Genomic DNA, 55,159 nt, shown 5'->3' with positions numbered 1-55,159 from the left:
AGCCCGCTCTCGGCGACAGGATCTGACCATCTGCCGGTTTTTGCCACGCTGAGATTGCCTAAAAAATAGGCAGCTGCTCGGGAATCGGGCGGTGCACAATGCTGCAGTTGCGAGCGGTAGCTAAAAATCGCACCGATTCCCGCCCTTGAGTAAATTGGCACACCCCTTGCTTTGCTAATTGGCAGCCGGTGCTGGGGCCGGTGGCAAGCAGGGGATAGGCATGAAGTTCGTCATAGCCATCATCAAGCCCTTCAAGCTCGACGAAGTTCGGGAAGCGCTTGGCGCGATCGGCGTCGCGGGCATGACCGTTACCGAGGTCAAGGGCTTCGGCCGTCAGAAGGGCCAGACGGAAATCTATCGTGGGGCCGAGTATTCGACCAACATGCTCCCGAAGGTGAAGATCGAGGTCGCCGCGCCGGACGATCTGGCGCCGAAGATCGTGGAAACGATCCAGCAAGTCGCCAGCACCGAAGCCATTGGCGACGGCAAGATTTTCGTCCTCGATCTCGCTTCGGCGGTGCGCATCCGTACCGGCGAATCCGGCGATACCGCGCTTTGACCGGCGCTTCCGACAGGAGGGATTCCACGATGAACCGCAAGATTCTGTGCGGCGCCGGCGCTCTGGGAGCGTCGCTGTTCGCCGCCATGCCTGCCTGGGCCCAGGCTGCTGCCGCCGCCGCGGCACCGACCGTCAACAAGGGCGACACCGCCTGGATGATGACCTCGACCCTGCTCGTTCTGATGATGATCGTGCCGGGCCTTGCCTTGTTCTACGGCGGTCTGACCCGCTCGAAGAACATGCTTTCGACCATGACGCAGATCGGCGCCGTGGCCAGCCTTGCCATGCTGATCTGGGTGATCTGGGGCTACACGATGGCCTTCGGCGATGGCGGCAACGCCTTCATCGCGGGCTTCGGCAAGCTTTTCCTTGCCGGTGTCACGCCTGACAGCGTGTCGGCAACCTTCACCGCCGGCGTCGCGATCCCCGAATACGTGTTCATCTGCTTCCAGATGACCTTCGCGGCGATCACGGTCGCGCTCGTGCTCGGTTCGACCGTGGAGCGCATCAAGTTCTCGGCCGTGATGGTGTTCGGCGCCATCTGGCTGACGATCGTCTACTTCCCGATTGCGCACATGGTCTGGGGCAGCAATGGCTACTTCTTCGCCAAGGGCGCTCTCGACTTTGCGGGCGGTACCGTCGTTCACATCAACGCCGGTGTTTCGGCTCTCGTTGCGGCCCTGATCCTGGGCAAGCGCAAGGGCTATCCCACCGAGCCGATGCCGCCGCACTCGCTGACCCTCACCATGATCGGTACCGGTCTGCTGTGGGTGGGCTGGTTCGGGTTCAACGCCGGTTCGGCGCTTGAAGCCAACGGTTCGGCCGCACTGGCCATGATCAACACCTTCGTCGCCACCGCTTCTGCCGCCCTGTTCTGGATGCTTGCCGAGCGTCTCAGCGGCCACAAGGGTTCGGCCCTCGGCTTCTGCTCGGGCATCGTCGCCGGTCTCGTCGCGGTCACTCCGGCAGCCGGCAACTCGGGCCCGTTCGGCGCGATCGTGCTCGGCGCCGTCGCTTCGGTCGTCTGCTTCTTCGCCGTGAGCAAGCTCAAGCCCGCGCTTGGCTATGACGACGCGCTCGACGCTTTCGGTGTGCACGGCATTGGCGGCATGATCGGTGCGATTGGCACCGGCATCGTCTACTCGCCCGCTCTTGGCGGCCCCGGCAAGCCGGACTTCGACATGGTTCACCAGGTCATCGTCCAGCTTGAAACCGTCGGCACCACGATCGTTGTCGCCGCCATCGGCACCGCGATCGCGATCACCATCGCCAAGGCAGTCACCGGCCTGCGCGTCAGCCCCGAAGTCGAACAGGAAGGTCTCGACATCGGCGAGCATGGCGAGCGCGCCTACAACTAAGTTCAGAGTTTGGCGGCAGCGGGAACTTTCCTCTCTCCTCCTCCCCGTTGCCGCCTCCCGGTGTTCCTCCTGCGAACACAAACTCAAGGGCCGGAGCCAGCCGCTCCGGCCCATTTTTCTTTGTCGTCGGGATGGCTTTGTGTGATGGTGCGCACAGCATGCACCCGGCCAGGGAGATGGACGTGAAATACATCATCGCGATCATCAAGCCGTTCAAGTTCACCGAAGTGAAGGACGCTCTGGCCAGTGCCGGAGTCTCTGGGCTGACAGTATCGGAGGTGAGCGGTTTCGGCCGGCAGAAGGGCCAGACCGAGATCTATCGCGGCGCGGAGTATTCCTCCAGCCTGGTGCCCAAGATCAAGCTGGAGATCGCGGTGTCGGATGCTTTCGCCGATACGGTCGTGGAAATCATCGGCAAATGCGCGAGCACCGACGAGATCGGCGATGGCAAGATCTTCGTATTCGATCTGGCCGAGGTCCTGCGCGTGCGCACAGGAGAGCAGGGCGATATCGCCCTGTAGACACGTCCGGCAGGAAGCGGGTCAGCTGCCGGCGGCGAACATTTCGATCAATTGGCGAACGGGCGTGACATCGTAGCCGGCGGCTGCTGCTTTCGACGCGATTACGGCAGGATTGTCGCCCGCCTTTGCGCGGGCCAGAGCCCACAGCAGGGTCGAGCGGGTGCCCGAACGACAATAAGCCAGCACCGGACCGTCCACGCCATCCAGCGCTTCGATCATGGCATCGACTTGCGCCTGGCTGAAGCCGGCATGTGTAACCGGGATCGCCACGTAGTCGATGCCGGCGTCCCGCGCAGCGGCTTCGATATCGGGCCCCGGAACCTGATCGTCGCTTTCGCCTTCGGGGCGATTGTTGATGATTCGCACGATTCCGAGGGCCTTGGCCTCGGCAATGGCTTCGATCCCGATTTGCGGGCTGGCAAAGACGGTTTCGGAGACCTGGCGGAACATCATGAACTCTCCCTCGCGAAGGCGATCGGGAGGCGCCTGAGCCCGAAATTCCCCGGCGTCAAGAACATACTTTCGGGCAAGATACGAAGCGCCGACAATCGAAATGCGGCCTTTCGGTTACACGTCGGCAAATTCGCGCGTAATTGTGTTCGCCATGGGCATACGACTCGTGTATGACCCGACATTGCAGGGTGTAGGGAGAGTTGCGTCTCTTCCACTCGTCTGGCAGCCGGTACGGTTCGTCCACGTGCCCGGCTGAATGCTTTTTGTGGCGCAGCGAAGGTACGTTCGTAGACATGGGTTTTGACAGAGGTCGTCGCGGAAGGGGACGCGACAAGCGGGATCGGTTTGGAGAGGACGAGTTCGACCCGTTCTTTGCCGGACAAGATCGTTTCGGTGGCGGTGACCGTTTCGGCGGCGGCGGCGATCGCTTCGGCGGTGGTGACCGTTTCGGTGGCGGTGATAACGCTGGTGGTGGTCCCCGTGGTGGCGGCTTCGGCGGCCCGCGTGGCGGCGGCGGTGGTGGCTTCGGTGGTCCCCGCGGCGGCGGCGGTATGCCGGCTCAGGTCGTTGGCCAGGGCAAGGGCGTCGTCAAGTTCTTCAACGGAGCCAAGGGCTTCGGCTTCATCCAGCGTGACGAAGGCGGCGACGATGTGTTCGTGCACATCAGCGCAGTCGAACGCGCGGGCCTTGAAGGTCTTGCTGAAGGTCAGCAGCTGGAATTCCAGCTTGTGGACCGTGGTGGCAAGATCTCGGCAAGCGATCTCGTGGTCATTGGCGACGTGATTGCGGTTGAGAAGCGCGAGCCCGCGCCGCAGCGTCAGCTGACCGGCGAGAAGGCCAGCGGCACTGTCAAGTTCTTCAACTCCATGAAGGGCTTCGGCTTCATCACTCGCGACGATGGCCAGCCTGATGCCTTTGTGCACATCAGCGCGGTCGAGCGTTCGGGCCTGTCGGGCCTCAACGAAGGTGATCGCGTGGAGTTCGACATCGAGGTCGATCGACGAGGCAAGTACTCGGCGGTCAACCTGGCGGCGCTCCAGGGCTGATCAAGCCTGCAAATCCTCCGGTGGGTTAATCGGAGGACTGCACAAGTATCGCAGCGCTCAAATGGCGGTCCGCATAGGGCCGCCATTTGTCGTTTGCCGATTCCAGATATTTTTCGCTTCACTGATTTATTTCGAGGAATAACGTCATGTCGATCACTCCGCTGATGCCTGTGTACCCCCGGTGCGGCGTTCGGCCCGTTCGCGGCGAACACTGCCATCTCATCAGTGAAGACGGTCGCCGATTCCTCGATTTCGCAAGCGGCATTGCGGTCAATCTGCTCGGTCATTCGCACCCCGGCCTCGTCGGTGCGATTCAGAAGCAGGCCGAGACACTGATGCATGTTTCCAATCTCTACGGTAGCCCGCAGGGTGACGCGATCGCCAAGCGCCTGGTCGATCTGACCTTTGCCGACACTGTGTTCTTCACCAATTCGGGTGCGGAAGCCGTCGAGTGCGCGATCAAGACGGCGCGGGCTTACCACCAGCATGTCGGCAACGATGAGAAGTACGAGCTGATCACGTTCAACAACGCCTTCCACGGGCGGACGATGGCGACGATCAGCGCTTCCAACCAGGAAAAGATGCACAAGGGCTTCCTGCCCCTGCTGCCCGGTTTCAAGTACGTCGAATTCGATGATCTTGAGGCTGCCAAGGCCGCGATTGGCCCCAATACCGCAGGTTTCCTGGTCGAACCGATCCAGGGTGAAGGTGGTATCCGTATCGCGTCGCCCGAATTCCTCCAGGGCTTGCGCGCACTTTGCGACGAACATGACCTGATCCTGATTCTGGACGAAGTGCAGAGCGGCGTCGGTCGCGCAGGTACGCTTTATGCCTATGAGCAGTACGGCATCGTTCCCGACGTCCTGTCTACTGCCAAGGGCATCGGGGGCGGGTTCCCGGTTGGCGCCTGCCTCGCGACGGAAAAGGCCGCGCGCGGCATGGTCATCGGCGCCCACGGCTCGACTTACGGCGGCAATCCCTTCGCCATGGCGGCAATCGGCGCGGTGTTGGACGCTGTCGCCAACGAAGATTTCCTCGCCGATGTTCGCGGCAAGGGCGAGCGGCTGATGGCGCGCCTTGAGCAGTTCATCGGCAACTATCCTGAGCTGTTCGATTCGGTGCGCGGCCGGGGGCTGTTCATCGGCCTCAAGCTGAAGGTCGAACCGCGCGCTTTCGTCGCCCACATGCGCGACAATCACCAGTTGCTGACGGTCTCTGCCGGAGACAACGTGGTGCGCATCCTGCCCCCGCTGGTCATCGATGACAGCCACATGGACGAATTCATGGAGAAGCTTTCTGCCGCTGCGGCAAGCTATCAGCCGGAAGAGGTTGCGTAATGGCACGCGATTTCCTCGGCCTCGGCGATGCGGGCGGCGATGTGGTCGCCGCGATGATCAACGATGCGATTGACCGCAAGGCGGCGCGCAAGGGCTGGCCCAAGGGCCGCCCGGATGCCGATGCCCCTCTGGCAGGCCATGTGCTGGCCATGATCTTCGAGAAGAATTCGACGCGTACCCGCGTTTCGTTCGACATGGCCATGCGCCAACTCGGTGGCAGCGCGCTGATCATGGAGGCGGGGAGCACCCAGATCGGCCGCGGCGAGACGATTGCCGACACCGCACGCGTGCTCAGCCGCATGGTCGATGCGATCATGATCCGCACCGACGACCACGCGAAGATCGAAGAACTGGCCCATTACGCCGATGTTCCGGTCATCAATGGCCTGACCGACCTTTCGCATCCCTGTCAGATCGTCGCGGATCTCCTGACCATCGTCGAACATGGGGCCTCGTTGCCGGGCCTTCAGATGGCCTGGCTGGGCGATGGTAACAATGTCGCCAACTCGCTGATCGAGGCGGCCGGACTGATGAAGTTCACTATCCGCATCGGCGGCCCGGCAGGCTACGAGCCCGACGAAGCCTTCGTTGCCCGCGCACGCGCCGCCGGCGGCGAGGTCATTCTGACCAGCGATGCCGAAGAGGCCGTCGCAGGTGCGCAAGTCGTGGTCACCGATACTTGGGTCTCGATGGGGCAGGCCGGCGGTGAGAAGCACATTGCCGCCATGCAGCCCTATCAGGTCAATGCTGCGCTCATGGCCAAGGCTGCGCCGGGAGCGAAGTTCCTGCACTGCCTTCCCGCGCATCGCGGTGAGGAAGTGACGAACGAAGTGATCGACGGGCCGAATTCGGTCGTCTGGGACGAGGCGGAGAACCGCATCCACGCGCAGAAGTCGGTCCTGCTTTGGGCGCTGGGCAAGCTGTGAACGACGACATCCTCATCCGGACCGACGATACCGGCTTCGACCGGGCGCTGGCTTTCACCGTCCCCTCGCGCAATGCGCGCGGGCGGGTATTGAGGCTTGGCCCGGTGCTGGAGACGGTGCTTTCGGCACACGCCTATCCCAAGGTGGTCAAGCACGTTCTGGCCGAAGCACTTGTCCTGACGGCGCTGATGGGTTCGTTGCTCAAGGATGAGGATGCGCAGCTGACGTTTCAGGCGCAGGCCGAAGGCGGAGCCGTGGACTTGCTGGTCTGCGACTACCGCAATGGCGAGGTGCGTGGCTATCTGCGCCACGACCCGGATCTGGCCGAACGCCTTGAGGAGGACTGTTCGCTGGAGGCCATCTTCGGAAAGGGCTTCCTGGCAATCACCTTCGACCTTGCAGTTTCCGGCACGCGCTATCAGGGCGTCGTCCCGCTTGAAGGCGCTTCGCTGGCCCACGCCTGTGAGAGCTACTTCGCGCAATCCGAACAGGTGCCCACCCTGATCCGTATCTCAGTGCGTTCCAATGGACCGCGCTGCGTGGCGGGCGGGCTTCTTGCCCAACATCTTCCGGATGGGGAAGAGGGCAAGGAACGCCTGCATGCCAAGGACCAGCATCCCGATTGGGAGCATGTCGCGGTCATGGCGGGAAGCGTGCGGAGCGAGGAACTGGTCGATCCGGTGCTCAATCTGGAGCAGCTGGTCTGGCGCCTTTTCCATGAGGAAGACGAGGTTCGGGTCGAGCCGCTGCTCCTGCTCCAGCGCGGATGCCGTTGCACCGTGGAGTACTACCGGGAAATCCTCTCGCGCTTCCCCGAGAGCGAGCGTGTCGATATGCGCGACGAGACCGGCCAGATCCCGGTAGATTGCGCTTTTTGTTCGAAAATCCTGCATATCCCGGCCTGATCCACTCATACTCGCCGGTTGTGAAAGCCGATCGGGATGTTCTAAGGCTTACCCCATGGACAAAACGGATAGCCCGATGTCGGAGAAACATGCTGCTTCCAACCTGAAAAGGGTGGCCAAGGCAGGTCTTATCGGATTGGCGTGCATCGGTCTGGCAGCCGTGTCGTTGCCGGCCGCGGCGCAGAAGAAACCATTGGCGATGCTTGACCAGCTCGAACGGGGAAGCTGGGAGTTTCGCGGCCTCAGAGACGGTGCGAGAAAGCTCTGCGTACGCAACGGGCGGGATCTTATCCAGCTGCGCCATCCCGGTGAAGATTGCCATACCGTGGTGGTTGACGACAGGGCCAACGAAGTTACCGTCCAATACACTTGCACAGGTCGGGGCTTTGGGCGCACGCATGTTCGACGCGAAACCAATGCCTTGGTCCAGATAGACAGTCAGGGCATCGCCAACGGTCAGCCGTTTGCCTTCGTGACGGAAGCTCGCCGCATTGGCGACTGCAGCGGCTGACGGTTGTCATCGCGCTTGCGAAGGCTTAGCGCGGAGACCATGCAAGACTCTTCCCCAAATCCGTCGGCGCGGAAGGCGGTTGTCCTTCTGTCCGGAGGCCTCGATTCGATGGTTTCCGCGGCCCTTGCCCGTGAGGCTGGATTCGCGCTCAATGCCCTGACGATCGACTATAATCAGCGCCATCGCCGGGAAATCGACGCTGCTCGGCAGATCGCGGAAACGCTGGGAGCCGAGCGTCATGTCATCCTGCCGCTCGATCTGCGCCAGTTCGGCGGTTCGGCGCTGACGGACGATATAGCGGTTCCCAAAGAAGGGCTGGAACCGGGCATTCCGGTCACCTACGTTCCGGCTCGCAATCTGGTGTTCCTGTCGCTGACTTTGGCCTGGGCCGAGGCGATCGGTGCGGCCGACATCTTCATCGGTGTGAATGCGCTGGACTATTCCGGCTATCCCGACTGTCGCCCGGAATTCATTTCGGCTTTCGAAAACATCGCCACTCTGGCGACGAAGGACGGCGATGAAGGCACGAAGTTCAAGATCCACGCGCCGCTCCAGTTCCTGGGCAAGGCGGACATTGCCCGCGAGGCGGACCGTCTTGGCCTTGAGGCCGGGATGAGCTGGTCCTGCTACGATCCACAGCCGGATGGCAGGGCCTGCGGGCTATGCGATAGCTGCCGTCTCCGCAAGGCAGGGTTCGCGGATGCAGGGCTGATCGATACGACGCTTTACGCGGCCTGATTTCCGCCCTCGGTTTTAGAAAAAAGAAACGCCCCGCTCGCTTGAGTGGGGCGTTTCTTTTTGCCCTGTCATCCAGCGGGATAAATGTCCGCAGATGAAGTGCGGGCAAAAGAAAAGGGGGCCGGATTGCTCCGACCCCCCAATCTTGTCCGTTGCCGGATCGCTTACATGCCCGAACCCGGACCGTAAGTGATTTCGACGCGACGGTTCTGCAGTTCGCGAACGCCGTCTGCGGTGGGAACGCGCGGTTGCGTTTCACCGAAGGCCTGGCTCGAGATTGCGCCGTCGGGGATGCCGTGGCTGGTGAGGTAGGCGCGGACCGAGTCGTTACGACGAGCCGAGAGGCCCATGTTGTACTTGGCGCTACCCGAACGGTCGGTGTGACCGGCCAGCATGATCGGCACGCTGTTGCAGTTGCCGTAAGCCGTGATCGCGCTGTCCAGAATGGTGCCGGCCTCAGGCGTGATGTCGGCCTTATCCCAGTCGAAGAACACGATGTACGGGCCCTTGTTGCACACCACAGGCGGCGGCGGGGGCGGCGGCGGGGGCGGCGGGGGCGGCGGCGGCGGGGGCGGGGGCGGCGGCGGAGCAGCCGGTTCGCCGAAGTTGTAAGCCAGCGTCGCCATCAGCGAGTGCGAGCGCCAACGGGTCTTGAGATCGTCGCCAGCAGTGGTGACAACCTTGACCTTGTCGACGTTCATGAAGCGATACTTCAGGCCGATGTCCACATTCCGGCTGAGCGGAGCGCGGATGCCTGCCAGTGCCTGCCAGGCGAAACCGGTGTCGGAATCGTCGACATTGTCGAGATCGACGCGAGCAACGCCCGCACCGCCGCCGACGAAGCCCTGAAGGCCATCATCCTTGCCGAAGTCGAGCAGGCCGTTGACCATGAACGACAGGTTGCTGGCGTTACCGGTACCCTTGAGCGGACCAGCTGCGTCCGTGTAGGTGCCGATCTTGGCCTGGCGATAGCTGGCTTCGGTTTCCAGACGGAAAGCACCGAAGTCATAGCCGATCACGCCACCACCGTCGAAGCCGGTCTTGAAGTCGTAATCGCCAGCGTGGCTGACGCCATTGATCGTCGCGTTAGCGTCTTCGACGATCATGCCGCCGAAGTCGAGTTCCAGATACCAAGCGTCGTCGCGCGCGAACGCGGGCGTGGCGATAGCTGTCGAAGCCAGCGCCAGTCCGATGACGAGTTTCCTCATACGTTTCCCCTACTAAGAGATTTGGAGCCACCGAGTGCCGTAAGTGTCTACCCCCTCAACAAACAGCGTGCAAGCGCACAATGACGACATGTGTTGCAAGAATGTCGCGTTTTCGGGGCCTTGGTGCCGTCTTGTGACTCCGTTCTTCGAAATCGACGGCATCGAATTGACCCTTATTGCATTGGCGCTGGTCACACCGAAGGCAGGATACCCACGGCTTGCAGGGACGCCACCAGATTGGCGATGGCAGCCCGAGCCTCCCCATCAACTGTTGAGCCACCAACTGGTTCCGTGGGTGAGGAAGCTTTTCTCCAGGAGCCCGAAAACAGCCGATCCTGCCCGGTGGAGCGGTCGAATACACGCATTCCGTCACGCGGCGTTATGGAGGTCCATCCGCCGCTCTGATAACTGGCCAGCATGCCATCGTTACCGGCCCAGTCGCCCGAGGCCTTGCTGGCGACGATCCAGGTATCGCCATCGGTCGGATTTTTCGGCGGCGAGACGCTTTCGCCGCCAATGGCGCAGTGCAGAAGCACATCGGTGCGAACAAAGGCCTCGTTGACGAAAGTCTCCTTGCGGGTCTGGGCCGCGCAGTGATTCAGGCTCGGCCGCCGAATAGAGCGTGGCCTGCGCCCCGTTCGGCCATGTCAGCCGCCGCAGCGAAGGCTCGAACCGGGGCCGCCGCCATGGTGCGCCCACCGAGAGCAACCCGCTCTCGCCTTCGACCATGACCGCGCGCGCCTCGCCCAGATTGGCGGCGACGAGCGCGATCTGCGCGCCGGGGTCCGCCTCGGCAATGCTGCGGACCCATTCGGCGCCGCAGCGGGTCTTGCCGAAGCCGCGCCCGGCCATGACCAGCCACACGCGCCAGTCGCCCGCCGGGGCAAGCTGCGAGGGACGCGCCCAGACCGCCCAGTCCCAGCGCCATTCGCGGCGCTCGGACCGGTCGAGCCGGGCCATGAAGCCCTCGATCTCGTCGTCCCCGGCTTCGGCCAGCCATTGCAGCGGATCGGCCTCAGCCATTGTCCGTGCCCTCCTGTCCGGTGCTGCGCCGCGCGGTGACTTGCTCGCGCAGTTGCGTCAGCTTTGCCTGGATCGAGGCCCGCACCGCGCCCAGATCCTCATCCTCGCGCATGGCCCTTTCGCGCGCCACGGTCTCGCGATGGAGGCCGAGCAGGCGCAGGGCATTGGCATTGTCGAACTTCACTTCGCCATCCTTCGGCTCGCCGAAGCGCAGGCGCTGAAGCAGTTCAAGCTCAAGGTTTTCATAGCCTTCGAGCAGCGCACCGCGCCATTCGCGGGCAAATTCGGGTTCCAGCCTGCGCACCTTGTAAGGGCGGCTGGGGTGGACACCGGCCGTGGCGGCCGCGGCACTGACATTCGAGGTTTCGGCCAGCGCGGCGAGAAATTCGGCGCGCCAGTGGCGGTTGGACTTGTCCTCACCCTTGGCGAGGGCGGCACTGATCTTCGTCCGGCGCCTGCCCAAGGCAGCACCGGACGCAGCCCTTGTCGGCTCGACCATCTGGACATCCCTGCTGTTGACGGAAAATCGCGCGTTCCGCTGCCGCCCTGGCGACTCGAAACTTTGCGATGTTCCTGATATGTACCTATCTGGCGTGACGCTGTCAATAAGAAATAACCAAATAGGTTATCGCTTGCCGCATGACGGCACCGCCACTAAGCACGCGGCACGATTTGCCGGAGAATTCGATGCTGCGCCGCCTTTACGACTGGACCATGGCCAAGGCCGCGCACCGCCACGCCGAATGGTGGCTGGCGCTGTTCGCCTTCATGGAAGCCAGCTTCTTCCCGGTGCCGCCGCATCCGCTGCTGGGCCTGATGTGCCTGGCCGAACCGAAGAAGGCGATTCGCTTCGCGCTGATCGCCACGGTAGGCTCGGTTGCTGGCGGGTTGCTCGGCTATGCCATCGGCCACTTCGCCTATGCAGCCTTCGGCGAGACCCTGCTGCGCGCGTTGGGCCTTGCGGCCAGCTTCCCCAAGGCGGCCTGCTATCTGCGCGAATACGGAGCAGAGATCATCATCGTTAAGGGCGCCACGCCGATCCCGTTCAAGCTGCTGACGATCACGGCGGGCTTCATCGGCATGAACCTGCTGGTCTTCCTTGGCGCCTCGGTGATCTCGCGCTCGATCAGTTTCCTGATCGTGGGCGTGCTGTTCCGCCTGTTCGGCGCGCCGATCAAGGCGGTGATCGACAAGCATCTCGGCAAAGTGACGGCGGCTTTCGTAGTGGCGGTGGTCGCCGGTTTCCTCGCGGTTTCGTTCCTCGGCGGCGGCAGCAAGCAGACCAGCCAGAAGTGCGACATGATCGCAGCTGCGAACAAGGCCTGATCGCCTTTATCGTGTTCGGGATTCTCGGCTAACCTCACGCGAAATAAGGCCTGCGCGAGGGAGAGACGCCTTGACCGACCCTGCTTCACGGTTGACCGAACTGGTCGATCGTCATGACATCCATCAGGTCATGCTGCGCTATGCGCGCGGGCTGGACCGGCTCGACAACGAACTGGTCCGCTCGTGCTACTGGGACGATGCGATCGAGGATCATGGCCATTTCGTCGGCACGCCGGGCGATTTCATTCCCTGGGCCGACGGCACCACCCTGCGCTTCGCGACGACGCAGCACGCGATCCTCAACCATTTTTGCGACTTGCAAGGCGACGAGGCCTTTTGCGAGACTTACTACCACTTCTCCGGCGTTGCGGCAGAGGGGCCGCATTTCATGTCGACCGGGCGCTATGTCGATCATTTCCGGAAGCGGGACGGCGAATGGCGGATCGCCAATCGGGTGACCATCGTCGAAGGCGTCTACGACGTACCCCGCGCGGCCTTCGCGCCCGACCCGGCCAGCGCCTATACCGCCGAGGCGCCGTGTCAGGCCCGTCGGGACCGGAACGATGTGAGCTATCACCGGCCGCCGGTTCCGCGCCGTCCTGCCGGGTGATGGAAGATTTCGCGCGGAGGCGCGGAGACGCGGAGAAGAACAAGATCAGGATCACGCAGAGACGCAGAGGCGCAGAGATGTCGTGTCTGCGGCGAAGCCGCTTTTTCTATCGACCTCGCCACTTGCTGGGGGTCGGGGTGACAGAAATATGCGTGCGGCGCAGGCAGACATCTCTGCGTCTCTGCGTGCACCATCTCACTTTTCTTCTCCGCGTCTCCGCGCCTCCGCGCGAAACTCTCAAGCCCTGTGTTTGCAGGGACTTCAAAGTGACTCCTTTTGCATCGATACTCACCGCCGGCAGCTAACAGCCGTAAGGAGTCGTCATGTCGAAGATCGCCGTTGTCGTCGGAAGCCTGCGCGCCGAATCCTTTAACCGGCAGTTTGCCAAGGCGCTGGTCCGCCTGCCGGCAGGCGCCGGCCATGAATTTACGTTTGCGGATATCGGCTCGCTGCCGCTCTACGATCAGGACCACGACGGCGATCAGGCCGAATCGGTCAAGGCGCTGAAAGCGCTGATCAAGGGCTCGGACGGCGTGATCTTCGTGACGCCGGAATATAACCGCTCGATCCCCGGCGTGCTCAAGAACGCCATCGACAACGCCTCGCGCCCTTATGGCCAGAACGCCTGGGCCGGAAAGCCGGCGGGCGTGATCGGTGTTTCGATCGGCGCGATCGGCTCGGCGCTGGCGCAGCAGCACTTGCGCAATGTGCTCGCCTACCTCGACATGCCCACCCTCGGCGCGCCCGAGGCCTTCATCCAGTGGAAGGACGGCCTCGTGACGGCGGACGGCACGATCGGCGAACAGTCCGCAGGCTTCGTGGGCGGCTGGCTGGAGGCCTTCCTGAAGCTGGTGGATCGCCACAAGGGCTGACGATCCCCGAAAGGCTTTTCCTCCGGACAAGGAAAAGCCCGGGCATGAGAATGACCATGCCCGGGCTTTTGCCTGTTTTGCTCAGGAGGGTATCAGCCGAGAATGCCGGCCGTCTTGCCCGCGCGGGTGAACATGCCGATGATCTGCTGGACCTGCTCGGCCGAGTGTTCGGCGCAGAGCGAGCAGCGCAGCAGCGTCATGTTGGCAGGGGTTGCCGGCGGACGCGCGAGGTTCACGTAGAGGCCCTCGTGCAGCAGCGCTTCCCACATCATCGCGCCGCGTTCGAGGTCGGGCATGATGACCGCGATGATTGCGCTCTGCGGCTCCGTGGTGCCGAGCTGGAAGCCCGCATCGGTCAGGCCCTTGTGCAGGACCTTGGAGTTTTCCCAAAGGTGCGCGCGCTTGTCGGCCGCGTGCATCAGCTTGCGCACCGAAGTCGCGGCGGTGGCGACGACGCTGGGCGGCAGGCTGGCGGTGAAGACGTAGGGACGGCAGACCAGGCGCATGATCTCGAACTTCGGGTGGTTCGAAACGCAGAAGCCGCCGACAGTGCCGACCGACTTGGAGAACGTGCCGATCACGAAGTCCACATCGTCAAGGCAGCCCTGGTCCTCGGCCACGCCGCGGCCGTTGGGGCCGATGAAGCCCATCGAATGCGCTTCGTCCACCAGAACCATGGCGCCGTACTTCTTGGCAACCGCGATCATCTCCTTGAGCGGGGCGATATCGCCCAGCATCGAGTAGACGCCTTCCAGCACCACCAGCTTCCCCGCGCCTTCGGGGATGCGGCGCAGGCGCTTTTCCATGGCCTCGATATCGTTGTGCTTGAACGGCACGACTTCGGCGTCGCCCATCTTGCAGCCGTCCCAGATCGAGGCGTGGCTGTCGATGTCGAGGACGATGTAATCGCCCTTGCCGGCGATGGTCGAGATGATGCCGAGGTTGGCCTGGTACCCGGTCGAGAACACCATGGCGTGCTTCATGTCGTAGAAGTCGCAAAGCGCTTCCTCGACCGCCTTGTGCCCGGCGTACGTTCCGTTGAGGACTCGGCTGCCGGTGGTGCCGGCGCCGAAGTCGTCCAGCGCCTGCTTGCCGGCCGCGATCACGTCCGGATCGAAGGTCATGCCCATGTAGTTGTAGGTGCCGAGCAGGATCGTCTCGCGCCCGTTACACAAGGCGACGGTGGGCGAGATCACCTTTTCCATGACGAGGCCGAACGGATCGGTGACGCCGGTGGAAAGCAGGCCCTGGCGCATCTCGATCAGGGGATCGAACTTGCTGAACAGGTCGGTGTGCGCCTGCGTTTCGTTTTCACTGAGCATGTCGGTCATCGCGGAATCCTTCAGCCGTTAAGCTTGACCACGGCGTCGACAAGCTGGCCGTAGTTTTCGATCTCGGCCTGCTGGTTCATCGAGATGATGATGTCGAATTCGTCCTCGATCGCGGCGACGAAGTCCATGACGGTCAGGCTGTCGAACTCGAGGTCGTCGGTGAAGCGGGTCGCGTCGGCGATCTCGACGCCCTTCTTGTTGAAGGGTTCGATCAGCGCGGCGATGCGGGCCGAGGTCTCTGCGCGGTCCATGGTCATTTCAACTCCGGTAATTTCGGGCGGCGCTCTGGCCGACAATTGCGGCGCAAAAGCGGCGCCGGGGGGTAAAGTCAAGCTTGGCGGCACTGGCAGTGTGGCGGACTTGCATCACACCAGCGCCCGCACGGCCTGCATGAACGGGCCGATCGACACCGGCTTGGCGAGATATCCTTCGGCCCCGGCCTCGCGGATGCGTTCCTCGTCGCCCTTGCCGGCATAGGCAGTGACGGCAAGCACCGGGATTGTCCGCAGCACGGTATCCTTCTTGGCGGCCTCGATCAGGTCGAGCCCGGAGACATTGGGCAGCTGAATATCCATGATGACGAGGTTCGGCACGAATTCCCGCGCCCGTTCGAGGGCGTCCAGCCCGTCTGCCACGGGTTCCACGGAATAGCCCTGACTCCGGAGCACGTCGCAAAAGAGCTTCCGGTTGAGGTCGTTGTCCTCGACAACAAGGATTCGCTTTGCCATTCCGCGCCTGAACCCCATCTTGCGGCAGAGTACCGCTCCAAGATGCGTACCGCTCTAGGACAGGCAAGCGAGGCTGACAATTCTCGGAAGTTCACCTTCCTCACCGCAGGACCCACAGGCGCTGGCGCTGACCGCGCTCGGCTGGGTCCTGACCGATGGCGACCGCGCCTCGCGTTTCCTTGCGTTGACGGGGCTGACGCCCGATCATCTGCGCGCCTCGCTGGGGGAGATCGGCACGCTGACGGCGGTGCTCGATTTTCTGTGCGCGCATGAGCGGGATCTTGTCGCGGCGGCCGAAGCGCTGGATGTAAGGCCCGAGGAACTGGCAGCCGCGCGCGAAAGGATCGGCCGATGACCCGCCCGCTGCTCATCACCGATTGCGACGAAGTGCTGCTCTACATGGTCTCGCACTTCCGCGACTGGCTGGCCGAGGACGAAGGCGTGTCGTTCGACATGTCGCGCGGCGATTTTTCCAGCGCGATGCGCCGCACCGCTGATGGCGAAGTGCTGGCGCAGGCTGAGATGTGGTCGCTGCTCAACAAGTTCTTCGATGGCCAGATGCATCGCCAGACGGCGGTGGAGGGCGCGGTCGAGGCGATTCGGGCGATTGCCGAACAGGCTGATGTCGTTGTGCTCACCAATCTCATGGATTTCCGGCAGGAGGCGCGTCAGCGCCAGTTGGCCGATCATGGCATCGACGTCAGGGTCTTTACCAATCAGGGGCCGAAGGGGCCTGCGCTCAAGGCGATCCTTGAGGAATATGCGCCCAGCCGCGCGGTCTTCGTGGACGATCTGGCCCAGCACCATGGCTCGGCCGCCGAAGTGACGCCGGGAATCGGTCGGCTCCACCTTTGCGCCGAGCCGCTGCTGGCGCCGCACATCGCCTGCGCCCATGCGGCGGGGCATGCTCACGCCCGTATCGACGACTGGCAGCGTGCCGCGCCCTGGCTGCTCGACTGGCTGACCCGGCCCGACACCGACCACAACCACGACCACGCCCCATCAAACCGACAGGGAACTGCTTCACGATGACCGAGATCGAAACCCGTCTTGCCGACCTGGGCCTGATCCTGCCCGAGCCTGCCGCCCCCGTTGCGGCCTATGTGCCGGTGGTGATCGCAGGCGGCCTTGCCCATGTTTCGGGCCAGCTTCCTTTCGTCGAGGGCAAGCTCGTCACCGGCCGTCTGGGAGAGGACGTCACCCTTGAAGACGGTATCGAGGCGGCGCAGGCCTGTGCGGTGATGATCCTGGCCCAACTCAAGGCCGCGCTCGGCTCGCTCGACCGGATCGAGCGCGTGGTCAAGCTGGGCGCCTTCATCAATTCGACCGGCGACTTCACCGATCAGCCCAAGGTTGCCAATGGCGCTTCGGAACTGATGGTCGCGGTCTTCGGCGAGGCCGGTAGGCATGCCCGCAGCGCGGTCGGCGTGCCGGTTCTGCCGCTGGGCGCCGCCGTCGAAGTCGACGCGATCGTGTCTCTTCGTGCTGCTCGCCTCGATTGATCGATGGCTGGCGCCGCCCCCCGACCCCAAGCGGGTCGGGTGGGTCGGCGCGCATGACTTTGCGCACCGGGGCCTGCATGACGCGGGTGTCCCGGAGAATTCGCTTGCCGCTTTCGAGGCTGCCCTGCGCGGCGGTTTCGGCATCGAACTCGATGTGCAGCGCGCGAGCGACGGAACCGCGGTCGTATTCCATGACGACGTTCTCGATCGCCTGACCGAAGAGAGCGGACCGGTTTCCCGGCGCAGCGCCGCGCAACTGGCGACGATTCGCCTCACCGGCAGCGAGCAGACGATTTCCAGCCTGCGCCGCGTGCTCGACCTTGTGGCCGGGCGCGTGCCGGTGCTGATCGAGGTGAAGTCGGGGCTTGGGACGCGGGTGACTGCGCTGTGCCTGGCGGTGCGCCGCGTGCTCGAAGGCTATGCCGGCGATCATGCGGTGATGAGCTTCGATCCGCGCGTCCTGCACTGGTTCCGCGTCCATTCGCCGCACACCGTGCGCGGGCTGGTCATCAGCGAGGGCGAGGATCGCGCCTTGCCCGGCACGATTCGCCGTCACCTCTCGCTGTGGAAGGGGCGGCCGGACTTTCTCGCCTACGACGTGCGCGACTTGCCCAGTCGCTTCGCACGCGGCCAGCGCGAGCGCGGGCTGCCCGTGGCGAGCTGGACGATCCGCACCGACCAGCAGCAGGAACGCGTGCGGCTCCACGCCGATGCCGCGATCTTCGAACAGGATGGTGAGCCGGCGGCATGAGCGAAGGCGAATTCACGGCCCGGATCAACGGCGGCGTGGACACGCTGCCCGCCGCCGAATGGGATGCGCTGGGTCACCATGGCAATCCCTTCGTCAGCCATGCGTTTCTGGCCGCGATGGAGGCTTCGGGCAGTGTCGGCGGGCATAGCGGCTGGACGCCGGTGCCGATCACCATCGAAGGCCCCGACGGGCGGCTGGCGGCGGCGCTCCCGGCCTATCTCAAGGAGCATAGCCAGGGCGAATATGTGTTCGACCATGCCTGGGCCGATGCCTGGCACCGCGCGGGCGGCGCCTATTATCCCAAGCTCCAGATTTCGGTCCCGTTCACGCCCGCGACTGGCCCGCGCCTGCTGACGCCGCATCCCGAACTGATGCTGCCGCTGCTGCGCGCCGCCGAGACGCTGTGCCGCGAAAACGGCCTGTCTTCCGCCCACGCGACGTTCATCGAACCCGCGCAAGTCCCCGTGTTCGAGGCGGCCGGATGGCTGCTGCGCGAGGATATCCAGTTTCACTGGGAAAACCGCGACTACACAAGCTTCGACGAATTCCTCGGCGCGCTGTCCTCGCGCAAGCGCAAGGATATCCGCAAGGAGCGCGAGAAGGCGCAGGAGGGTGTAGAGATCCGCGCGCTTACCGGCGCCGATCTGGGCGAGGAGCACTGGGACGCCTTCTGGGGCTTCTATCAGGACACCGGCGCCCGCAAATGGGGGCACCCCTATCTCACGCGTGAGGCGTTCTCGCTGCTGGGCCAGACCATGGCGGACCGGATCCTGCTGGTCCTGGCCTATGCCGACGGGCGGCCGATTGCCGGCGCGCTCAATTTCATCGGCAGCGAGGCGCTCTATGGGCGTTATTGGGGCGCGCTGGTCGACAAGCCCTTCCTGCACTTCGAGCTGTGTTACTATCAGGCCATCGACGCGGCTATCGCGCTGGGCCTGTCCCGCGTCGAAGCCGGGGCGCAGGGCGGCCACAAGCTCGCGCGCGGCTATGAGCCGGTGCGCACGGTGTCGGCACACTACATCGTGCATGCCGGGCTGCGCGAGGCGATTGCCGATTATCTCGAACAGGAGCGGGCGGGAATCGCGCAGGACCAGATCTGGCTGGGCGACCGTACCCCGTTCCGCAAAACCTGAGAGGAAAATTCCCTCTCAGTCACAATAATTTGCCGTTCAGGCTGCCTTGCGCGTGCTGGCGGCCAGCCACTGCCGGGCGCGGCGCTGGGCTTCGGCGATTTCGCGTGCGGTCATCTCATCGGCGATTTCGGCGCGGCATCCGGAGGCGTCCTCGTGGCCGGCAACGGCGGCGAGGTTGAACCACTTGTGCGCCTCGATCAGATCGCAGGGAATGCCCTGGCTGCCGGTCGAGTAGGCAACGCCGAGATCGAAGTAAGCGGAAAAGTCCCCCTGCGCCGCAGCGGCAAGGCGATCGGCCATCAGCAGGCCTTCGGCATTGATGTCGGCCTCACACGCGGTGATGCCCTGAACATTGATCCAGACCGTTTCCATCGTCTGCTTCCCCCCAATTGTCAGGCCCCTGACGTCCGTTCGTTTCAGTGGCCTTTCGATAGACGCAAGCTGACGTATTCGTGGTCAACAAAGCGTTAACGATAAATCGAAAATCTTGACTGGCGCGGCGTGCCGCCAATTCGTCGCCCAATTCGCAGGGATGTCGAACGGGCGTTCCGTACTTTTTGTGGACGGTCTTGGTTATGACCTTGTGTAGGCCGATGGGCGGCCCTATAGGCCCCGCACCACGGTTTGCCGGGAGGTCACTGGAAAAATCCGGGGCCGCAGGGCGTAGGCGAGCCGGGGGGATTCGTGCGGAGATTCTCTGGATGGCAACGGCCCTAGCTGACGAAATTGATGTCCTCGCCAAGGCCAAGCGCTTGCTTGGCGGTTCTTATGTTCCCGCTGAGAACGAGCCTTACATGTGCGAGGCTCAGCAGGATTACTTCCGGCGATTGCTGCTGGCCTGGAAAAAATCGATCCTTGATGCTTCTGCCGGTACGCTGGCCCAGCTTCAGGACGGTCCGATCCGGGAGCCCGACCTCAACGATCGCGCATCGAGCGAGACCGATTGGGGAATCGAGCTGCGCACCCGCGATCGCCAGCGCAAGCTGATCGCCAAGATCGATTCGGCACTGCGCCGGATCGAGGAAGGTGAATACGGTTATTGCGAAGTGACGGGCGAACCGATTGGCCTCGGACGCCTTGAAGCACGCCCGATCGCCACGATGACGGTTGAAGCGCAAGAGGCGCACGAGCGCCGCGAGAAAGTTTCGCGCGACGATTGATGCGCCAAATCGGGCGGCCCGATGCGCGTCCGGCGCAGCGGGCCACCTGCTTGCCGGCTTGGTCGCGCCGTTTCTCGTCGCTGTCCCCATCGGCCCATGTCCACATTTTAACCGTGCTCCGGCGCGGCAGCGGCCATATGGATGGGGGCATTAAGGCTTTCTTGGTGACTGCCCCCTAGAACCCAGGGGCAATCGTGTTAGGTTTGTCGGGCATTTGCGCCCGTCCTGCCGTGCACGGCCCGACGGACGCCTCGAATTCCGGACGAGAGTACATGAGCGAAGGTGAGAATCGACAGATCGCACGCGACAGCCTTTTCCTGATGGCTGACCTGCGCGTCGACGGACTGGACGGCGAATGCCGGATCAAGGTTCGCAATCTCTCTGCCGGGGGCATGATGGGCGAAGGCGCGGTCCGCGTCGTTCGCGGTTCGGCAGTCAAGGTCAATATCCGTAATATCGGCTGGGTTCCCGGCGCGATCGCCTGGGTTCAGGACAACCGTTTCGGCGTTGCTTTCGGCACTGAGATCGATCCCAAGCTGGCGCGCGTAACGGTCGGCGCGGCCGAGGATGCCACGCCGCGCTTCGTGCGCACGCATGAGGCACTCTACTCCCCCGATACCGCCGCCATGCGCAAGATCTGAGCCGTTCGGCCCGCATCGTTGCTGCGGGAAGCAGGGCGGATGCCCCTCGGGGCATGCTTTTTCCCGGGCAAGGGCGCAGCAGCCATTTGCGACCCTGCCGAAATCGACTAGTCCGAACCCCATGAGCGTTTCGCGCAAAGGCTTCCCCGCGTTCGGCCTTCTGGCCGCGCTGGCGCTTGCCGGTTGCGGATCGTCGAGCAATTCGGCGCTGAACGTGGCGGTCGTCGGCAAACCGGGCGATCCCTTCGAGACCGGCTTGCAGCTTCCCCTCGCCGGCCAGCTCGCCCGTGCATCGACCACCGAAGGTCTGGTCTCGTTCGACGAGAAAGGCCGCGTCATCCCGGCACTGGCCGACCGCTGGATCGTGACCGATGACGGCCTGAGCTACATTTTCCGCCTGCGTGACGGCAATTGGCTGACCGGCGACCCGCTCTCCGCCGCATCGGCCAAGCACGCGCTCGATTCGGCGCTGGAGGCGCTCAAGGACACGCCGCTCGCGCTCGATCTGTCGGCCATCGACGAAACGCGGGCGATGGCGGGGCGAGTCATCGAAATCCGGCTGGCCCGGCCGATGCCGTACCTGTTGCAGCTTCTCGCCCAGCCCGAACTCGGCCTTGTGCACAAGGAGCGTGGGGCGGGCCCGATGCGGCTGGAGCGCGAGCAGTTCCTGGCGCGGATGGTCCCCATCGATCCTTCGCATCTTGGCCTGCCGGCCATCGAGAACTGGGCGCGGCGCACGCGCCATGTCAACTTGCGGGCGCTGGATGGACCGGGGGCGGTCACCGCCTTCAACGACGGCGATGTCGACATCGTCATGGGCGGGGAAGTTCAGGATTTCCCGCTCACCCGCTCGGTCGGGATCCTGCGCGGGACGATCCAGCTCGATCCCGTCGTCGGCCTGTTCGGGCTTCAGGTGATGAACGATCGCGGTTTTCTGGCCGATCCGTCCAATCGTGAGGCGATTGCCATGGCGATCGACCGCGACGCCCTGATCGCGCCGTTCGGGCTTGGTGGCTGGACCGCGACGACCCGCATGGTCACGCCCAGCCTCGACGGCGACCTTGGCACCATTGGCGAGCGTTGGGGCAATCAGTCGATCGACGAACGCCGCGCCGTGGCGGCGGGCAGGGTCCGGCATTGGGAATCCAGCTCGGGGGAAGGCAGCTCGCCGGCAATTGCACCGGCCCCGGCGGAACCGTCGCGGTCGGCGCGCAAGATCTTCCAGCATGCGCCCAAGGCTCCGACGCCGGCCGATCTGGCAGCACAGGCACCGCGTCTTGCGATCTGGCTGCCGGTCGGACAGGGCGCGGACACGCTGTTCGACAAGCTGGCCGGAGACATGGCCACGATCGGCATCCGTCTGGTGCGCGTGGGCGATCAGGCTTCGGCCGACCTCGCGCTGGTTGACGATGTCGCGCGTTATCCGCGCGCCGCGTGGTTCCTCAATCGTCTGTCGTGCCATGCCCGGCGGGGCCTCTGCTCGGCCGATGCGGACGCGCGCGCGGCCGAGGCAGCGGTTGCCCAAAGCCCGCAGGACCGCGCGGCGCTGCTGGCCGAAGCGGAGGCCGAACTGACCGCCGCGAATGTGTTCATTCCCTTCGGCACGCCGATCCGCTGGTCGCTGGTGCGCGGCAGCGTCGATGGCTTCGCGCCCAACACCTGGGGTTGGCACCCCTTGATGCCGCTCTCCTGGCTGCCCAAATAAGCAGGACGGCAATCGTGCCGTTCGAGGAGATTGACGACTTTGGCGACTGGACAGGCTTCTGCCCGCCGCATGGATATGGACCTTCCGCTGGGGTCCGATCCGGTTTCGATCAGCCGCCGCGTGGAGATGATGGAGCGCGTCCTCGAAGGCGCGTTCACGCTTCCCGGCATTCGCCGCAAGGTCGGTCTCGATGCGGTCATGGGACTTGTGCCCGTGGCCGGCGACTTGGTTTCCGCGCTGCTGGGCATGTATATCGTTTGGGAAGGGCGCAATCTCGGCATGTCGAAATGGCAGCTTGCGCGCATGAGCGCCAACGTCGGCATCGACGCACTGCTCGGGGCGATCCCCGTGGCGGGCGACCTGTTCGACTTCGTGTTCCGCTCGAACAGCCGCAACCTGAAGCTCATCCGCAAGCATATCGCGAAGAATCATCCGCATGCGCAAGTGATCGAGGGGTGACGAGAGTCCCGCTCTGGTTGCCGGCACTGGTGTTGCCGCTGGCGGCGTGTGGGTCCTCGGCCCCCGTTCCCGCGCCGGTCACTTCGGATGAGGCGCGCGCTCTGGATCAGGCGGCGGAAATGCTGGATTCGCGGCCGTCCGAAGCGCCTTCGGAAGCGGCTGCGACGGCGGGGCCATGATCGAGCGCTCTGCGCCGGTTTGGCTTTCACCCGGCCGACCTTCTCCCGCTCAGGCTGAGCTTGTCGAAGCCCCCGAGGCGTGGCGCGAGCTTGCCACCCTTCGACAAGCTCAGGGTGAGCGGAGTTGGGGAATCAGGCGACGAGGCATCTGACCGGGCGAAATACTTTAGTCGAAGCTGACTTTGCCGCGTCCAGCCTTGACCGATCCGCGCAGCTTCTTGCCCTTCAGGCGCTGCTCCTTGCCCACGCGGTTGAGGCGGCTCTTGGCACGCTTTTCGGGCAGGTTGTAAGCCTCGCGCAGCATTTCGGTGAGCCGCTCGCGCGCGTCGGCGCGGTTGGCCTCCTGCGTGCGGAAGCGGCGGGCGGTGAACATCAGTTCGCCGCCCGAAGTCATCCGGCTGCCCGCCAGTTCCTTCAGCCGCGCGAACACCGGCGGGGCCAGACGCAGCGCGTAGACGTTGAGCCGCAACTGAACCGCCGTCGCCACTTTGTTGACGTTCTGGCCGCCCGGCCCGGAGGCAGCGATGAAGCTCTCGCTCGCCAAGGCCTGCGCGCGACCGACGGTCTCTTCAACCTCGCTCATTCATCGCTGAAGCCGAGCGCGGCGAAGTCCGCCGGCAGCGGCGCCACGGCCACGACCGGTTCCTTGTCGCCGCGCGGCACGGTGAGGCCTGCCGCGTGGAGCATGGTGCGCGGCGCGCCCTTGCTGGAGCCATAGACCGGATCGCCCAGCAGCGGATGGCCAAGGCCCGAAGCGGCATGGACGCGGATCTGGTGCGTGCGGCCGGTCTCGGGGCGGAATTCGACGAGCGTGAGGCCGTTCCGCTCGTCCAGCTTGCGCCAGTGGGTGACGGCAGGCTTGCCCTTTTTGGCCGGGATCATGCGCCAGCCGTCCTTGGCCGTGCTCACCTTGGAGAGGTTGAGCGCGATCGTGCCTTCGTCCTCCGCCAGCGTGCCGGCAACGATGCCGAGGTAGCGCTTCTTGACCGTCTTCTCCTCGAAAGCGGCGGAGAAGCGCTTCAGCGCCTTAGGATTGCGGGCCAGCAGGAGGCAGCCCGAAGTATCGCGGTCGAGCCGGTGCACCGGCATCGGCAGGCGCTGGAAGCCGAGCGTCAGCTCATCGAGCCGGTCTTCGAGGCTGGGACCGCCGGCGCGCGGGCGGTCGAGCGGAAGGCCGCCGGGCTTGTCGATGACCAGCGCCTCGCCGTCCTCGAAGAGGATTTCCAGTTCCATGTTACGTCAATGCTTTCTCTATGCGCCGTAGCGCTTCTTCGAGCCGCGCGTCGTCCGCGGCGAAACTGATGCGGAAGCCGTCGCGGCCGCCGAAGGCGGAAGCCGGGACCAGCGCCACGCCGTGTTCCAGCAAGTGCAGCGCCAGCTTCATGTCGTCGCCGCCGAAGCGGTCCATCAGCGGCGCGGCGTCGATCATGCAGTAGAAGGCGCCGTCGGGCGTGGGCGTCGACAGGTCGGGAATCGCGTTGATCGCCGCGACGACCTTATCACGCCGAACACGGAAACGCTCGCGCCAGTCGGCCAGAAAATCCTGCGGTCCCGCGAAAGCGGCAACGGCGGCGGCCTGGCTGATCGAGCAGGGATTGCCCGAGGAATGCGACTGGAGCTTTTCCATCGCCTTGATCAGCCACTGCGGCCCGGCGGCGACGCCGATGCGGAAGCCGGTCATCGCGTGGCTCTTGGACACGCCGGAGACCGTCAGGATGCGGTCGGCAAGGTCCGGGCAGAGGTTGGCGAGCGTGGCGTGTGGGCGGCCGGTATAGTTGATCGGCGCGTAGATATCGTCGGATAGCACCATCACGCGCGGGTGGCGGCGCAGCACCTCGCCGATGCCGCGCAGCATGTCCTCGGGATAGTAGGCGCCGGTCGGGTTGCCGGGGCTGTTGAGCAGCACCCAGAGCGTGCGCGGGCTGATCTGCGCTTCCAGATCGGCGGGCGTGAAGCGGAAATTGTCCTTGGCGGCGGTCAGCAGCGGCACGACCTTGCCGCCCGCGAAACGAATGATCTCTGGGTAGCTGACCCACCACGGCGAGGGCACGATCACTTCGTCGCCTTCGCTCACCGTCGCCAGCATGGCATGGAAGATCGCCTGCTTGCCGCCCGCGCTCACCGTTACTTGCGAGGCAGGCACTTCGATTCCGAGGTCGCGCGCGAAGTGCAGCGCGGCGGCCTGCTTGAGCTGCGATGTGCCGCCCACTGCCGTGTATCTGGTCTCCCCGGCGTCGAGCGCGGCCTTGGCGGCCTCGATCACGTGCGGCGGCGTCGGGAAATCGGGCTCGCCGACCGAGAGCGAGATCACGTCGATCCCGGATTCGCGCAGTTCGATGGCGCGGTCGGTCATCGCGGTCGTCCCGGACGGGGCGATGCGGGAAAGGGCAGCGGATGTATGCATCAGGCGGGCAGCATCACTTGAGGAGTTGGGCAGGCATAAGGCCGCGCAGAGAATTGCCGATCAGGAAGCCATCGGCGAGATCGTCCAGCGTAAGCTCCGCTTCGACAGCACGGCCCTGCTCGATCAGTGAGCGGCGTAGCACGCCGGGCAGCAGGCCCAGCGCGATGGGCGGCGTCAGCAGCATGCCTTCGCGCTCCACGAAAACGCTGGTGAAGCTGCCTTCGGTGATGAGCCCGTCATCGCGCAGGAACAACACTTCCTGCGCGCCGGCGGCCTTCGCCACGGCAAGGCCCGTCTCGTAGAAGCCGCGGTCGCTGGTCTTGTGGCGCAGCCGCCAATCGCCGCTGTCGACCGGCAGCGGCAGCACGCCGACCACCATGGGCTCGGCCTGCGAGGCCGGAACTTCCGCCAGTTCGAGCGCGTAGGCCCCCGTGCGCGAGGCAACGAGGCGCAGCTTCGCGGGCGCGTCGGCATCGAAGCAGAGCGCCTGTATGGCGTTGCGCACGGCGTGGCGATCGAAGCTGAAGCCCAGCGTCTCGGCGCTGGTCCTGACCCGCTCAAGATGCAGTTCGAGCAGTGGGATGCCCTGTTCGGGCGTAAAACGCATCGTTTCGATCAGGTCGAAACTGGCGGGCGAGGTTACCCCTGCCGAATCTCGCACGAAACCCCCTTTGACCAGGCATTCCCGCCATTCGGGAAGCGCTTGTGAATCCGCGACCACCGCCGAACCGACACCCAGAACCGCGCGTCCTGTCGTCACGTTGCCAGCCGCCCCATCGCCGCCTGTCGGGCGCCCCGTCAGCCGTAAAGTGCGGATTGCCACATTGAACGCGGCATCGCCAGAGGGTTCGATGAAACCGATTGAACCGCAATAGGGCCCGCGCGCGTCGCGCTCGACTTCGGCGATCAGTTCCATCGCCCGGATTTTCGGGGCGCCGGTGATCGAACCGCAGGGGAACAGCGCCCGCAGCAAGTCCACCGCGCCCTTGTCCGGCATGAGGCGCGCGCGGACGGTGGAGACCATCTGGTGCACCGTGGGATAGCTCTCGATCGCGAAAGGCGCTTTCACGTCCACGCTGCCGGGTTCGGCCACGCGCGACAGGTCGTTGCGCATGAGGTCGAGGATCATGAGATTCTCAGCCCGGTCCTTGGGGCTGGCGGCCAGTTCGTCGCGCAGGCGGGTGTCCTCTTCCGCGTCACGGCCCCGCGGGCGGGTGCCTTTCATCGGGCGGACGGTGACCGTGCCGCTGTCGAGCGCGAAGAACAGTTCGGGCGAGAAGCTCAGCAACCATTCGCTGCCGTCGCAGATCACCGCGCCATAGCCGGCAGCGGCGGCCGGACGGATCGCCGCGTAGAGCGCCAGCGGATCGCCGTGCCAGGGCCCGGCGAGTGGGTAGGTCAGGTTGACCTGATAGATGTCGCCTGCCTCGATGGCCGCATGGACCGCGTCGAAAGCGCGCGTGTAGTCCCCGGTCGAGACGTCCGGTTCAAGCGGGCCGATGCCGACGGGCCCCGGCGTGGCCTGCCGGGCCAGCCACTGCGGCACCTCAGCAGCGGGAATCGCCTCGAAATCCTTGAACGCAGCGAACCAGACCAGCGGCCCGTCCACCTTTCGCAGGCCGGAAAGTCGGGGTTCCAGGGCCAGTCCCGCTTCGTAGGCGAGGTAGCCGGCAAGGTGGAAACCCTCGGCCACCAGCGCCTCGATCCGGGCGAGTGCGGGCCGCACGTCGCTCTCGGTGCGGGCCACGACGATTTCCACCGGATCGCGGTAGATCCGCGCATCGGCGGCGTCTTCGTGGCGCGCGTCATCAAGGAGTATGAATGGTTTGGGCATGTTCGCGTTGCTGCCTTTAGCGCCCGATGCCCGGCGGCACCAGTCCGCTGCGCAGGCCCGGCCCACTCGAAACATTGGCTGAAACATTGCCTCCGGGCGATCAAGTCCGTGCCCGGGCAGAATCCCTCTCGCCCTTGCCCAAGCTGCGCACTATCACCTTCGAAGGGCGCAAGGAGGCATGAATGGACGAGATTTTCCTGGGACTCGGCTCCAACGGTGAACGGCAGGTCCTCCAGCTGAGCCGCGCCAACCGCCACGGCCTTGTCGCCGGGGCGACCGGCACCGGCAAGACCGTCACGCTCCAGACCATCGCCGAGCAGTTCTCCGCCGCCGGGGTCCCGGTTTTCCTTGCCGATGTGAAGGGCGATCTCTCGGGCATTTCCATGGCCGGAAGCCCGCAGTTCAAGAATGCCGCCGTGCTGGAAGCGCGGGCCAAGGAAATCGGCATGACCGACTATGCCTATTCCGACAATCCGGCGATTTTCTGGGACATCTACGGTGAGCAGGGCCATCCCGTCCGCACGACGATCTCGGAAATGGGGCCGCTGCTGCTGTCGCGGCTGATGGACCTCAATGATACGCAAGAGGGCGTGCTCAACGTCGTCTTCCGCTATGCCGACGAGCAGGGTCTGCTGCTGCTGGACCTTGCAGATCTGCAAGCCATGCTGGCCTATGCGGCCGAGAATGCGGCCGCGCTTTCGGCCAAATACGGCAATATCACCAAGGCCAGCGTCGGCACCATCCAGCGCCAGCTTCTCACGCTCGACAGCCAGGGTGCGGCGCAGTTCTTCGGCGAACCGGCGCTGGAAATCGCCGATTTCATCCGCTGTGACGACAAGGGGCGCGGCTACATCAACGTGCTCGCGGCCAACAAGCTGATGCGCAGCCCCAAGCTTTACGCCACGTTCCTGCTGTGGCTGCTGTCCGAACTGTTCGAGGTGCTGCCCGAGGTCGGCGATCCGGAGACGCCCAAGCTCGTGTTCTTCTTTGACGAGGCCCACCTGCTGTTCGACGATGCCCCCAAGGCGCTTCAGGACAAAGTCGAGCAGGTCGTCCGCCTGGTTCGTTCGAAGGGTGTGGGCGTCTACTTCATCTCGCAGAATCCCATCGATATTCCCGAGCAGATCGCGGGCCAGCTCGGCAACCGCGTGCAGCATGCGCTGCGGGCTTTCACCCCGCGCGACCAGAAGGCGATCAAGGCGGCGGCGGACACGTTCCGCATCAATCCGGCGCTGAATGTCGCTGAAGTGATCACCGAACTGAAGGTCGGCGAGGCGCTCGTCTCCACGCTCGATGGCGAGGGCGCGCCGACGATCGTCCAACGCACGCTGATCGCGCCGCCGCGTTCACGGCTGGGGCCGGTCGAGCCGAAGGAGCGGGCGATCATCCAGTCGATCAGCCCCTATGCGGGCAAGTACGACACCCCGGTAAACCGCGAAAGTGCGGAGGAAGTGCTGGCCGCCAAGGCTGCGGACGCCGCCGCCACCGCGCAGGAAGTGGCGGATAAGGGTGCGGCCGAGGTCGGCAAGCAGGAACGCAAGAGCCCCAGCCTGTGGGACGGGCTGGGCGGCAAGGTTGCCAAGGCGGCGGCGGGCGCGGCGGTGGCGAGCGCCGGTTCGATCCTCGCGCAGTCGATGCAGGGCCGGAAAAGCCGCGCGAATCCACAGGCTTCGGCTGCTAGTGCGGCCGCCGGGACAGTGGGCGATGCCTTTGGAAAAGCGATCGGTTTTCCGGGCCTTGGCCGCTTCGCGCGCAACCTTATCGGCGGCTTGATGCGCTGACTTGATGCGGATTATCGGTTGTCTGGTCCTGTTTCTGGCGCTGCTTTCGGCGCCGGGCGTGGCTTTGGCACAAGTGGCGGCAAAGGAGGCCGCTCCGGTCGTCGCACAGGAAAAGCCGGACCTTCCCTTCGGCCGTCTGGGCGATTCGGTCCGACCGCTGGCCTACCGGCTGGACCTGACCGTAGACCCCGCGAAACCGCGCTTTTCGGGCCATGTCGAGATCGACGTGAACATGACCCGAAGTGCACCTAAAGTGTTCTTGCACGGGCGCGACCTCGATGTGGCGAAAGTCGAGGCCCATGTCGGCGGTCAGACGCTTGTCGGCCAATGGCGGCAGCTCGATTCCAACGGCCTTGCCCAAGTCCTGTTCGACCGGGACCTGCCCGCCGGACCCGTCACCCTCGCTTTCGATTACACGGCGGCCTTCGGACAGGGCCCTTCCGGCCTGTTCCGCGTCGAAGTGGAGGGCGCCTGGTATGCCTGGAGCCAGTTCCAGTCGATCGATGCGCGCGCGGCCTTTCCCGGTTTCGATCAGCCCGGCTTCAAGACTCCTTTCGCCGTCACCTTGCGCACCCCGCCGGGGCTCATGGCGATCAGCAACGGGCCCGAGATCGGCACGCCTGCTGTCGAGGGCGGGCTCGCCGTCCACCGCTTCGCGCCGGTGCCGCCGCTGCCGACTTATCTCGTCGCCGTCATGGTCGGGCCTTTCGCGGTGCTTTCGGGCGAAGTTCCGCCCACCGCGCAGCGCGCCGAGCCGCTGCCGCTGCGCATCGTCTCCACCCGCCAGAATGCCGACCGGCTTGCCTTCGCGCTGGAGGGCAGCAAGCGCATCGTCACCCAGTTGGAAAGCTACTTCGGCGAGCGCTTCCCGTTCCCCAAGCTGGACCAGATCACCAGCCCGATCCTGCCCGGCGCCATGGAAAATGCCGGGGCCGACCTCTACCGCGACGACATTCTGGTGATGGATGCCAATGCGCCGGTTCAGCAGCAGCGCCAGTTCGGCATGATCGTCGGCCATGAGCTGGGCCACCAGTGGTTCGGAGACCTGGTCACGCCTGACTGGTGGGACGATCTTTGGCTCAACGAGAGCTTTGCCAACTGGATCGGCTACCGTTCCGGGCAGGAGTGGCGGCCGGATCTCGGTATCGCCGGGGACGCGCTCGGCGTGGGCTATCAGGCCATGGACATCGACGGGCTGCTGGCCGGCCGCCCGATCCGCCAGCCGATCGAGACCAGTGACCAGATCGATTCGGCCTTCGATTCGATCACGTATGGCAAGGGCGGCCGCGTCGTCGGCATGATCGCCGACTGGCTGGGCGAGGACCGTTTCCGCGAAGGCGTGCGCCGCTACATCGCCGCGCATCGGCAGGGCACTGCCACCAGTGCTGACTTCTTCGCGGCGCTGGCCGAAGTGGCGGGCGACCCCCGGCTGGTCCCGGCCATGCGCAGCTTCGTGGAGCAGCAGGGCGTCCCGCTCCTGGCGATGAAGCAGCAGGGGGACCGCCTGGCGATCACCCAGCTGCGCTACACCACCGCCGGGATCGCTCCGCCCGAGGGCCGCTGGATCATCCCGATCTGCCTGCGCCGGGCCGGGGCGGAACGCATGTGCACGATCATGGACCGGCCGACCCAGACGTTCGTGGTGCCGGGCACCGGCCCGGTCTTCCCGAATGCCGGCGGGGCCGGATATTACCGCTTCGAACTGACCGGCCAGCACTGGCAATCGCTGATCGCCGGGGCCGGCAGCCTGCCCGCTGGAGAGGCGCTGGCGCTGGTCGATTCGCTCGATGCCTCGATCCGGGCGGGGCGCGGCAATGTGGGCGAGATGGCCCAGCTTGCGCATGCGCTGATCCGCCATCCCGATCCGCACGCCGCCGATGCGCCGTTCGAGGCGCTCTCGGGCTATGTGATGCAGGGCCTTGTCAGTGCGCGCGGGCGGCAGGGCTTCAACGTCGTGCGTGAGCGGCTCTATGTGCCGCTGCTCAAGGAATTCGGCTTCGATCCGCGCGCGGGCGTCTATGCCGGAGAAGCGCCGGCGCACAGCCAGCGGCGCGTGCAGGTGGTCGAGGCATTGCTCGCGACCAGCCGCGGCGGCAAGCTTCGCGACCAGTTGGCGCAGGCGATGGAGGCCTATCTCGGCGGCGATAGCGCCGCGCTCGACCCGGCGTGGATGGATCACGCGCTCGATGTCTACCTGTTCCAGCAAGGCGCCCCGGCCGCGCGGACGCTGGTGGAGAAGGCGCTGACATCCGAAGACCCGGTGTTCCGCCCCGCCGCGCTGGCGGCGGCGGCGCGGACGGGCGATACCAAGCTGGCGGCATGGCTGCTCGATCTTCAGGACCCGCGCCTGCGCGAGGGCGAGCGGCTGAGCTTCCTGGACGGCGTGATGGCCCGCAGCGCCACGCGCGACATCGGTTACCAGTGGGCGGTGACGCATCTGGACGATCTTGTCACCGCCAGCAGCGGCCAGTTCTTCGCGACGCGCCTGCCGCAGATGCTGGGGCGCTACTGCTCGGTCGACAAGGCGGCGCAGATCACGCGCGATTTCGGGCCGAGTCTGGCGGGCACCCCGGGCGCGCTGGAACTCGCACGGGCGAGCGAGCGGGTGCGCAACTGTGGGTTGCTGGACGACCTTGTGGGCGCGCAGATCGACGGGGATTTCGTGACTATGAAGTAGGCGCTGACGGCCGTTTCAATCGGCCGGAATCCAGTGACGCTTCAGATATTCGTCGAACATCGGAACGGTGAAGGCGATGTCTCCGTGCGCGGGGCTGTAAATCATTCCTTTTGCAATGATCTGCGCGCGTCGGGGCCCTAATGTGGTGAGTTTTTCACCCAGCATTTCGGCCACATCCGATGATCGGTATGGACCGGCGCCCAATCGCGCCATGGCTATCACGTATTCTTTTTCCTTGGGCGTCAGGCGGTCGATGCGCACCTTGAAAAACCCTTCATCCAGCCTTCGCAGCGCTTCTTTCTCGGCGAGTTCAACGCAGTTCAATGCAATGGGGGATTGGGGCGAGGCATTCCAGATTTGATATCCCCATTCCTGCAGGAAGTACGGATATCCCTTCGTCAGTGCGACAATCGCATCAAGCAGGTCGCGGTCTATCGCTTCTCCTTCCTCCTCGATGGGCTGACGGATTGCGTTCGCGGCATCGTCTTCGGGAAGGGCGTCCACCTTCGGGAAGATGAAAAGCCTTTCCGCGTATGACTTTGCATCTCCGGACAGCGCCGCAATGGCAGGGAGGCCGGCGCCAAAAAGGAGGACGGGCAGGGCTTTCTGGTTGATGCGATGAATTGCGACGATCAGTGCGCCCAGTTCTTCGGGCGAGAGGTACTGCACTTCGTCGATAAGGAGCGCCCATCCGCGACCAGCCGCCTTTGCCGCTTCGCCAACTTTCAGAAACAGTTCGGTGACGTCGTATTCGAGATTGCCGCTATCCGCGACGCCGGGTTCCGGATCGACGGACACATCGAAATCGCCCACGCTGATCTTGAATGCACTGGCAAAGCTGCGGAGCGCGCGCAGTGCTGTGTGCGTGGCCGTCTTCGCGGAATCGACGAATGACAGTTTGCGAAGGGCCTGATGGATTTTGGGATAGAGCAGATCGACGAGTTTACGATCTTCCGGCGCTTCGATGAACGACGTCAGATACCCGTGATCTTCGGCAATTTTCTCGATCTTATTGAGGAGAACGGTTTTTCCGACGCCTCGTAAACCGAGGAGCATCTGCGACTGGGCCGGACGGCCAAGCAGGACGCGCTGAAGCGCCGTATCGGCAGCCGTAATGATTTCTTCCCGGCCGGCCAGTTCCGGCGGCTGCGAGCCTGCTCCGGGAGCAAAGGGATTTCGAACGGGGTCCATATTTATCCCTTTAGGGCATAGTATAGCCTACTTCGGCTATACTCAGTTATATATCCCTAAAGGTCAACACCGTCTGGAGGTACGCCGGCCTTCGGCCTCACCCCACCGGCAGTTCCAGCTTTGCCCGCAGGCCCTGCACGGTGCCGTCCGCCGCGAGCCGGTTCGACAGGGTCAGCGCGCCGCCGTGCTGTTCGGCGATGGCGCGGGCGAGGGCGAGGCCGAGGCCGGCGCCGCCGGTGGCGCTGTTGCGCGAAGGGTCGCCGCGCGTGAAGGGGTTCATCATCGCCTCGATCGAATCCTCGGCGATGCCCGGGCCGTCGTCGTCGATCACGATCACGGCGTGGCGGCCTTCGCGCGAATCCTCGCGGGTCAGCGAAACGCGGGCGCGCTCGCCGTAACGCAGGGCATTGCCGATCAGGTTGCGCAGCGCGCGGCGGATCCACGTCGGGCGCAGTTCCAGCGCCACGCGCTCGGTCTCGCCCACTTCGACCGGCTCGCCCATGTCCTCGTACTCCTCGATCACCGAGAAGATCAGCGCGGAGAGTTCGGTGCGTTCGCGCGGGTCGCTCGGGCGGCCGACGCGGGCGAGCGAGAGGATGTCGTCGAGCGTGCGGACGATGTCCTCGATGGTCGTGGCCATGCGGCCGCGTTCGACGTCGTCGGTCACCGATTCGATGCGCACGCGCAGCGCCGCCAGCGGGGTCTTGAGATCGTGGCCGATGGCGCCGAGCATCACGTCCTTCTCGTCGAGCAGGGCGGCGATGCGCGATTCCATGGCGTTGTGCGCCACGATCAGCCGCTGCATATCCTCGGGGCCCGAGGGGGGAAGCTGGCCATCGAGGTCCTGCGTTTCCGCGAAGCGTTCGAGGCGGCGGGTCAGCGCGGCGAGCGGGCGGGTGATGCGCCGCAGGATCAGCGCCACCGCCGCCATCAGCACGATGTAGATGCTGATCGTCTGGATCAGGATCGGCCCCAGCAGCACGTTTTCGGGGCGCGGCGCGCGCACGCGGGCGACGATCCAGCTGCCCTCGTCGCTGGTGCGCACGCCCACGACCATGAGGTTGGAGCGCATCAGGCCCGATGTCTCGTCGTGCGAGAGGCCGTAGCTTGCGGCGCGGCGCAGCAGGCCGCGCCGGGCATAGCGGTCGCTCCCGGCCGCCCGGTGGACGACGACGACTTCGCGGACGGCGAAGTCCTGCTCGGCCAGGATTTTCGCGAGATCGGCTTCCGCCTCGGCATCGCGGGCCTCGCCGGGCATGGCGGGCGAGCTGGTGCTGTATTCGAGGTGGTAACCCTTGGGCGGCGGGCCGGAGAGGGGGCCCGGCGTGTCGTTCGGGCGGCCGTTCTGGTGCCGGACGAGCCCGCGCGGGCCGCGCGTTTCCATGATCAGGCGGAACACGGCGGCATTGAGCATGCCTGCCTCGTAGCCCTCGCGCTGGGCGCGGTAGACGAGGAACGCGCCCAGTCCCTGCACCAGCAGCAGCGCCGCTGCCACGGCGAGCAGCATTTGGCCCATCAGGCTGTGGGGGCGCGGCAGGCGCAAGCGGTTCAAGGTCATTTCCGGACGAAAAGGGAAAAAGCGGTCATCGGTTCAGGCTCAATCCGCCGGCACGGCCATGCGGCGGACATCGGCGGCCAGCATGTAGCCGCCACCCCAGACCGTCTGGATCAGCTGCGGATTGCGCGAATCTACCTCGATCTTGCGGCGCAGGCGGCTGACCTGATTGTCCACCGCGCGGTCGAACAGATGCGCCTCGCGGCCCTGCACCATGTCGAGCAGGCGGTCGCGGTTGAGCACTTGGCGCGGGTGTTCGAGGAAGGCCATGAGCAGGCGGAATTCGACCGAGGAGATCACCACCACGGCGCCTTCGGTATCGGTCAGGCGGCGCTTGAGCGGATCGAGCTGCCAGCCTTCGAAGGCGAAGACCTCGTTCTCCGGCGCGGGCGCGGCGGTGCGGGCGGCGCGGCGCAGCACGCTGCGGATGCGGGCGACCAGTTCGCGCGGCTCGAAGGGTTTCACCACGTAGTCGTCGGCGCCGATTTCGAGGCCGACGATGCGGTCGGTCGCCTCGCCGCGCGCGGTGAGGAAGATCACCGGCACGTCCTGCGCTTCCACGAGGTGGCGGCAGAGTGACAGGCCGTCCTCGCCGGGCATCATGATGTCGAGCAGGACGAGATCGGGCTTTTCGTCGCGGAGCAGGCTGCGGGCCTCCGCCGCGCTGCGGGCCTGACTGACGGCAAACCCCTGGCGCGAGAGGTACTCGGCCAGGGGCTCACGAAGCGCCGCCTCGTCATCAACGAGCAGCAGGCGGGCGGGCGCGGTATCGTTCATCTGCATCCAGTCACGGATTTAGCCGGTCAATTGCCCGGCGTGGTGGCCGGAGCCGGGGCCGAAGGAGCGGGGCGGTTGCCTCCACGATGCCAGTCTGGGTGCTGGGCCCGCATCTGCTGGCGCGCGGCCTGCCGTTCCTCGCGGGTGACCTGACCGTCCTTGTTGGTGTCCATCTTGTCGAAGCGGCTCATCGCGGCGGCCACGAATTCGGCCTTTGTCACGGAGCCGTCCTTGTTGGCGTCGGCCATGCCGGCCATGTCACCACGGCCGCCGAAACCGCCGGGGCCGCGATCGCCGCCGGGTCCGCGCCCGCCGTGATCGCCGGGGCCACGCTTGCCCGGGCCCCAGTTACCGGGGCCACCGTTTCCGGGCCCCCGATCGGCCATGAATTCGGCCTTGGAGATCGAACCGTCACCATTGGTATCAAGGCGCTTGAACTGCTCTTCGCGCATTTGCGCGCGGCGGGCGTCGCGGTCGGCCTGATCGATCTTGCCGTCCTTGTTGACGTCGAGCCGGGCGAACGCCGCTTCGGCAGCGGCCTGCGCTTCGGCGCGGGTGACAGTGCCGTCGCCATTGGCGTCGGCCTTGAAATCGTGTCCGGGGCGACCGGCACTCTGGGGCGTCTGGGCAACGGCCACGCCGCTGATCGTCAGCGCGGCGGCGGAGAGGCCGATGGCAAGCTTGGTCAGGCGATTCGTCATATCGGTTCTCGTCTGCTCCAGCCAAAAATATGGCGTCAGGAATACGGCGCGAAAATACAGCGAAAGCCGCGGGGCGGGGGAAGGGAGGGGAAGAACTGCCCCGCAGCTTTCAGCCTTGTTTTTTAAGCCTCGCTTGTCGCGCAGTTGTGCCGGTCCGCCCGATTATTGTCGTTAATTGTCACAAGTCTGGCACCGGGTTCATGCAGACGCAAGGTATCAGAGCTTGTTTGGAAATTCGCTGCAGGCGAATTTCGCGGCACCGGCCCACTCCCCTAAACCCGGTCACGGCCGGATTCAAACAGACTCTCAGCGCGGCCGGTTCTCGGTGCCCATCCCGGCCGTCACGAACAGCGCGCTGGCAGGGGCGGAGATGTCAGCGGTGTGCCACGCTCCGGGCGGATTGATCGCATATTGCCCGGCGGCGAGCGTGACGGTCCGCTTGTCGCCGTCCGCCAATTCCTGATGGAGCGTGATCGTCCCGGTCAGGCAGACCACCAGCTCGTCGCCCGCAGGATGCATTTCCCACGAGGTCCAGCTTTCGGTGAATTCGTACATCGAGACGAGCCGTCCCTCAGCGCCGTCGGCCTCGGTGCGGGCCGCATAGTCGGCGTACCATTCCATGCCGGTGAAGGCAGGTTGCGCCTCGGCACGGGCACCGAGGCCAAGGTGGACGGGATAAGTTTCGAGGCTGAGGGCCCCGGTTTGTGGCGACTCGTCGGTCATGTGGCGCGCTCCTTCCGGCAATGCGCTTGCCGGAAGGAGGCTACTGCCGCGAAAGCTCCGCTACAAGCTCAGAGCGGGGCGCACTGCTCTTCGAGCCATGCCAGGGTATCGGCATCGTCCGCGCCCGAAAGCTGCGGGGCGATGACGTCGCGCACGCGGGCGTGGTAGGCGTTCCACCACGCGGTTTCCTCGTGCGAAAGCAGCGCGGTGTCGACAAGGCGGCGCTCGATCGGCGCGAGCGTCAGCGTCTCGAAGCCGTAGTACTCGCCGTCCGCGCCCGCGAATGCGCGCGTTTCGACCAGCACCAGGTTCTCGATGCGGATGCCGTATTCGCCCGCCTTGTAATAGCCCGGCTCGTCGCTGAGGATCATGCCGGGGATCAGTTCCTGCGCGGTGCCGGCCTGTCCGCCCGCCGCCTTGGCGATGCGCTGCGGGCCTTCGTGGACCGAGAGGAAGCTGCCGACGCCGTGGCCGGTGCCATGGGCATAGTCGAGCCCGACCGACCACAGGAACTGGCGCGCCAGCACGTCGAGCTGGCTGCCGTTGGTGCCCTTGGGGAAGACCGCGCGGTCGATGGCGATATTGCCCTTGAGCACGCGGGTGAAGCGGTCCTTCACTTCGGCGAGAGGTTCGCCGGTGCCGATCCATACGGTGCGCGTGATGTCGGTGGTGCCGCAGGGATACTGGCCGCCCGAATCGACGAGATAGACGCTCTCCGGCTCCAGCGTCAGGCTCGATTCGTCGGTGACGCGGTAGTGCGGGCTGGCGCCGTTCGGCCCCGCAGCGGAGATCGTGTCGAACGAGAGATCGCGCAAGTCGCCGCAGCGCTGACGGAATTCGAGCAGCTTGGCAGCCGCGCTCATCTCGGTGATCTCGCCCTTCGGCCCTTCGACCGCGAGCCAGTGGAGGAAGCGGGTCACGGCAACGCCGTCGATCGCCTGCGCCTCGCGCTGGCCCTGCTGCTCGACCGCGTTCTTCACGGCCTTGGGCAGGATCGTCGGATCGCGTTCCTCGATCACGGTGGCGCCCGCCTTGCGCAGCGTCTCGAAGATCGCGGCCACGGCATTGTCGGGATCCACCGCGACGCGCTTGCCGGAAAGCTTCTCCAGCCCGGCGATGAAGGCATCGCGCGGCAGCACCGTCACCGCATTGCCGAGATGGCGGCGCAGTTCGGGCGTGACCTTCTCGTCGGCGATGTAGAGATCGGCGGTGCCGTTTGCGTGCGCGACGACGTAGGACAGCGCGACCGGAGTGTGATCCACGTCGGTGCCGCGAATGTTGAGCAGCCATGCCACCGAATCGAGCGCCGAGACGACCGTGGCGTCGAGCCCGCGCGCGGTGAGCCATTCGGACACTTCGGCGCGCTTGGCCTTGCTCGACCGGCCGGCAAGGCCGTCGTCATGGACAAGTGCGGGCGCGGGCGAGGGCAGCGGCTGGTCCTGCCACACCGCGTCGATCGGATTGCCGTTCACGGGAACGAGCGTGGCGCCCTTCGCGGCGAGCGCGGCCTGCGCGGCTTCGGCCCACTTCGAGCCGTGGAGCCAGGCGTCGTAGCCGATCTTCGCACCCTTGGGCGCATGCTCGCCCAGCCAGCGCGCGGGGCTGGTTTGCGGCACGCTTTCATAGGCATAGAACTTGCCGTCGACCTGTTCGCGCACTTGCAGCGTGTAGCGGCCGTCCACGAACATCGCGGCTCCCGGAGAGAGCCGCGAATCGGTCAGCACCACGGCGGTCCCGGCGGAGCCGCCGAAGCCGGTGAGCCAGGCGAGCCGCTGCGCATAGGCGCCGACATATTCGCTCATGTGCTCGTCGCTGATCGGAATCACGAAGCCATCGAGGCCGCGCGACTTGAGTTCCTGGCGCAGGGCATCGAGCCGCGCCTCATGGGTATTCATCAACATGGATTCGGTATCCGGCTTGCGGGGGTCATGGGGGCAACATAGGGCCCGTGCTGCGGAAGGGAAAGCATCGGGGCTGGCAATTGCTGCGCAGAAGGTGGGCGGAAGGCAGGCCCGAAACATGGCGAAACGGCCCGTTCAACACCTCGTCGTCCCCGCGAAGGCGGGGACCCCGCTTGTTCTTTTTCCGGTAGCCGGGTGAATCAGGCAAGAAAAGCGGGGCCCCTGCATTCGCGGGGGCGACGGGTTTGGTTTGGGAGGCTGGGTGGTTGATGGCGGCCAAGGCTCCGTTATCGACAAGCGCGACACTTTCCCTTTCGCGAGGCAGGCCCTAGATCGTGCCCATGGCAGATTCCACCCAGACCCTTGCGGGTCCTCCACAGGCGGCGAAGAAGCCGCAGAGCTTCACCCGCCACGGCGTGACCGTCGAGGACGATTACGCATGGCTGCGCGATGCCGGCTATCCGGAAGTCACCGATAAGGAAGTGCTCACGCATCTTGAGGCCGAGAACCAGTGGTTCGAAGGCCGCATGGCCGGCCAGCAGGCCAAGATCGACGCGCTGTTCAAGGAAATGCGCGCGCGGATCAAGGAGGCCGACAAGTCGGTGCCGCAGAAGGACGGCGATTACCTCTACTGGATCGAGTTCGAGGAAGCCGCCGAGTACAAGAAGTGGTGGCGCCGCCCGGTCGGCGCCAAGGATGACGGTTCCGCCGACGAGCTGATCCTTGACGAAGTGGCGCTGGCCGAGGGCAAGGACTACTTCAACCTGGGCGCCATCTCCACCAGCGCCAATGGCAAGCTGCTGGCCTATTCTGTGGACGACAACGGCTCCGAGCGCTTCACCGTCCATATCAAGGACCTTGTCACCGGCGAACTGCTGGCGGACGAGATTCCGGGCACGCTGTCCGCGCTCGTCTGGGTCGCGGACGACAAGGGCCTCGTCTACTCGCTCGCCAACGAGCAGTGGCGCACCGACAATGCCCGCCTGCACTGGCTGGGCCAGCCGCTGGAAAGCGATGTCGAGCTGTACCACGAGGATGACGAGGGTTTCCGCGTCGGCTCCTCGCTCTCGGCCAACGAGAAGTGGCTGCTGATCGGCAGCAGCGATCACGAAACCAGTGAAACCCGCATGGTTTCGGCGGCCGATCCGCTGGGCGAACAGATCCTCGTCAAGCCGCGCCGGAAGGGCGTGGAGTACGATGTCGATGAGCGCGAGGGCGTGCTCTACATCCACACCAACGACACGCACGAGAACTTCCGCCTTGCCACCGCGCCGCTCGCCAATCCCGGCGAATGGACCACGCTGATCGAAGGCACGGACGCGTTCTACCTGACCGGCACCGACCTGTTCCGCGACTTCTACGTGGTCGAGGGCCGCAAGACGGTGGGGGCCGGGGCCGGGCTCGACCGGATCGAGGTGCGTTACTACGACGATCCCGCCCGCGTGGAGCCGATCTCGTTCCCCGAGGCGAGCTATTCGGCCGGTCTCGCCAACAATCCCGAATGGCACGTGACGACGCTGCGCCTGACCTACGAATCGATGGTCAGCCCCTCGACGGTCTATGATTATGACGTGGCCGCGCGCACGCTGGACGTGCTCAAGGTGCAGGAAATCCCCTCGGGCTACGACGCCGCGCTCTATGCCACCGAACGGCTGGAGATCGTCGCGCGCGATGGAACGCCGGTGCCGGTTTCGGTGGTCTATCGCCGTGATCGCGTCGGGGCCGGGCCGCTGCATCTCTATGGTTATGGTGCTTACGGCATCTCCATCGATCCGGGCTTCTCGACCACGCGGCTCAGCCTTGTCGACCGCGGCTTCGCTTATGCCATCGCGCATATCCGGGGCGGCGACGACATGGGCCGCGCCTGGTACAAGGCGGGCAAGCTCGAAAAGCGCACCAATACGTTCAATGACTTCGTGGACGTGGCCAAGGGCCTTGTCGAACGCGGCTTTACCGCGGCGGGCAAGATCTCGATCTCCGGCGGATCGGCGGGCGGCGAGCTGATGGGCGCGGTGATCAATTCCGATCCCGAGCTGTTCGGCGCGGTGGTGGCGCATGTGCCCTTCGTGGACGTGCTCAACACGATGCTCGACGATACCCTGCCGCTGACTCCGGGCGAGTGGCCGGAATGGGGCAACCCGATCGAGGACAAGGCCGCTTTCGAGCTGATCCTCAGCTATTCGCCTTACGATCAGGTCAAGGCGCAGGCCTATCCGCCGCTGATGGTGACGGCGGGCCTCAACGACCCGCGCGTGACTTATTGGGAACCGGCCAAGTGGGTGGCGAAGCTGCGCGAGCTGAAGACCGACCGCAACGAGCTGATCCTCAAGACCAACATGGGTGCGGGCCACGGCGGCAAGTCCGGCCGCTTCGAAAGCCTGAAGGAAACGGCGGAGGAATTCGCTTTCATCCTCTGGCAGCTTGGCATCGAAGGCTGAGGGCGCCTTGAGCGACCGGTTCTCGACCACCTTTACGGCGCGGGCCCATGACATCGATGTCATGGGCCACGTCAACAATGCGGTCTGGGTGCAGTGGATGGAGGCCATCGCCGTCGCCCACTGGGAGGCCGATGCCACGCCCGAGCAGGTCGAGCGCTATGTCTGGGTCGTGACCCGGCACGAGATCGACTATCGCGGCAATATCGCCGAGGGCGAGAGCGTGACGGCGGAGACTTTCATTCCCGAAGGCCCCACCGGCGCGCGGTTCGACCGGCGTGTCGAGTTCCGCAACGCCGCCGGCAAGGTGATCGTCGCCGCGAAGACGACCTGGGCGATGATCGACAGGCAAACCGGGCGGATCATGCGCGTTCCGCCGGAAGTCGCCGTGCGCTTCAGTGCAGGTTGACGACCGTGGGGTCGGGCGCCGCCTCGGGATCTGATGCGAGGGGAGGGGGCGCCGCGAACGTGGTGCTCTCGGTGCGGTTCCGTCCGGACGCCTTGGCTTCGTAAAGCAGGCGGTCGCAAGTGCGATAGAGGTCGGTGAAGCGCATCGGCGGCGCGGCGGTGACCATGCCCATGCTGGCGGTGACCGGCCGGTCCAGCATCGGCACTTCGGCAGCGATCCGGGTCGGGATCGCCTGCCGCCGCCGCTCCGCCCGCTCGGCCCCGTTGCGGCCGCGCAGCAGCAGCAGGAATTCCTCGCCGCCGAGACGGACCGCCACGGTATCCTCGTCGGGCATCAGCGCCACCGCCACCGCGCGCAGCACGGTATCGCCGGTGGCATGGCCGCGCGTGTCGTTGATCTGCTTGAAATGGTCGAGGTCCAGCACCGCCATGGTATCGAACCCGTCGAGCACGAGGCGGGTATAGCGCTCCTCGAACCCGCGACGGTTGTAGAGCCCGGTCAGCGGATCGCGCTCGGCCAGGCTTTCGAGGATGCGGGCCTGGGTGATGGCGCGGTCGCGCTGGTCCTTGATCGCCATGAAGCGGTCCGCCGCGCCCAGCGTGGTGACGAGCACTTCGAACGCGATGGAGAAGTGCTGGATGCCCATCAGCCCCATTGGCGTATCGGTCGCGCCCAGCATCGAGGTGATGCGCACCACGCCCATCGTCATCAGCGGTGCCCAGCCGACGATCTGGAACCAGACCGTGCGGCTGCCGCGCAGGGCCGCCGTCGCCATCGTCCAGCCGAGCAGGAAGATGAAGGGCAGGAACGAGGCGTAGTAGACCGTGGCGACGCTGGACAGCAGCACGCCGCTGGCGACATTGTAGTAGACCGCCCAGAACAGCACCCAGGGGATCGTCGCCGTCAGCAGCAATTTCTGCCGCTTGCCCAGCATGCCGGGTTCGAGCAGGTTGTCGAAGAAGCGGGCGCCGGCGATGATGATCAGGCTCCAGCTCAGCGAGGACAGCAGGCAGAGCTGGTTGAGCGACAGCGACGCGAAGCGGTTGACGATGCCGCTGGCGACCGCCGTCTGAAGCAGCATCGCGAAGACGCCGAGCGCGTGCCACAGCGCGAAAGGCTGACGCAGCACGCGGTAGATCGCGAAATTGAGCGCCAGCGGCATGAACATCAGGCCGCAGAGCGCGGCCAGCACCAGTTCGTCCCGGCTCACCGCCGCCTCGCTGGGGGGCGGCATGATCCGCGCGTCGGAGAGCAGGCCCTTGTGGCGCGGGCCGGTCACTTCAAGGACATAGGCGGCCACCGGCTTGTGGCTCGCGCCGGAAAGGCGGGGAAGCGGCATGCGCATTGTCCACGAGGTGGAGGAGAAGCTGAGGTCCTCGGGCCGGATCTCCCGCGTGACGCTGCTGCCGTCGATGCCGATCACGGTCAGCTGCATGGCGGCGAATCGGGTGAGGCGGGTGATCAGCACTTCGCCGGGGACCGGAGTGCTGCCCGCCATATCGAGCCGCACGAAACTGGCCTGGCTGCCGTCTATCGGCCAGGTGCTGCGCCGGCAGTCCCACCGCGCGGGATCGCGGGCCAGCGCGGCTCCGGACGCGGATTCCGGGGCCAGTGTAGTGCAGACCGAGCCGGGGGCGAAAGTGGCGGCAGGAGACGCGTCGGCTGGAGCAGCGACCGCAAGCAGCGCGAAGATCGCCGCCGCCAAGCCGATGAGAAAGTGCCGTGCCCGCCAGAACATATTCGCCCTGTAGAGCACGGCGCTCAAAATGTGGTTAACAGGTAGGCAAAAATTACCCGAGCAGACTTGCCGTGGGCACATATTCGTAGCCGAGTTCGCTGGCCACGGCTTCGAAGGTGACTTTGCCGGCATGGACGTTCAGGCCCTCGGCAAGGTGCGGATCGGCCTTGAGCGCGGCCTTCCAGCCAAGGTTGGCGATCGCCAGCGCGTGCGGCAGCGTCACGTTGTTCAGCGCGTAAGTGCTGGTGCGCGCCACCGCGCCAGGCATGTTGGCGACGCAGTAGTGAACGATCCCGTCCACCACGAACGTAGGCTCGGCATGGGTGGTGGGGTGGCTGGTTTCGAAGCAGCCGCCCTGATCGATGGCCACGTCCACCAGCACCGCGCCGGGCTTCATGGTGGAGAGCATCGCGCGCGATACCAGCTTGGGCGCGGCGGCGCCCGGGATCAGCACCGCGCCGATCACCAGATCCGCATCGGCCACGCTCTCGGCCAGGTTGGCGGTGCTGGAGAAGCGCGTCTTGGCGCGCGCTTCGAAGTAGATGCCCAGACGTTCGAGCACGTCGGGGCTGCGGTCGAGAATGGTCACGTCGGCGCCGAGGCCGACGGCCATCTGCGCGGCATTGAAGCCGACCACGCCGCCGCCGATCACCGCGACTTTGCCCGGCATCACGCCCGGCACGCCGCCCAGCAGCACGCCGCGCCCGCCGTGGGCCTTCTCCAGCGCGGTCGCACCCGCCTGGATCGACATGCGGCCCGCCACCTGGCTCATCGGCTTGAGCAGCGGCAACTGGCCGCCGGGGCCGGTCACGGTCTCATAGGCGATGGCGGTGACGCCGGATTTCACGAGGTCCGCCGTCTGCTCCGGATCGGGCGCGAGGTGCAGGTACGTGTAGAGGATCTGGCCTTCGCGCAGCATGGCGCGCTCGGCCGCCTGCGGCTCCTTGACCTTCACGATCATCTCGCAGCCTTCGAAGACTTCGCGGGCCGTGGCCACGAGCTTCGCGCCCTGCCGGGCATAGGCCTCGTCGCTGGCGCCGATACCGAGGCCGGCGCCCTGTTCGACCCAGACCTCGTGGCCATGGGCGACCAGTTCGCACACGCTCTCCGGCGTGAGGCCGACGCGATATTCGTGATTCTTGATTTCCCGGACGGTACCGACACGCATGATTTCGACTCCGCAAAACTTTCCTGCCGACCGAAATACACCCGCCTCGCTGCAAAGTTTCACCGAATTGGGCTTTGCTTCAAGCGAGAACAGGAATATTTCCCTCTCTTGAAACAAACGACAAGAGATTTTCCCATGGACCGGGCAGACCGCGCACTCCTTGAAGCGTTGCAGGCGGACTCCTCCCGCTCGATCGCGGATCTGGCCGTGCTGGTGAATCTCTCGTCCTCCGCCTGCCACCGCCGGATCCGGGTGCTGGAGGAGCAGGGGATGATCCTTGGCTACGCGGCACGGGTCGATGCCCGGCGGCTGGGGCTCTCGGTGGAAGTCTTCGTGGAGATCACGCTGACCAGCCAGAGCCGGGAAGCCATGGAACGCTTCGAACGCGCGGTGGGCGATTTCGACGACATCCTCGAATGCCACCTGATGTCGGGCGCGGCGGATTACCAGCTACGCGTGGCGGCGGTGGATCTCGATCATTACGACCGGATCCACCGCGATTGTCTGGCGCGGTTGCCGGGGGTTTCGTCGATGCGGACGAGCTTTTCGCTGCGGCGGATCAAGCGGTTCGAGGGGTATGCAGTGCCTTGAGGCTGGTTCCTCCCCCTTACGCAGGGGAGGAATTGCCTAGCGCATCGCCTCAATGCGCATCCCGCAGATCCTGCGTGATGATCCGATCCCGTGCCGCGCGGATATCGCCCGTTTCGTACTGGATCGACAGCCGTTCCTTGTCGCTGGCGCGGTACATGCTTTCGGCATTGTCGATCTGCTCGCCCGACAGGCCGAGGTCTTCCAGAGCCTCGCGCGCCATCAAGACGGCCGATTCCATCACTTCGCGCACCATGAAGGTGACCGGGGCATCCATCAGCCGGATCATCGTGCGCCGGTCGAAGACGCGGGCCATGATGCGGGCATTGGGGAAGGCCTCGTGCACGCCCAGCAGGAAGCTTTCGGAAAGCTGGTCGCCGTCGATGCAGAACACCAGCATCTGCGCCTCGCCCGCGCCCGCCTGCCGCAGCAGGTCGATACGCGTGCCGTCACCGAACCAGACTTTGGCACCGAAGCCGCTGGCCACGTCGATCATCTCGATATCGGTATCGATCAGAGTGACGGCGATCTCGGCGGCGATCAGCACTTGCGCCACGGTCTGCCCGAACCGGCCATAGCCGACGACGAGCGCGCTGGCGCCGTCCAGGCGCGGGCCTTCGCGGGTTTCCTTGCTGGTGGGCATTTCGCGGATGCGCGCCGTGGCCATCATCAGGAACGGGGTGGTGACCATCGAAAGCGTGATGATCGCGCTGAACAGGCTGGCGGCGCTGGGGTCGATCAGCCACGCATCCTTGGCCTGCGCGAAGAGCACGAAGCCGAATTCGCCGCCCTGGCTGAGCAGGAGGCCGAGTGCCAGCGCGCTGCGCCAGTTCATCCGGAAGGCCAGAGCGATCAGGAAGATCACCCCGCTCTTCACCGCGATCAGCGCCAAAGCCATGGTGGCGACGAACAGCGGCCTTTCGGCAATCGCGGAAAGGTCCAGCATCATGCCCACGGACATGAAGAACAGGCCCAGCAGCAGCGTGCGGAACGGCTCGACATCGGCCTCCAGCTCGTGGCGGTAGGGCGTATCGGCCAGCATGACGCCGGCAACGAAGGCGCCCAGCGCGGTCGAGAGGCCCAGCGCCTGCATCAGCGCGGCCGAGGCGATAACCGTGAACAGCGCCGCGAAGACGAACATCTCGCGCTCGCCCAAATTGCCGATCAGGCGGAACAGCGGGCGGATCACGAAGCGTCCGGCGGCGATCAGTCCGGCGATGGCCGCCAGCGTGATGAGTGCCAGTTCCCAGCCCGGCGTGCCCGCGGGCAGGTTCGGGTTGCGGTTCATGGCCGCCGTGATCGTGATCAGCGGGATGATCGAGAGGTCCTGGAACAGCAGGATCGCGAAGGACCGCTCACCGAAGGGCGTATGCAGGCGGCCCTGGCTTTGCAGCAGCGGCAGCACCTGCGCGGTGGAGGACAGACCCAGCGGCAGGCCCAGCGCCAGCGAGGCCGCGACACTGAAGCCGGTGGAGAAATAGATCACCGCCGAGATCGCCAGCCCGCAGAGCGCCACTTGCAGCAGGCCGAGCCCGAAGATCTCGTTCCGCAGCCGCCAGAGCCGCCGGGGCGCGAGTTCGAGGCCGACGATGAACAGCAGGAACGTGATGCCCAGTTCGGCGATGCCCAGCTTGTTCTCGGGATCGCCGACCAGATTGAGGATGAAAGGCCCAAGGACAGCGCCCGCCAGCAGGTAACCCAGCGTGGCACCCAGGCCGAGGCGGCGGAACAGCAGGACGAAGGCAAGCGCAGTGCCGAGCAGCAGAAAGCCGTCGCGCAGCAGGAATGCCTGGGAATGATCTTGCATCGGGTCCTTTCGGGGGCAGGCACGCTCTATCGGCAATATCGGCAATGGGGGGCACGGCGTGATCCGGCCCCGCCGCAGGTTAGGGGTTTCCGCCGCAAATACCAAGGCTGGCTTCGCGGCCGTCGCCGCTCGTATGTCCTTGCTTGACCTTGCACGGCAATCCCGCTTTTCGTCGGGAATCAAGACTGCCGGGCCGAACGAAGGGCCATCGAGCGGTCGGGCGCATTCAAAGGGGCATATCCGATGCGAGCACTTCTACTGGCCGGGGCCGCCATGGCTCTGGTGACGGCACCGCTGTCCATGGCGGACGCGCAGTCCGGCGAGGCTCAGGCCTCGGCACAGATCGACAAGGTCATCGACGAGGGGCTGAGCCACAGTCAGGCGATGGCGAGTGCCTCCGAACTGATGGACGGCATCGGCCCGCGCCTCACCCATTCGGAGAACATCGAGCGCGCGCGGGACTGGGCCGTGGCCAAGTTCGCCGCCTATGGCCTCTCCAACGTCCACAAGGAGCCTTACCGCTTCGGCATGGGCTGGAACCTCGATTCGTGGTCGGCAGCGATGGTTTCGCCGCGTCCTCTGGTGATGCGCGCGATCCCCGTGGCGTGGTCTCCCGCGACCACGGGCACGCTGCGCGCGCCGGTGATCCTTGCGCCGATGACGCGCAAGGAGAACTTCGACGCATGGCGCGGCAAGCTGGCGGGCAAGATCGTCATGGTCAGCCTGCCCGGAACCGGCAGCGAGCCCGACAAGCCCGCGTTCCGCCGCCTTGAGGCCGGCGATATCGCCAAGAACGACCACTTCGACCTGCCGACGGGCGAGGACGAGGATGACGCTCGCTTCATCAAGCGGGTGATGTTCGCGGGCGAACTGTCCGAGTTCCTCAAGTCCGAAGGCGCGGTGGGCATGGTGCGCATGAGCGTGCGCGACGGCGGGCTGGTCCACGGCGAAGGCTATAACCTCGCGCCCGATCACGGGCTGGCGCTGCCCTTCATGGAGCTTGCTGCCGAGGATTACCGCCGTCTTGTCCGACTCGAAGTCACTGGCAAGGCACCCACGATGGAAATGGCGATCGCCGCGCGGTTCGACCGCAGCAACCTCGACGATGCCAACGTGATCGCCGACATTCCCGGCCGCGATCCCAAGGCGGGCTACGTCATGGCGGGCGGCCACTTCGATAGCTGGATCGCCGGCGACGGCGCCAGCGACAACGGCGCGGGTACTGTCGTGGTGATGGAGGCGGCGCGCATTCTCGCCAAGATGCCCAAGCCCCGCCGCACGATCCGCTTCGCGCTGTGGACGGGCGAGGAGCAGGGCCTGCTCGGCTCGATCGCCTATATCGAACAGCACATGGCGACGCGCGGGCTCGATCCCAACGTCTTGGGTCTGGAGCGCATGCAGCGCTGGACCACCGCCTGGCCGATCGCGACCAAGCCCGGTTATTCGGAAATGAAGGCCTATTTCAACCTCGACAACGGCTCGGGCAAGATCCGCGGCATCTATGGCGAGGGCAATATCGCCGCGATCCCGACGCTCCAGAAGTGGCTGAAGCCCTTCGCCTCGATGGGCGCAGACAGCGTCGTCGCCGGGCGGACCGGGGGCACCGATCACCAGTACATGCAGGCGATCGGGCTGCCCGCGTACCAGTTCCTTCAGGATCCGCTCGACTACGGCAGCCGCGTCCACCATTCGAGCATCGACACGGTCGACCATATGAAGGCGGACGATATCCGTCAGGCGGCGACGATCATGGCGGGCATGCTCTGGCAGGCGGCGAATTCGGACACCGAACTGCCCCGTCCGCCGCTGCCGACGAAGCCCAGCAAGGCCGATCCGTTCGTCGTGAAGGATCCCAACGCGCAGTAAGGGGGCTGGGGCTTCCTCTCCTGCAAGGGGAGGTGGCAGTCCGCAGGACTGACGGAGGGGTGTCCCGGCTAGCGTGGATACTCCTTCGCCGCCCATTCAAACTTCGGTCCGACGGGCACTCCCAACGGATTAAGAATCCCGTCGCCCCCGCGAAGGCGGGGCCCCCGCTTTCTTGAGTTCACGCAGAGACGCGGAGGCGCAGAGAGACCGTGCGGTGATCCGCCGTTCCCTCTGCGCCTCCGCGTGCTGAAAAAAAGAAGAAGCGGGGCCCCCGCCTTCGCGGGGGCGACGGGGTGCTTTGGTGGAAGCGGCGATGCAGGGCCGAAAGCCCGAGCGCGTGAACGCCTGAACGCTCCCGCCACCGCCTGCGTTAAAGCGGGCTGCCGTTCTCATCTCGATAGATATCGCGCCGCCCGACATGGTTCGCCGGGCCGACGTAGCCGTCCTGCTCCATGCGCTCCACCCACTTGGCGGCGGTGTTGTAGCCCACGCCCATTTGGCGCTGGAGCCACGAGACTGAGACTTTCTGGTTCTCGAACACCAATTGGCACACCTGACGGTACTTGCGCTCTTCCGGCGCGTCGGAGGCAGTGGCGTCGAGGTCATCGAAGCCGAACGAGCCTTCCTCCGGCTCGTTGGTGACGGCATCGACGTAGTCGGGCTTGCCCTGCGCACGCCAGTGATCGGCGACGTGTTCGACTTCCTCGTCCGACACGAACGGGCCGTGGACGCGCTTCACCGGGTCGGAGCTGGGCTTGTAGAGCATGTCGCCCTTGCCCAGCAGCTGCTCGGCGCCCTGTTCGCCCAGGATGGTGCGGCTGTCGATGCGGCTGGTGACGGCGAAGGACACGCGCGTCGGCAGGTTAGCCTTGATGACGCCGGTGATGACGTCGACCGAGGGGCGCTGCGTCGCCATGATCAGGTGGATGCCCGCCGCGCGGCTCTTTTGCGAGAGGCGCTGGATCAGCACTTCGATTTCCTTGCCGACGGTGACCATAAGGTCGGCCAATTCGTCGACGATGAGGACGATCTGCGGCAGCGTCTCGTAATCGAGCTGGCGATCCTCGTAGAGTTCCTCGCCCGTTTCGGGGTCGAAACCGATCTGGATGCGGCGTCCGAGCGGCTTGCCCTTGGCGGCGGCGGCGCGGACCTTCTCGTTGAAGCTGGCGAGGTTGCGGACGCTGATCTCGCTCATCTGGCGATAGCGGCGCTCCATTTCCTCCACCGCCCACTTGAGCGCGCGCACGGCCTTGGGCGGCTCGGTCACCACTGGCGAGAGCAAGTGCGGAATATCGTCGTAGCTCTTGAGTTCCAGCACCTTGGGATCGACCAGAATCAGGCGGCACTGCGCCGGCGTCAGGCGGTAGAGCAGCGAGAGCAGGATGGTGTTGAGGCCGACCGACTTACCGGAGCCGGTGGTACCGGCGACCAGCAAGTGTGGCATCGTCGCAAGGTCCGCCACCACCGGCTCGCCGGCGATGTCCTTGCCGAGGATGATCGGCAGCATGCCCTTGTGGTTGGCGAAGGCCTCGGAGGCGACCATTTCCTTGAACGAGACCATCTGGCGGTCCGCGTTCGGCAATTCGATGCCCATGACCGTGCGGCCGGGGATCGAGGAGACGCGGGCCGAGATCGCGGACATGTTGCGGGCGATATCGTCGGCCAGGCCGATCACGCGGCTGGCCTTGATGCCGGGCGCGGGTTCCAGTTCGTACATGGTGACGACCGGGCCGGTGCGCACCGCGGTAATCTCGCCCTTCACATTGAAGTCGTCGAGCACGGTTTCCAGCAGGCGCGCGTTGCGTTCGAGGCTGAGCTTGTCGATCTTGGGCTGCGAGTTCGGCAGTGGATCGTTGAGCAGTTCAAGGCCGGGCAGCGCGAACTTGTCGAACATGTCCTTCTGGCGATTGCCGATATTGAGCTGCGCGGGCGAGGCGGGGGCCTTGGGATCGCTGATCTCGGGCGCCTTGCGCGGCTTGGCGGCCGGTTCGCGGGCGCCTGCCGCGGCCGGCTCATCGTCGAAATCATCGTCCATGAACGGGGCGGACTGCGCTTTCGGGGCCTTTTCGCGTGACTTCTCGCGGACCTTTTCCGTTTCAGCCGTGCGCGGCGATGCCTCGTCCCGCGCGGGCAGGCGGCCGATGCGGCCGGGCAGGGTGAGCAGGCGGCCCCAGTCCCACGCGAAGACGCTGCCCGCCAGCATCAGCCCCGCGCCAAGGCAGACCACGGCGATCGCGAAAGTCAGCCATCCGGCGAACATGCCCGGCAGCAGCGCGGCCAGCGAGGTGATTGCCCAGGCCCCTAACAGGCCGGAAATCCCGCCCATCGATGCGGGCAGAGTGCCGCCCGGCTGGACGAAGGTCAGGCCCAGCACCGACGAGGTCGCCCCGGCTTGCGGGAACGCGAGGCTCAGCACCGTGGCGATCAGCATCATGGCCAGCGCCAGCACGAAGACCGGGCGCCACCAGCGCTGGTTCGAATGCTCGACCTCGCTGTCTTCCTCTTCCACCAGCAGCCAGAGCTTGCGCGCGAAGACGTAGAGCAGCGGCACGAACAGCGCCGAAACCGGGCCGAACAGCAGCAGCACGCGCTCCGCCACCCAGGCGCCCGCCGGGCCCGCCCAGTTCTCTGCCGGGCCGCCGGCGGCGGTGGAGGCGGAGGGATCGGTCTGGTGGTAGCTCAGCAGCGCCACGGCAAGGAACACCATCGCCGCAAAGAGCAGCAGTGCGCCGCCCAGTTCGGTCGCACGGCGCAGAGACCGCTTGAGCACTGCGCGCCAGTCCGGTTTGGCGATTCGCCGTCCGGGTGCGATGGGCCGTGTCGCCATTGGAATTTCCCTTGATTTCGGCCCGCAATATTGCGTCGGCGGGGGACTCGCCGTCAAGAATGGACCGTGAACAAGCCTGTGGGTGTTTGCTTTTGCGCGCCCGGGCGGGGTGTGAAGGCGCTTAGCCGAACGCGGCGATGGCGGCCCACTTGCGGGTGGGCAGGGTGCGGGCACGGCGTGACGTCATACCGCCAAGCGCGATGACTGGTACCCGCGCATGGGCGGCGAGCAAGTGGAATCGCGTGGGCCCGAGGGTCGCTGCGCCGGGGTGCGAGCGGGTGGCGAAAACCGGTGAAATCAGCACGATGTCCGCCCGCGCGCGGTGGGCTTTGGCGAGTTCGTGCAGCGAATGGACCGTGACGAGCCGCAGCGTCGCGGGGCCGCTCGCCAGCCGCTCCGGGGCGCCGTAAGCGCCGTCCGCGCCCCACCGCCGGGCCTCGCGGGGCGTGCCTGACAGCACGATCCAATGGCCGAAGCGGCGCGCCGTGCGCCGAAGCGCCTCGAAACGGGCACGGCGTTCGGCGGGCGGCAGGTGATAGTGCCGGAACACCAGCCCCGATCCGCGCGGCAGCCGCGCGAGCGCTTTTTTCAGCGCCGCGTCGTTCCGTACGTCGCTGATGAGCCAGATGTCGGGCCAAAAGTCTGGATGTGGTGGCTGGCGGTTCGGCACGGGGACGCTATAGCAGCGCGCCATGGATCAGCCAGCTTCTCCTCTTCAGGCCGTTCGCGCCCAGATCGCTCATGCCGCCGGCATCGCCGGCCGCAAGCCTGAGGCCATCGAACTCGTCGCCATTTCCAAGACCCATCCGGCCGAAGACATTCTGCCGCTCATCGCCGAGGGCCAGCGCGTGTTCGGCGAGAACCGCGTGCAGGAAGCCGAGGCCAAGTGGCCGGAACTGCGCGAGGCGCATCCCGATATTGCGCTTCACCTTGTCGGCCAGCTTCAGTCGAACAAGGCGGATGACGCGGTGGCGCTGTTCGATTGCATTCACTCGCTCGACCGGCCTTCGCTGGTCTCGGCGCTGGGCAAGGCGATGGACAAGGCCGGGCGGCGGGTTCCCTGCTTCGTGCAGGTGAATATCGGCGCGGAAGAGCAGAAGGGCGGCTGCCCGATTGCCGAAGTGCCCGCACTGCTGGCTTTGGCGCGCGAGGCGCAGATCCCGGTTGCCGGTCTGATGTGCGTGCCGCCAGCCGGGATCGAGGCGGCGCCGTTCTTCGCGCTGCTCGCCAAGATCGGTCGGGATAATGGCGTCTCCGGCCTGTCGATGGGGATGAGCGAGGACTTCGAGACCGCGATCATGCTCGGCGCGACGCATGTGCGTGTGGGCAGTGCGCTATTTGGGGCGCGGGGATAACCTAAGTCCTCCTCGGCACGGGGAGGGGGACCACCCGCAGGGTGGTGGAGGGGACTCGCGGTTTACACTGACATTGCGCGAGGACGAGAATCCCCTCCGTCAGTTCAGCGGACTGCCACCTCCCCGTCCCGGGGAGGACAGCTCCCGTCAAGCCATCCGAAACGCCAGCAGCGACAGCCCGAAGCCCGCGAACAACCCACCGGTCAGCCGGTTGAAAGCACGCTTCACGCCAGCGCGGCCGAGGTGGTGGGACAGCGCACGGCCGCTGAACGCGTAAACAGAGTACCAGAACGCCTCGATCACCGCGAAGACGGCCACCAGAATGGCGAACTGCGGCGCCTGCGGGCGGGCCGGGTCGATGAACTGCGGCAGGAAGGCCGCCGCGAAGACGATCGCCTTGGGATTGCTGATCGAGATCGCATAGCCACCCCGCAGCAGCGCCAGCCATGAAACCTCCGGCCGGACGGTCTGGGCAACACCGTCATCCTCGGAAACCGGCGCGCGCCATGCCTTGACGGCAAGGAACAGCAGATAACCGGCGCCGACAAGGCGCAAAGCCGTGAATGTCCCCGGCAGCGCATGAAGCAGCGCGCCAAGGCCGACGGCGGAGGCTGTCAGCAGGGTAACGAGACCCAGCAGGCAGCCCGCCATTGTTGCGATGGTGCGCTTCACGCCCAGTTCCACGCTGCGCGAAAGCACGTGGAGCATGTTCGGGCCCGGCGTCGCGCTCAGCAGGAAGACCGCGACCGCGTAGATCCAGAGGGTGTGAAGCGCCATCGGGGTTCCTTAGTTGGGCGTGTCCAGCTCGTTGCCGGTCAGGGTGACGACATGGAGCAGGTTGGTGGAGCCGGGCACGCCAAACGGCACGCCGGCCAGCGCGACAAGGCGGGTGCCGGCGGCGCCGAAGCCGTGGCGCAGCGCCATGCGCTTGCCCTTGGCGATCATCTCCTCGAAGCTGCCGATGTCCTTGGTGGTGACGGCATGCGCGCCCCACAGCAGGGCAAGCCGGCGCGCGGTCTTCGGCGAAGGCGTCAGCACCAGCATCGGCGCGGCCGGACGCTCGCGCGCCACGCGGCGGGCGGAACCGCCCGAACCGGTGAAGACGATGATGCCCTCGATCGGCAGGGTATCGGCAATCGTTGCGCAGGAGGCCGAAAGCGCGTCCGCCGTGGTCGCGTCGGGCGGAGTCTGGGCGAGGTGGATGCGTTCGCGATAGGTGGAATCGGCTTCCACGGTCACCGCGATGCGGTCCATGATCGTCACGGCCTCGACCGGCCACTGGCCCGCTGCCGTTTCGGCAGAGAGCATGACCGTATCGGCGCCGTCGTAGACCGCATTGGCCACGTCGGACACTTCGGCGCGCGTGGGCGAGGGGCTGGTAATCATCGATTCCAGCATCTGCGTGGCCACCACCACCGGCTTGCCGACCGCGCGGGTCTTGGCGATGATGTGCTTCTGGATCGGCGGCACTTCCTCAGGCAGCAGTTCCACGCCGAGATCGCCGCGGGCGACCATGATGCCGTCCGACAGTTCGATGATGCCGTCGATGGACTGGACCGCGGCGGGCTTTTCGATCTTCGACATCAGCGCGCAGTGGCCGCCGATCAGGCGGCGCGCTTCGGCCACGTCCTCGGGACGCTGGACGAAGGAGAGGCCGATCCAGTCGGCGCCCTGTTCCACCGCGAAGGAAAGGTCGCGGCGATCCTTGTCGGTCAGCGCGGGCACCGGCACGATGGTATCGGGCACGTTCACGCCCTTGCGGTCCGAAATCATGCCGCCGACTTCGGCGGTGCAGAGGATCGAATCGGCTTCGGGCTTGATGACGACAAGGCGCAGCTTGCCATCGTCGATCAGCAGGCGCTGGCCCTTTTCGAGAATGCCGAAGAGTTCGGGATGCGGCAGGCAGACGCGGTTTTCGTCACCCGGCGTGGGATCGCGGTCCAGCGTGAAGTGCGCGCCGTGGCGCAGGAACACTTTGCCTTCCGCGAACGTGCCGACGCGCAGCTTGGGGCCTTGCAGGTCGCACAGGATCGCCACCGGCCGCATCAGGTCCTTCTCGACCCAGCGGATATTGGCGATCGTCTCGCGGTGGGTGTCATGGTCGCCATGGCTCATGTTGACGCGGAACGCGTCGGCACCGGCCTTGAGCAGCTTGGCGATGGTCTCCTTGTCGCGGCTGGCGGGGCCCAGCGTGGCAAGGATCTTGACCTTGCGCTGGCGCTTGATGCCGCGATGATGGGGCGAACGGCGAAACGGGGGAGTGGTTGCCAAGGTCAGTGTGCCTCTTCCTGTATTGGTGCGACCTATGGCAAAGCCTGTCTGACAAACCAAGGACCAAGCGACGCGCCATGCACGAAAACAACTCTATAGACGATCTTGATGACGCAGTGGCGGCAGCGGCCTTCCGCCGCCTGGTCAGGCACTTGCAGACGCGCCACGA

Annotated in this window: 55 protein-coding genes and 1 pseudogene (2 of these 56 cut by a window edge); 30 read left to right on the top strand and 26 right to left on the bottom strand. The window is 65.5% G+C overall.

Features of this window, described 5'->3' with window-relative positions; all coding sequences use genetic code 11:
* The 4 genes from AC1VVM_RS03170 to AC1VVM_RS03155 all read left to right on the top strand — a co-directional run.
* Positions 1-69: the 3' portion of an endonuclease/exonuclease/phosphatase family protein gene (locus AC1VVM_RS03170; protein WP_132389734.1), read on the top strand. Its footprint begins 636 nt before the window's first position; only the last 69 of its 705 coding nucleotides appear in the window; its start codon lies beyond the left edge, outside the window; its stop codon occupies positions 67-69.
* Between the two features lie 151 nt (positions 70-220).
* Positions 221-559, top strand: a complete 339-nt coding sequence (locus AC1VVM_RS03165) for a P-II family nitrogen regulator (RefSeq protein ID WP_132389736.1) — start codon at positions 221-223, stop codon at positions 557-559.
* 29 nt (positions 560-588) lie between these two features.
* Positions 589-1,917: an ammonium transporter gene (locus tag AC1VVM_RS03160; RefSeq protein WP_132389738.1), complete on the top strand. Its 1,329-nt coding sequence runs from the start codon at positions 589-591 to the stop codon at positions 1,915-1,917.
* A 182-nt stretch (positions 1,918-2,099) separates the two neighbouring features.
* Positions 2,100-2,438 carry a P-II family nitrogen regulator gene (locus AC1VVM_RS03155; protein ID WP_482902745.1) on the top strand — a complete coding sequence of 113 codons (339 nt, stop codon included), beginning with the start codon at positions 2,100-2,102 and terminating at the stop codon, positions 2,436-2,438.
* 21 nt (positions 2,439-2,459) lie between these two features.
* On the opposite strand, the gene AC1VVM_RS03150 is transcribed toward AC1VVM_RS03155, so the two are convergent.
* Positions 2,460-2,888 carry a protein tyrosine phosphatase family protein gene (locus AC1VVM_RS03150; RefSeq protein ID WP_132390544.1) on the bottom strand — a complete coding sequence of 143 codons (429 nt, stop codon included), beginning with the start codon at positions 2,886-2,888 and terminating at the stop codon, positions 2,460-2,462.
* Positions 2,889-3,184: 296 nt separating this feature from the next.
* Here AC1VVM_RS03150 and AC1VVM_RS03145 point away from each other — a divergent pair, with 296 nt between their 5' ends.
* The 6 genes from AC1VVM_RS03145 to queC all read left to right on the top strand — a co-directional run bounded on the left by AC1VVM_RS03145 (position 3,185) and on the right by queC (position 8,354).
* The gene (locus AC1VVM_RS03145; protein ID WP_132390546.1) at positions 3,185-3,937 is read left to right on the top strand and encodes a cold-shock protein; all 753 of its coding nucleotides are present in this window, start codon (positions 3,185-3,187) and stop codon (positions 3,935-3,937) included.
* A 146-nt stretch (positions 3,938-4,083) separates the two neighbouring features.
* Complete coding sequence (locus AC1VVM_RS03140) at positions 4,084-5,274, top strand: acetylornithine transaminase (protein WP_482902744.1); 1,191 nt, start codon at positions 4,084-4,086, stop codon at positions 5,272-5,274.
* Positions 5,274-6,200, top strand: a complete 927-nt coding sequence (argF, locus tag AC1VVM_RS03135) for an ornithine carbamoyltransferase (RefSeq protein WP_482902743.1) — start codon at positions 5,274-5,276, stop codon at positions 6,198-6,200. The genes AC1VVM_RS03140 and argF overlap by 1 nt, the downstream gene beginning before the upstream one ends.
* Positions 6,197-7,105 carry an Hsp33 family molecular chaperone HslO gene (gene hslO, locus AC1VVM_RS03130; protein WP_482955835.1) on the top strand — a complete coding sequence of 303 codons (909 nt, stop codon included), beginning with the start codon at positions 6,197-6,199 and terminating at the stop codon, positions 7,103-7,105. Before argF ends, hslO begins: the two co-directional genes overlap by 4 nt.
* 55 nt (positions 7,106-7,160) lie before the next feature.
* Positions 7,161-7,616, top strand: a complete 456-nt coding sequence (locus tag AC1VVM_RS03125) for a DUF3617 domain-containing protein (RefSeq protein WP_482955834.1) — start codon at positions 7,161-7,163, stop codon at positions 7,614-7,616.
* Positions 7,617-7,655: 39 nt separating this feature from the next.
* Entirely contained in the window at positions 7,656-8,354 is a 699-nt protein-coding gene (gene queC, locus AC1VVM_RS03120; RefSeq protein WP_482955833.1) for a 7-cyano-7-deazaguanine synthase QueC, read from the top strand.
* A 164-nt stretch (positions 8,355-8,518) separates the two neighbouring features.
* On the opposite strand, the gene AC1VVM_RS03115 is transcribed toward queC, so the two are convergent.
* From AC1VVM_RS03115 to AC1VVM_RS03100, 4 genes and pseudogenes are all read right to left on the bottom strand, one after another.
* Complete coding sequence (locus tag AC1VVM_RS03115; protein WP_132389749.1) at positions 8,519-9,562, bottom strand: OmpA family protein; 1,044 nt, start codon at positions 9,560-9,562, stop codon at positions 8,519-8,521.
* Between the two features lie 191 nt (positions 9,563-9,753).
* Complete coding sequence (locus AC1VVM_RS03110; RefSeq protein ID WP_482955832.1) at positions 9,754-10,098, bottom strand: DUF2793 domain-containing protein; 345 nt, start codon at positions 10,096-10,098, stop codon at positions 9,754-9,756.
* A gap of 46 nt (positions 10,099-10,144) precedes the next feature.
* Positions 10,145-10,522 (bottom strand): annotated as a pseudogene (locus AC1VVM_RS03105) (terminase large subunit domain-containing protein); the annotation flags it as partial.
* 55 nt (positions 10,523-10,577) lie between these two features.
* Positions 10,578-11,084: a hypothetical protein gene (locus tag AC1VVM_RS03100; protein ID WP_482955831.1), complete on the bottom strand. Its 507-nt coding sequence runs from the start codon at positions 11,082-11,084 to the stop codon at positions 10,578-10,580.
* Positions 11,085-11,272: 188 nt separating this feature from the next.
* On the opposite strand from AC1VVM_RS03100, the gene AC1VVM_RS03095 reads away from it, so the two are divergent.
* From AC1VVM_RS03095 to AC1VVM_RS03085, 3 genes are all read left to right on the top strand, one after another.
* Positions 11,273-11,911, top strand: coding sequence for a YqaA family protein (locus tag AC1VVM_RS03095; protein ID WP_132389787.1), 639 nt, complete (start codon positions 11,273-11,275; stop codon positions 11,909-11,911).
* Positions 11,912-11,981: 70 nt separating this feature from the next.
* The gene (locus tag AC1VVM_RS03090) at positions 11,982-12,521 is read left to right on the top strand and encodes a nuclear transport factor 2 family protein (protein ID WP_482955830.1); all 540 of its coding nucleotides are present in this window, start codon (positions 11,982-11,984) and stop codon (positions 12,519-12,521) included.
* A gap of 323 nt (positions 12,522-12,844) precedes the next feature.
* A complete protein-coding gene (locus AC1VVM_RS03085; protein ID WP_482902737.1) occupies positions 12,845-13,393 on the top strand; it encodes an NADPH-dependent FMN reductase in 549 nt (182 codons plus the stop codon).
* A 92-nt stretch (positions 13,394-13,485) separates the two neighbouring features.
* Here the strand turns inward: AC1VVM_RS03085 and spt are convergent, their stop codons facing one another.
* The 3 genes from spt to AC1VVM_RS03070 form a co-directional block, all read right to left on the bottom strand.
* Positions 13,486-14,724, bottom strand: a complete 1,239-nt coding sequence (gene spt / locus AC1VVM_RS03080; protein ID WP_482902736.1) for a serine palmitoyltransferase — start codon at positions 14,722-14,724, stop codon at positions 13,486-13,488.
* Between the two features lie 11 nt (positions 14,725-14,735).
* Positions 14,736-14,975, bottom strand: a complete 240-nt coding sequence (locus tag AC1VVM_RS03075) for an acyl carrier protein (RefSeq protein ID WP_132390550.1) — start codon at positions 14,973-14,975, stop codon at positions 14,736-14,738.
* Between the two features lie 114 nt (positions 14,976-15,089).
* Positions 15,090-15,452, bottom strand: a complete 363-nt coding sequence (locus AC1VVM_RS03070) for a response regulator (protein WP_132389797.1) — start codon at positions 15,450-15,452, stop codon at positions 15,090-15,092.
* 121 nt (positions 15,453-15,573) lie between these two features.
* Here AC1VVM_RS03070 and AC1VVM_RS03065 point away from each other — a divergent pair, with 121 nt between their 5' ends.
* The 5 genes from AC1VVM_RS03065 to AC1VVM_RS03045 are packed head-to-tail and all read left to right on the top strand — an operon-like array spanning position 15,574 to position 18,838.
* Positions 15,574-15,807, top strand: coding sequence for a DUF3572 family protein (locus AC1VVM_RS03065; protein WP_132389799.1), 234 nt, complete (start codon positions 15,574-15,576; stop codon positions 15,805-15,807).
* Positions 15,804-16,484, top strand: coding sequence for an HAD family hydrolase (locus tag AC1VVM_RS03060; protein WP_482955829.1), 681 nt, complete (start codon positions 15,804-15,806; stop codon positions 16,482-16,484). Before AC1VVM_RS03065 ends, AC1VVM_RS03060 begins: the two co-directional genes overlap by 4 nt.
* The gene (locus tag AC1VVM_RS03055; protein ID WP_132389803.1) at positions 16,481-16,954 is read left to right on the top strand and encodes a RidA family protein; all 474 of its coding nucleotides are present in this window, start codon (positions 16,481-16,483) and stop codon (positions 16,952-16,954) included. Before AC1VVM_RS03060 ends, AC1VVM_RS03055 begins: the two co-directional genes overlap by 4 nt.
* A complete protein-coding gene (locus AC1VVM_RS03050) occupies positions 16,935-17,705 on the top strand; it encodes a glycerophosphodiester phosphodiesterase family protein (protein WP_482955828.1) in 771 nt (256 codons plus the stop codon). Before AC1VVM_RS03055 ends, AC1VVM_RS03050 begins: the two co-directional genes overlap by 20 nt.
* The gene (locus AC1VVM_RS03045) at positions 17,702-18,838 is read left to right on the top strand and encodes a GNAT family N-acetyltransferase (RefSeq protein ID WP_482902733.1); all 1,137 of its coding nucleotides are present in this window, start codon (positions 17,702-17,704) and stop codon (positions 18,836-18,838) included. The genes AC1VVM_RS03050 and AC1VVM_RS03045 overlap by 4 nt, the downstream gene beginning before the upstream one ends.
* A gap of 36 nt (positions 18,839-18,874) precedes the next feature.
* Here AC1VVM_RS03045 and AC1VVM_RS03040 read toward each other — a convergent pair whose 3' ends face one another.
* Positions 18,875-19,210: an SEL1-like repeat protein gene (locus tag AC1VVM_RS03040; RefSeq protein WP_132389809.1), complete on the bottom strand. Its 336-nt coding sequence runs from the start codon at positions 19,208-19,210 to the stop codon at positions 18,875-18,877.
* 329 nt (positions 19,211-19,539) lie between these two features.
* Here AC1VVM_RS03040 and dksA point away from each other — a divergent pair, with 329 nt between their 5' ends.
* The 4 genes from dksA to AC1VVM_RS03020 all read left to right on the top strand — a co-directional run bounded on the left by dksA (position 19,540) and on the right by AC1VVM_RS03020 (position 22,803).
* A complete protein-coding gene (dksA, locus tag AC1VVM_RS03035; protein WP_132389811.1) occupies positions 19,540-19,998 on the top strand; it encodes an RNA polymerase-binding protein DksA in 459 nt (152 codons plus the stop codon).
* 272 nt (positions 19,999-20,270) lie between these two features.
* Positions 20,271-20,639 (top strand): PilZ domain-containing protein, encoded by a 369-nt coding sequence (locus AC1VVM_RS03030; protein WP_132389813.1) that lies wholly within the window; start codon positions 20,271-20,273, stop codon positions 20,637-20,639.
* Between the two features lie 121 nt (positions 20,640-20,760).
* Positions 20,761-22,344 (top strand): ABC transporter substrate-binding protein, encoded by a 1,584-nt coding sequence (locus tag AC1VVM_RS03025; RefSeq protein WP_482955827.1) that lies wholly within the window; start codon positions 20,761-20,763, stop codon positions 22,342-22,344.
* Between the two features lie 69 nt (positions 22,345-22,413).
* Positions 22,414-22,803 (top strand): DUF4112 domain-containing protein, encoded by a 390-nt coding sequence (locus AC1VVM_RS03020; protein ID WP_482902731.1) that lies wholly within the window; start codon positions 22,414-22,416, stop codon positions 22,801-22,803.
* 345 nt (positions 22,804-23,148) lie between these two features.
* Here the strand turns inward: AC1VVM_RS03020 and arfB are convergent, their stop codons facing one another.
* From arfB to pabB, 4 genes are read right to left on the bottom strand one after another with little or no spacing between them, the layout of a single operon-like run.
* Positions 23,149-23,565: an alternative ribosome rescue aminoacyl-tRNA hydrolase ArfB gene (gene arfB / locus AC1VVM_RS03015; RefSeq protein WP_482955826.1), complete on the bottom strand. Its 417-nt coding sequence runs from the start codon at positions 23,563-23,565 to the stop codon at positions 23,149-23,151.
* Complete coding sequence (locus AC1VVM_RS03010) at positions 23,562-24,215, bottom strand: RluA family pseudouridine synthase (RefSeq protein WP_482902729.1); 654 nt, start codon at positions 24,213-24,215, stop codon at positions 23,562-23,564. Before AC1VVM_RS03010 ends, arfB begins: the two co-directional genes overlap by 4 nt.
* Before the next feature lies 1 nt (position 24,216).
* Entirely contained in the window at positions 24,217-25,386 is a 1,170-nt protein-coding gene (locus AC1VVM_RS03005) for a pyridoxal phosphate-dependent aminotransferase (RefSeq protein ID WP_482955825.1), read from the bottom strand.
* A gap of 13 nt (positions 25,387-25,399) precedes the next feature.
* Positions 25,400-27,220: an aminodeoxychorismate synthase component I gene (gene pabB / locus AC1VVM_RS03000; protein ID WP_482955824.1), complete on the bottom strand. Its 1,821-nt coding sequence runs from the start codon at positions 27,218-27,220 to the stop codon at positions 25,400-25,402.
* 182 nt (positions 27,221-27,402) lie between these two features.
* On the opposite strand from pabB, the gene AC1VVM_RS02995 reads away from it, so the two are divergent.
* Together AC1VVM_RS02995 and AC1VVM_RS02990 are read left to right on the top strand one after the other, a co-directional pair.
* Positions 27,403-29,001: a helicase HerA-like domain-containing protein gene (locus AC1VVM_RS02995; protein WP_482955823.1), complete on the top strand. Its 1,599-nt coding sequence runs from the start codon at positions 27,403-27,405 to the stop codon at positions 28,999-29,001.
* Between the two features lie 4 nt (positions 29,002-29,005).
* Positions 29,006-31,678 carry a M1 family metallopeptidase gene (locus AC1VVM_RS02990; protein WP_482955822.1) on the top strand — a complete coding sequence of 891 codons (2,673 nt, stop codon included), beginning with the start codon at positions 29,006-29,008 and terminating at the stop codon, positions 31,676-31,678.
* Positions 31,679-31,693: 15 nt separating this feature from the next.
* On the opposite strand, the gene AC1VVM_RS02985 is transcribed toward AC1VVM_RS02990, so the two are convergent.
* The 6 genes from AC1VVM_RS02985 to AC1VVM_RS02960 form a co-directional block, all read right to left on the bottom strand.
* On the bottom strand, positions 31,694-32,869 hold the full coding sequence (locus tag AC1VVM_RS02985; RefSeq protein WP_482955821.1) for an ATP-binding protein: 1,176 nt from the start codon (positions 32,867-32,869) through the stop codon (positions 31,694-31,696).
* Positions 32,870-32,966: 97 nt separating this feature from the next.
* Positions 32,967-34,376 carry an ATP-binding protein gene (locus AC1VVM_RS02980; RefSeq protein ID WP_132390552.1) on the bottom strand — a complete coding sequence of 470 codons (1,410 nt, stop codon included), beginning with the start codon at positions 34,374-34,376 and terminating at the stop codon, positions 32,967-32,969.
* Between the two features lie 90 nt (positions 34,377-34,466).
* Positions 34,467-35,201 (bottom strand): response regulator, encoded by a 735-nt coding sequence (locus AC1VVM_RS02975; protein ID WP_132389833.1) that lies wholly within the window; start codon positions 35,199-35,201, stop codon positions 34,467-34,469.
* A gap of 26 nt (positions 35,202-35,227) precedes the next feature.
* Complete coding sequence (locus tag AC1VVM_RS02970) at positions 35,228-35,902, bottom strand: EF-hand domain-containing protein (RefSeq protein ID WP_482902723.1); 675 nt, start codon at positions 35,900-35,902, stop codon at positions 35,228-35,230.
* A 306-nt stretch (positions 35,903-36,208) separates the two neighbouring features.
* Complete coding sequence (locus AC1VVM_RS02965) at positions 36,209-36,625, bottom strand: cupin domain-containing protein (protein WP_482902722.1); 417 nt, start codon at positions 36,623-36,625, stop codon at positions 36,209-36,211.
* 68 nt (positions 36,626-36,693) lie between these two features.
* Positions 36,694-38,526 (bottom strand): aminopeptidase P family protein, encoded by a 1,833-nt coding sequence (locus AC1VVM_RS02960; RefSeq protein ID WP_482955820.1) that lies wholly within the window; start codon positions 38,524-38,526, stop codon positions 36,694-36,696.
* 341 nt (positions 38,527-38,867) lie between these two features.
* Here AC1VVM_RS02960 and AC1VVM_RS02955 point away from each other — a divergent pair, with 341 nt between their 5' ends.
* On the top strand, positions 38,868-40,964 hold the full coding sequence (locus AC1VVM_RS02955; RefSeq protein ID WP_482955819.1) for a S9 family peptidase: 2,097 nt from the start codon (positions 38,868-38,870) through the stop codon (positions 40,962-40,964).
* A gap of 7 nt (positions 40,965-40,971) precedes the next feature.
* Positions 40,972-41,370, top strand: coding sequence for an acyl-CoA thioesterase (locus tag AC1VVM_RS02950; RefSeq protein ID WP_482902719.1), 399 nt, complete (start codon positions 40,972-40,974; stop codon positions 41,368-41,370).
* Here AC1VVM_RS02950 and AC1VVM_RS02945 read toward each other — a convergent pair.
* Both AC1VVM_RS02945 and ald read right to left on the bottom strand, forming a co-directional pair.
* On the bottom strand, positions 41,357-43,108 hold the full coding sequence (locus AC1VVM_RS02945) for a sensor domain-containing diguanylate cyclase (RefSeq protein WP_482955818.1): 1,752 nt from the start codon (positions 43,106-43,108) through the stop codon (positions 41,357-41,359). The two genes, AC1VVM_RS02950 and AC1VVM_RS02945, sit on opposite strands and share 14 nt — an antisense overlap.
* A 52-nt stretch (positions 43,109-43,160) precedes the next feature.
* Positions 43,161-44,276 carry an alanine dehydrogenase gene (gene ald / locus AC1VVM_RS02940; RefSeq protein ID WP_132389847.1) on the bottom strand — a complete coding sequence of 372 codons (1,116 nt, stop codon included), beginning with the start codon at positions 44,274-44,276 and terminating at the stop codon, positions 43,161-43,163.
* A gap of 135 nt (positions 44,277-44,411) precedes the next feature.
* On the opposite strand from ald, the gene AC1VVM_RS02935 reads away from it, so the two are divergent.
* Complete coding sequence (locus tag AC1VVM_RS02935; protein WP_482902717.1) at positions 44,412-44,867, top strand: Lrp/AsnC family transcriptional regulator; 456 nt, start codon at positions 44,412-44,414, stop codon at positions 44,865-44,867.
* A 49-nt stretch (positions 44,868-44,916) separates the two neighbouring features.
* On the opposite strand, the gene AC1VVM_RS02930 is transcribed toward AC1VVM_RS02935, so the two are convergent.
* The gene (locus tag AC1VVM_RS02930) at positions 44,917-46,671 is read right to left on the bottom strand and encodes a cation:proton antiporter domain-containing protein (RefSeq protein WP_482902716.1); all 1,755 of its coding nucleotides are present in this window, start codon (positions 46,669-46,671) and stop codon (positions 44,917-44,919) included.
* 243 nt (positions 46,672-46,914) lie between these two features.
* Here AC1VVM_RS02930 and AC1VVM_RS02925 point away from each other — a divergent pair, with 243 nt between their 5' ends.
* The gene (locus tag AC1VVM_RS02925) at positions 46,915-48,537 is read left to right on the top strand and encodes a M20/M25/M40 family metallo-hydrolase (protein WP_482955817.1); all 1,623 of its coding nucleotides are present in this window, start codon (positions 46,915-46,917) and stop codon (positions 48,535-48,537) included.
* A gap of 370 nt (positions 48,538-48,907) precedes the next feature.
* Here the strand turns inward: AC1VVM_RS02925 and AC1VVM_RS02920 are convergent, their stop codons facing one another.
* Positions 48,908-51,364, bottom strand: coding sequence for a DNA translocase FtsK (locus AC1VVM_RS02920; RefSeq protein WP_482902714.1), 2,457 nt, complete (start codon positions 51,362-51,364; stop codon positions 48,908-48,910).
* A 121-nt stretch (positions 51,365-51,485) separates the two neighbouring features.
* Positions 51,486-52,058 carry a thiamine phosphate synthase gene (locus AC1VVM_RS02915; RefSeq protein ID WP_482955816.1) on the bottom strand — a complete coding sequence of 191 codons (573 nt, stop codon included), beginning with the start codon at positions 52,056-52,058 and terminating at the stop codon, positions 51,486-51,488.
* On the opposite strand from AC1VVM_RS02915, the gene AC1VVM_RS02910 reads away from it, so the two are divergent.
* Positions 52,057-52,719: a YggS family pyridoxal phosphate-dependent enzyme gene (locus AC1VVM_RS02910; protein WP_482955815.1), complete on the top strand. Its 663-nt coding sequence runs from the start codon at positions 52,057-52,059 to the stop codon at positions 52,717-52,719. The two genes, AC1VVM_RS02915 and AC1VVM_RS02910, sit on opposite strands and share 2 nt — an antisense overlap.
* 147 nt (positions 52,720-52,866) lie before the next feature.
* Here the strand turns inward: AC1VVM_RS02910 and AC1VVM_RS02905 are convergent, their stop codons facing one another.
* Together AC1VVM_RS02905 and pyk are read right to left on the bottom strand one after the other, a co-directional pair.
* Positions 52,867-53,496, bottom strand: coding sequence for a LysE family translocator (locus tag AC1VVM_RS02905; protein ID WP_482902711.1), 630 nt, complete (start codon positions 53,494-53,496; stop codon positions 52,867-52,869).
* 9 nt (positions 53,497-53,505) lie between these two features.
* Positions 53,506-54,990 (bottom strand): pyruvate kinase, encoded by a 1,485-nt coding sequence (pyk, locus tag AC1VVM_RS02900; RefSeq protein WP_132389863.1) that lies wholly within the window; start codon positions 54,988-54,990, stop codon positions 53,506-53,508.
* 77 nt (positions 54,991-55,067) lie between these two features.
* On the opposite strand from pyk, the gene AC1VVM_RS02895 reads away from it, so the two are divergent.
* A protein-coding gene (locus AC1VVM_RS02895) for a DUF1244 domain-containing protein (protein ID WP_482902710.1) crosses the window boundary here: on the top strand, positions 55,068-55,159 show its 5' end (the start). 220 nt of this gene lie beyond the right edge of the window; 92 of the gene's 312 nt are visible here — the first part of the coding sequence; it begins with the start codon at positions 55,068-55,070; its stop codon lies beyond the right edge, outside the window.

This window comes from Novosphingobium sp. BL-S-33, assembly GCF_056857025.1.
Note: the sequence above shows the minus strand (reverse complement) of the source record. Positions and strands in the feature narration are given on the sequence as shown.

Coding starts and splice junctions, on each gene's coding strand:
- AC1VVM_RS03165 (WP_132389736.1), top strand. CDS start 221: ATGAAGTTCGTCATAGCCATCATCAAGCCCTTCAAGCTCGACGAAGTT.
- AC1VVM_RS03160 (WP_132389738.1), top strand. CDS start 589: ATGAACCGCAAGATTCTGTGCGGCGCCGGCGCTCTGGGAGCGTCGCTG.
- AC1VVM_RS03150 (WP_132390544.1), bottom strand. CDS start 2,888: ATGTTCCGCCAGGTCTCCGAAACCGTCTTTGCCAGCCCGCAAATCGGG.
- AC1VVM_RS03145 (WP_132390546.1), top strand. CDS start 3,185: ATGGGTTTTGACAGAGGTCGTCGCGGAAGGGGACGCGACAAGCGGGAT.
- AC1VVM_RS03140 (WP_482902744.1), top strand. CDS start 4,084: ATGTCGATCACTCCGCTGATGCCTGTGTACCCCCGGTGCGGCGTTCGG.
- argF (WP_482902743.1), top strand. CDS start 5,274: ATGGCACGCGATTTCCTCGGCCTCGGCGATGCGGGCGGCGATGTGGTC.
- AC1VVM_RS03125 (WP_482955834.1), top strand. CDS start 7,161: ATGGACAAAACGGATAGCCCGATGTCGGAGAAACATGCTGCTTCCAAC.
- queC (WP_482955833.1), top strand. CDS start 7,656: ATGCAAGACTCTTCCCCAAATCCGTCGGCGCGGAAGGCGGTTGTCCTT.
- AC1VVM_RS03115 (WP_132389749.1), bottom strand. CDS start 9,562: ATGAGGAAACTCGTCATCGGACTGGCGCTGGCTTCGACAGCTATCGCC.
- AC1VVM_RS03100 (WP_482955831.1), bottom strand. CDS start 11,084: ATGGTCGAGCCGACAAGGGCTGCGTCCGGTGCTGCCTTGGGCAGGCGC.
- AC1VVM_RS03095 (WP_132389787.1), top strand. CDS start 11,273: ATGCTGCGCCGCCTTTACGACTGGACCATGGCCAAGGCCGCGCACCGC.
- AC1VVM_RS03085 (WP_482902737.1), top strand. CDS start 12,845: ATGTCGAAGATCGCCGTTGTCGTCGGAAGCCTGCGCGCCGAATCCTTT.
- spt (WP_482902736.1), bottom strand. CDS start 14,724: ATGACCGACATGCTCAGTGAAAACGAAACGCAGGCGCACACCGACCTG.
- AC1VVM_RS03075 (WP_132390550.1), bottom strand. CDS start 14,975: ATGGACCGCGCAGAGACCTCGGCCCGCATCGCCGCGCTGATCGAACCC.
- AC1VVM_RS03070 (WP_132389797.1), bottom strand. CDS start 15,452: ATGGCAAAGCGAATCCTTGTTGTCGAGGACAACGACCTCAACCGGAAG.
- AC1VVM_RS03060 (WP_482955829.1), top strand. CDS start 15,804: ATGACCCGCCCGCTGCTCATCACCGATTGCGACGAAGTGCTGCTCTAC.
- AC1VVM_RS03055 (WP_132389803.1), top strand. CDS start 16,481: ATGACCGAGATCGAAACCCGTCTTGCCGACCTGGGCCTGATCCTGCCC.
- AC1VVM_RS03045 (WP_482902733.1), top strand. CDS start 17,702: ATGAGCGAAGGCGAATTCACGGCCCGGATCAACGGCGGCGTGGACACG.
- AC1VVM_RS03040 (WP_132389809.1), bottom strand. CDS start 19,210: ATGGAAACGGTCTGGATCAATGTTCAGGGCATCACCGCGTGTGAGGCC.
- dksA (WP_132389811.1), top strand. CDS start 19,540: ATGGCAACGGCCCTAGCTGACGAAATTGATGTCCTCGCCAAGGCCAAG.
- AC1VVM_RS03030 (WP_132389813.1), top strand. CDS start 20,271: ATGAGCGAAGGTGAGAATCGACAGATCGCACGCGACAGCCTTTTCCTG.
- AC1VVM_RS03025 (WP_482955827.1), top strand. CDS start 20,761: ATGAGCGTTTCGCGCAAAGGCTTCCCCGCGTTCGGCCTTCTGGCCGCG.
- AC1VVM_RS03020 (WP_482902731.1), top strand. CDS start 22,414: ATGGATATGGACCTTCCGCTGGGGTCCGATCCGGTTTCGATCAGCCGC.
- arfB (WP_482955826.1), bottom strand. CDS start 23,565: ATGAGCGAGGTTGAAGAGACCGTCGGTCGCGCGCAGGCCTTGGCGAGC.
- AC1VVM_RS03010 (WP_482902729.1), bottom strand. CDS start 24,215: ATGGAACTGGAAATCCTCTTCGAGGACGGCGAGGCGCTGGTCATCGAC.
- AC1VVM_RS03005 (WP_482955825.1), bottom strand. CDS start 25,386: ATGCATACATCCGCTGCCCTTTCCCGCATCGCCCCGTCCGGGACGACC.
- pabB (WP_482955824.1), bottom strand. CDS start 27,220: ATGCCCAAACCATTCATACTCCTTGATGACGCGCGCCACGAAGACGCC.
- AC1VVM_RS02995 (WP_482955823.1), top strand. CDS start 27,403: ATGGACGAGATTTTCCTGGGACTCGGCTCCAACGGTGAACGGCAGGTC.
- AC1VVM_RS02990 (WP_482955822.1), top strand. CDS start 29,006: ATGCGGATTATCGGTTGTCTGGTCCTGTTTCTGGCGCTGCTTTCGGCG.
- AC1VVM_RS02985 (WP_482955821.1), bottom strand. CDS start 32,869: ATGGACCCCGTTCGAAATCCCTTTGCTCCCGGAGCAGGCTCGCAGCCG.
- AC1VVM_RS02980 (WP_132390552.1), bottom strand. CDS start 34,376: ATGCTGCTCGCCGTGGCAGCGGCGCTGCTGCTGGTGCAGGGACTGGGC.
- AC1VVM_RS02975 (WP_132389833.1), bottom strand. CDS start 35,201: ATGAACGATACCGCGCCCGCCCGCCTGCTGCTCGTTGATGACGAGGCG.
- AC1VVM_RS02970 (WP_482902723.1), bottom strand. CDS start 35,902: ATGACGAATCGCCTGACCAAGCTTGCCATCGGCCTCTCCGCCGCCGCG.
- AC1VVM_RS02965 (WP_482902722.1), bottom strand. CDS start 36,625: ATGACCGACGAGTCGCCACAAACCGGGGCCCTCAGCCTCGAAACTTAT.
- AC1VVM_RS02960 (WP_482955820.1), bottom strand. CDS start 38,526: ATGTTGATGAATACCCATGAGGCGCGGCTCGATGCCCTGCGCCAGGAA.
- AC1VVM_RS02955 (WP_482955819.1), top strand. CDS start 38,868: ATGGCAGATTCCACCCAGACCCTTGCGGGTCCTCCACAGGCGGCGAAG.
- AC1VVM_RS02945 (WP_482955818.1), bottom strand. CDS start 43,108: ATGTTCTGGCGGGCACGGCACTTTCTCATCGGCTTGGCGGCGGCGATC.
- ald (WP_132389847.1), bottom strand. CDS start 44,276: ATGCGTGTCGGTACCGTCCGGGAAATCAAGAATCACGAATATCGCGTC.
- AC1VVM_RS02935 (WP_482902717.1), top strand. CDS start 44,412: ATGGACCGGGCAGACCGCGCACTCCTTGAAGCGTTGCAGGCGGACTCC.
- AC1VVM_RS02930 (WP_482902716.1), bottom strand. CDS start 46,671: ATGCAAGATCATTCCCAGGCATTCCTGCTGCGCGACGGCTTTCTGCTG.
- AC1VVM_RS02925 (WP_482955817.1), top strand. CDS start 46,915: ATGCGAGCACTTCTACTGGCCGGGGCCGCCATGGCTCTGGTGACGGCA.
- AC1VVM_RS02920 (WP_482902714.1), bottom strand. CDS start 51,364: ATGGCGACACGGCCCATCGCACCCGGACGGCGAATCGCCAAACCGGAC.
- AC1VVM_RS02910 (WP_482955815.1), top strand. CDS start 52,057: ATGGATCAGCCAGCTTCTCCTCTTCAGGCCGTTCGCGCCCAGATCGCT.
- AC1VVM_RS02915 (WP_482955816.1), bottom strand. CDS start 52,058: ATGGCGCGCTGCTATAGCGTCCCCGTGCCGAACCGCCAGCCACCACAT.
- AC1VVM_RS02905 (WP_482902711.1), bottom strand. CDS start 53,496: ATGGCGCTTCACACCCTCTGGATCTACGCGGTCGCGGTCTTCCTGCTG.